This is a genomic window from Pseudomonas sp. UBA5568, from assembly GCF_002425525.1.
Lineage (GTDB): Bacteria > Pseudomonadota > Gammaproteobacteria > Pseudomonadales > Pseudomonadaceae > Aquipseudomonas > Aquipseudomonas fulva.
The window spans coordinates 271-57941 of sequence record NZ_DIMK01000015.1 but is presented as its reverse complement, the minus strand read 5'-3'; the positions used below and the strand labels follow the sequence as shown (position 1 = coordinate 57941).

The following is a 57671-nucleotide window of genomic DNA, read 5'->3' as shown; positions in this document are numbered from 1 at the left end:
CTCGCTGTTCTCCAGCATCAACAGCGCCAGTGCCATCGCCCAGCGCAGCCTGGCCTCGTCGAACAACAGCGCAGGTTCGGGCAACCTCGATGTCACCATTGCCAACAGCGGCGCCCTGAGCACCTACGACTACGAAGTGAAGTTCACCAGCGGCAATCAGTACAGCGTGCGCCGTTCCGACGGCACCGACATGGGCTCGTTCGACCTCAATGCCGACCCTGCGCCGGTCATCGATGGCTTCAGCCTGTCCCTCAAGGGCGGTGCGCTGGCCGCCGGCGACAGCTTCAAAGTAATTCCTACCCGTTCAGCCGCCACCGGTATTGCCACGGTGCTCACCGATGCCAACAAGCTGGCGTTCGCCGGCCCTGTTAGCGCTGCTGTTGGCAGCGGCAACAGCGGCACCGGCACCATCACCCAACCCAACCTTGGGCAAGCGCTGGATATCTACGGCGGTGCCGACACAGCCCTGACGCAGCAGGCGATCAAGGACGCCATGCCGGTGCGCGTGGTGTTCGACGCAGCCAGCGGTGGGTCCCAGGGCTACAAGCTGTTCGATGCCAAGGGCGCACAGATCGGCACCGGGACCGTGGTGCCGGGCCAGGACAACAAGCTCTCGCTGTCCATACCGATGCGTGATGCATCGGGCAACCCGATTCTCGACCCCAGCGGCAATCCGCGCACCTTTGCGCTGGAGACCACCCTGGGTGGCAGCCCGGCGACCAACGACAGCTTTACCTTGTCGTTCAATGTCGATGGCAAGGCCGATAACCGCAATGCCACCGCGCTGCTGGGCCTGCAGACCAAGTCCACGGTGAACACTGGCTCCGGCGGCGGCACCAGCTTTACCTCCGCCTATGCCTCCCTGGTCGAGCGGGTGGGCGCCAAAGCCAGCCAGGCCAGCATCGATACCACGGCAACCCAGGCCGTGCTCAAGTCGGCCAGTGAAAGCCGCAGCGCCGTGTCCGGTGTCAACCTGGATGACGAGGCGGCCAACCTGGTCAAGTTCCAACACTATTACACGGCGTCGTCGCAGATCATCAAGGCGGCGCAAGAAACCTTCAGCACCTTGATCAACGCCTTGTAAGGAGAAGCGACCGTGCGTATTTCCACTGCCCAGTTCTACGAATCCAGCGCCAACAGCTACTCGAAGAACTTCTCCGCCATGAACAAGACCAACGATCAAGTCACCTCCGGCGTGCGTATCCAGACCGCTGCCGACGACCCTGTCGGCGCGGCGCGCCTGCTGCTGCTGCAACAGCAGCAATCGCTGCTGGACCAGTACAGCGGCAACATCAACACCGTCAGCAACGCCTTGCTGCAGGAGGAGAGCGTGCTCTCCACCATCAACGATGCGATGCAGCGCGCCAGCGAACTGGCGATCCGCGCCGGTGGTGCGGGCGTGACCGATGCTGACCGGGTATCGATCAGCACCGAGCTCAAGGAGATCGAGGCCAACATCTTCGGTTTGCTCAATTCCCGCGATGCCAATGGCGACTACATGTTCGGCGGCTCCAAGAGCACCACGCCGCCTTACGTGCGTAATTCCGACGGGACCTACAGCTACCATGGCGACCAGACCCAGTTGAGCCTGCAGGTGTCGGACACGTTGAACCTGGCGACCAACGACACCGGTTTCAGTATTTTCGATTCGGCCAAGAACAAGAGCCGCACCGAGTCGAGCCTGCTGGTGCCTGCCGTCGATGATGGCGTGGTCGGTGTATCGCCTGGGTTGCTGAAATCCAGCAATACCTACAACGAAAGCTTCGCGGCGGGCCAGCCCTACAAGCTCACGTTCACCAGCGCCAATCAATACATGATCACCGATGTCAACGGTAACGACATCACGTCTGAAACCCCGACCAATGGCCACTTCGACAGCAAGACCGAAGGGGCCAACCGCATTGCCCTGCGCGGTGTGGAGTTCGAGGTCACCGTGACCTTGGAGGAGGGCGCCGATGCCGATGCGGCGGTGGGTGGTCGCGAGTTTTCCCTGACCACCCGTGCCGATTCGTTCACGACCACCCGCGGCGCCGGCAACCCCTCGACCGCCCAGATTACGGGCAGCACCGTGACCGATCCGGCTGCGTACCGCAGCACGTTCCCCAATGGCGGAGCGGTGATCAAATTCACCGGCCCCGGCAGTTACGAGTTCTACGCCCAGCCGTTGACCGCGGACAGCAAGCCGGTTGGCACGGGGACGTTCACTGCGCCTGACCTGACGGTGGCAGGGGTTACCTATCAGGTCAGTGGTTCGCCCGAAGCCGGTGATCAGTTCGCGGTGACTGCCAATACCCATCAGAACCAGAACGTGCTGGAGACCATCAGCCAGCTACGTGCGGCGCTGGACACGCCGGTTACCGGCGCCAATGTTGCCAATGGTCTCAAGGATGCGGTGGCCTCGGCTATCGCCAACCTGGCCAGTGCGCGCGAGCAGGTCGACATCACCCGCGGCTCGATTGGCGCTCGTGGCAGCTCGCTGGAAATCCAGCGGCAGGAAAACACCAGCCTGGGGGTTGCCAACAAGACCACGCAGAACGCGATCGGCAACACGGACATGTCGCAGGCGGCCATTACCCTGACCCTGCAACAGGCCATGCTGGAGGCTTCTCAGCTGGCGTTCTCGCGCATCTCGCAGTTGAGCCTGTTCAACAAGCTTTGATCTGAAGCGCGTGTACCCAGCAGGACCTGAGGGTCCTGCTGGGCGCTTTCGATCGCGTCCTAGCGCCTATGGCTGAGCGTTCCCAGCGTTGTCGGCCAGTGAGACGTACCCGCCTAGATGACCCGTCGGCCACGTCCTGATCTGGCGCGTTCTGGCCGTCTGTCCCTGACTTTCGTTGCATTTCAATGTGACCAATGAGTCAAAACGGTCATCTTCCCTGTATTCTATGCAGCAGCTGTTGCAGCATTTTGTTACCGGTGCGCAGGCAGGCGCTGCTTTATCCCCTCCCCAGGCGGTGACGCTCCGGTTTTTGGCGCCCTCAATTGATCGAGTGGTGGTCTTTGGCTGTTTTCATTGGGAAGCCAGAATGATTGGCATCAAGAGTATCGCGAGTTACGTGCCCACCGCTGGCCTGGACAACTACGTCCAGGGTGCGAAGTTCGGCAAGGACGAAGAGTTCATGTTCGGCAAGATCGGTGCGTCCTTCCTACCACGCAAGGCCCCGGAGCAGGAAACCTCCGACCTGTGCGTGGAGGCCGCCCGGGCACTGTTCGCCAACAACCCCGACCTCGATCCGCAGTCGATCGACGCGTTGATCGTGGTGACCCAGAATGGCGATGAAGAGGGCCTGCCGCACACGGCCGCTATCGTCCAGAGCAAGCTCGGGTTGTCTACCCGCGTGGCAGCGTTCGATATCTCCTTGGGCTGCTCGGGGTATGTGTATGGGCTGTACGCGATCAAGGGCTTCATGGAGGCGGCGGGCCTGAAGAACGGGCTGCTGATCACCGCCGACCCGTACTCGAAGATCGTCGACCCGGAAGATCGCAATACCACCATGCTGTTCGGCGATGCGGCCACGGCTACCTGGATGGCCGATGGCGCCATCTGGAAGCTGGGCGAGGCGCGATTTGGCACCGATGGTTCGGGCGCCGAGCACCTGAAGGTGTCCGATGGCACGTTCTTCATGAATGGCCGGCAGGTCTTCAACTTCGCCTTGGTCAAGGTACCGGCTCACTTGCACGAGCTGCTCGATGCCAGTGGGTTGCAGTCGTCGGACATTGATGCGTTCTGCATCCACCAGGGCAGTGCGGCGATTGTCGATGCGGTAGCTCGCCGGTTCGAGGAGCATCACCCGGAGAAATTCGTGAAAGACATGCTGGAGACGGGCAATACCGTGTCGTCCAGCGTGCCATTGCTGCTGCAGAAGCACATGCTCGACGGTAGCTGGAAGCGAGTGGCGGTGAGTGGGTTCGGGGTAGGGTTGTCCTGGGCTTCGGCGATTCTTTATCGCGATTGATGCGCGCGCGGTGGGGTAGGGGTATTCCGCCATTGTTCGGACTGACCCCTGTGCTTTATGGGTTGGGTCCAAATTTGAGGGCCGCAAAGCGGCCCCGATATTTCCTGGCGCGAAGCTGCATACTTTAAACCCTCGCCATCTCATCTTCAGCCTCCAGTTCGCCAAGTCATCCCTCGACTCGCTCCAGACGCCACTATCTCCTCATACCTCCCCAACCCGCTTTTTGACGCCAAAATTCCGCGCTTAACCCCTTGATTTTCCAGGGCTGGCCGCATGCCAGCATTTTTTTTTGCAAAAACCCCTCAAGCAACCGGGCTATCCGACGATAACCATTACGAAGGTTCTCTAGGCCAATCCGGCGGTTGCCAAGGCCGGAAGCCGCAGCACCCATACAACGAGGATTTCGTCATGGCTTTAACTGTAAACACCAACATTGCTTCGGTTACTACCCAAGTAAACCTGAACAAGGCTAGCACCGCTCAGACTACTTCCATGCAGCGTCTGTCCTCGGGTCTGCGTATCAACAGCGCAAAAGACGACGCTGCCGGCCTGCAGATCGCCAACCGTCTGACCAGCCAGATCAACGGCCTGGGCCAGGCTGTGAAGAACGCCAACGACGGTATCTCCATCGCGCAGACCGCTGAAGGCGCCATGCAGGCTTCGACCGACATCCTGCAAAAGATGCGTACCCTGGCACTGTCTTCGGCCACTGGCTCGCTGAGCGCTGACGACCGTAAGTCGAACAACGACGAATACCAGGCTCTGACCGCTGAGCTGAACCGTATTTCCGACACCACCACCTTCGGTGGCCAGAAGCTGCTGGACGGCTCGTATGGCACCAAGGCCATTCAGGTCGGCGCCAATGCCAACGAAACCATCAACGTGGCCCTGGACAACGTCTCGGCCAAGAGCATTGGTTCGCAGCAGGTCAAGTCGAGCTCCATCACCCCGTCCGCAAGCGGCGTGGCTGCAGGTCAGCTGACCGTAACTGGTAATGGCCAGACCAAAGACATCAGCTACGATGCGGGCTCTTCGGCCAAGGACATCGCTGCCAAGCTCAACGGTTCGATCGGTGGCCTGACCGCCAGCGCCAGCACTGAAGTAAAACTGACCGTCGCAAGCGGCGCAGCTGCAACTCCGGCCAACTTCGATCTGAAAGTTGGCAGCAGCACCGTCAGCTTCATCGGCGTTACTGACACTGCCAGCCTGGCCGACCAGCTCAAATCTAACGCTGCCAAGTTGGGCATCAGCGTCAACTATGACGAGTCGACCAAGAGCCTCGAAGTCAAGTCCGATACCGGTGAGAACCTCAGCTTCACGTCCAAGGCGGGCGCGGATGCGATCTCTGTGGGTGCCAAGAACGGTAAGGGTGATTACGCTGCATTGACCGCGCTGTCGGCAACTGCTAACGACAAGGCTGTAGTGACGGGTCAGATCTCCTTGGACTCGGCCAAAGGCTACTCCGTTGCTGACGCGGGTGGTACAACCGGTGCGAGCCAGTTGTTCGGTGCGACTTCGGTCTCCTCGACCAAAACCACCATCGCCGACACCGACGTAACCGCAGCCGTCAACGCCCAGAACGCTCTGGCGGTGATCGACAAGGCCATCGGTTCGATCGACAGCGTGCGTTCGGGCCTGGGTGCTACCCAGAACCGTCTGCAAACCACCGTTGACAACCTGCAGAACATCCAGAAGAACTCCACCGCTGCCCGTTCGACCGTGCAGGACGTGGACTTCGCTTCGGAAACTGCCGAGCTGACCAAGCAGCAGACCCTGCAACAGGCTTCCACCGCGATCCTGTCCCAGGCCAACCAGCTGCCTTCCTCGGTCCTGAAACTGCTCCAGTAATTCAGGCGCCTGAGTAAAAGGTGAAAGGGCGCGTTTACGTGCCCTTTTGCCGTTTTATACATGAGGAGTTCGGAGCATGGACATCAGTGTCAAGCTGAACCAGGTGTATCCTTCGGTCGTGCCTGCGTCGCCTGTCGTGGACAAGGAGGCCAAGACCCCTGCCAAAGTGCAGGAAGCCGCCGCGCCTGACGGTCAGCCGCACACGCGCGAAGACCTGGAAAAGGCTGTCGGTGATATTCGCGAATTCGTACAGTCCAGCCAACGTCAGCTGGATTTTTCCATCGATGATTCGACCGGGCAGGTGGTGGTCAAGGTCATCGCCACCGACTCAGGCGAAGTCATCCGCCAGTTGCCTTCCGAGACGGCGCTCAAGTTGGCGCAAAGCCTCAGCGAAGCTGGCAGCCTGTTGTTCGAAGGCCGCGCTTAGGCTGGCATGTTTTTTGTTGTTGGTGGGTCTTTCAAGGATTTATTCGCCAAGGATCCGGCAGCTACCGTTCAAGGAGAGCAATGATGGCAGGTACAACAGTCAGTGGGATTGGCTCGGGCATCGACACCCAGGCGATCGTGGATTCGCTGGTTGCCGCGCAAAAAGCGCCCAAGCAGTCGCAGATCAACACCCAGACGCTGAAGGCAACCACCACGTTGTCCTCGATCGGCAAGATTCAGGCTGCGCTGGATGCTTTCCGGGGCGCGCTGACCAACATGACCGATACCAACAGTTTCGGCGGGCTGAGCCTCAAGTCTTCGGATGAAAAGGTGGCCACCGTGACGATGGGGGCAGGGGCCGCCAATGGCACGTTCAAGCTCATCGTCGACAAGCTGGCGACCGCTTCCAAGGTATCGAGCAAGACTTACGCAGACGGGGCGGGCTCGGTCATCAACCGTGGGCCGGGCGCAACCACGCTTACCATGACCCAGAATGGCAAGGCGCACGACCTGAGCATTCCGGCCGGCGCCACGCTGCAGCAAGTGCGTGACAGCATCAACAGCCAATTCGGCCCTGCAGGCCTGAGTGCCAACGTGCTGACCGATGCCACCGGCTCGCGACTGATCATCACCTCGACCAAGATGGGCGAAGGGTCTGATATCACCCTGTCTGGCAACTCAGGTATCGAGGATGGTTACACGGTGGTCGATAAGCCGACCGATGCCGAATATACCCTGGACGGCATTGCCATGAAGTCCAAGACCAATGACATCACCGATGCGGTGAGTGGTCTGAACATCAAGCTGATAGGGCCGTCGGTAAAAAACGCGTCAGGGGAAACGCCGGCCACCATCTTGTCGCTATCGACCAGCAGCAGTGCCCTGAAGTCAGGGCTCAAGGGCTTCATCGATACATACAACGCGTTGCTCAAGGTCGTCAATGCCGAGACCAAGGTGACCAAGAACGCCGACGGTACCATGACGGCTGCTGCGCTGACGGGGGATGCCTCCATGCGTGCACTGATGACGTCGATCCGTGAAGAACTCAACGCGGCCTCAGGCAGCGGCACCTTCAAGGCCCTGGCAGCCTTTGGCGTCACCTCGGCCCAGGATGGCGGTGCGCTGAGCCTGGATGACAAGAAGTGGGACAAGATTGCCAGCACGAACGCAGCGGACCTGACCAGCCTCTTCAATGGCAAGGACGGGATGCTGGCACGCCTGCAGAAGGTCACTGAACCTTTTGCCAAGGCCTCCACCGGCACCTTGGCCGAACGGTCCAAGACCTTGAGCGAAAGCCTGACCAAGCTCAAGGCTGAGCAGGATTCGCTGGATGTTCGCATGGAAGCCCTGAAAAAGAGCCTGCAGGACAAGTACAACAACATGGACACGCTGGTGACCCAGTTGCGTCAGCAGCAAAGCTCGGTGCTCAGCACGCTCAATGCGCTGAACAAGAAGAGTGATGATTAACGCCATGCGCCACGCCTGAAGCCTGGCGCCTGGCCAGGTTTCCTGCAAAGCCTTGTAAAGTTCTGCGGGTTCTGCCCGATACAGTAAGTATCCACCTTCCAACGCATCCCCGTAATGAGGTCGCAAGATGAATCCCATGAGAGCCCTTCGTCAGTACCAGAAGGTCAATTCCCATGCCCAGATTTCCGAAGCCACGCCACACCGTCTGGTGCAGATGCTGATGGAAGGGGCGCTCGATCGCATGGCCCAGGCCAAGGGCGCGATGGCGCGTGGGGACATTGCCGAGAAAGGCCTCATGCTGGGCAAGGCAATCGACATCATCATCGGCCTGCGCGATGGGCTGGTGCCGGAAAAAAGCGAGAACCCTGAGTACGTCGAAAACCTCGACGCACTCTACGTGTACATGACCAACCGCCTGATGCAGGCCAACGTTGAAAACGACGCTCGCATCATTGATGAAGTCGCCCAGCTGATGATCACCGTGAAGAGCGGTTGGGATGGCATTGCCGATATCCAGCCGGCCGATTGACGGCAAGGAGTTAACCATGACTGCACTGCAACGGCTCGACGACACCTGCGATGCGCTGCTTGGCGCTCTGGGCGAACGAGATTGGGATACCATCGCCAAGCTGGACGTGGCGTGTCGCACGTGTATAGACGAGGTGCTTGAAGCGCACGCCTACGACGAAGGGCTACTGCGGGTTAAGCTCGAGGGCGTCATGGATGTCTACCGTAGCCTCATCGAAGTGACAACCGGCGAACGCCAGGCGATTGCCGATGAGATGATGCAGATCAACCAAGCGAAGAATGCTTCAAAGGTTTATCATTTGTTCAGTTAAGATGCCTGTAACTGAACAAAAGGCGCCATAAATTTGACTGTGCGACCCTTTTTGACTTAACTAGTGCCTGTTCTCGTATTCCAGACGTCCGAACACTGACCATTCAGTCGGAATGATGTCGAGCACGCCTTCGGGCGCCGATATGACTAGGGAAGTTGCTATTGCATGTGGCGTGAAACCAAGATTCTCCTGATCGATGACGACAGCACCCGCCGCCGCGATCTGGCGGTGGTGCTCAACTTCCTGGGCGAAGAAAACCTGTCCTGCGCCAGCCATGACTGGCAGCAAGCGGTCGAGCCCCTGTCTTCGAGTCGCGAAGTGCTTTGCGTGCTCATCGGCGCCGTTAGCACGCCCGGCACGCTGCTTGGGTTGCTTAAGACAGTGCTTTCATGGGATGAGTTCCTTCCAATCTTGTTTTTAGGTGATATTTCTTCGGGCGAGCTGCCTGAGGACCTGCGCCGTCGCGTGCTGTCGAACCTGGAAATGCCGCCGAGCTACAGCCAACTGCTCGATTCCCTGCACCGTGCGCAGGTATATCGCGAAATGTACGACCAAGCCCGTGAGCGCGGTCGCCAGCGTGAGCCGAACCTGTTCCGCAGTTTGGTCGGTACCAGCCGTGCCATCCAGCACGTGCGCCAGATGATGCAGCAAGTGGCCGACACCGATGCCAGCGTGTTGATCCTGGGCGAATCCGGTACCGGCAAAGAGGTGGTGGCGCGCAACCTTCATTACCACTCCAAGCGCCGCGAAGCGCCCTTCGTACCTGTGAACTGCGGAGCGATACCGGCCGAGTTGCTGGAAAGTGAGCTGTTCGGGCATGAGAAGGGGGCGTTCACCGGGGCCATCACCAGCCGCGCCGGCCGCTTCGAGCTGGCCAACGGCGGCACCCTGTTCCTCGATGAAATCGGCGACATGCCGTTGCCCATGCAGGTCAAGCTGTTGCGCGTACTGCAGGAACGGACGTTCGAACGGGTCGGTAGCAACAAGACCCAGAGCATCGACGTGCGCATCATCGCGGCCACCCACAAAAACCTCGAGCACATGATCGAGGTGGGCACGTTCCGTGAAGACCTCTATTACCGTCTCAATGTCTTCCCGATCGAAATGGCGCCGCTGCGCGAACGCGTCGAAGACATACCGCTGCTGATGAATGAGCTGATCTCGCGGATGGAGCATGAAAAGCGCGGCTCCATCCGATTCAATTCCGCCTCGATCATGTCGTTGTGTCGGCATGGCTGGCCCGGCAACGTCCGCGAGCTTGCCAACCTGGTCGAGCGCATGGCGATCATGCACCCCTACGGCGTAATCGGTGTATCGGAGCTTCCGAAAAAATTCCGCTACATCGATGACGAAGACGAGCAAATGGTCGACAGCTTGCGCAGCGACCTTGAGGAGCGCGTGGCAATCAACGGTCATACGCCGAACTTCAGCAACCCTGCCATGCTGCCTCCCGAGGGGCTGGACCTGAAGGACTACCTTGGCAGTCTTGAGCAAGGCTTGATCCAGCAGGCTTTGGACGATGCCAATGGTATCGTCGCCCGTGCCGCCGAACGTCTGCGTATCCGGCGCACCACGTTGGTCGAGAAAATGCGCAAGTACGGCATGAGCCGTCAAGGTGGCGAGGATCAGGTCGAGGAGTGATGCATCCTGCATCCTCCTCAATCCAGCCTCAGGACCCAGTGAGGCGCCCCTTGTCCCGCGCTTTTCAAATTCTGTCCACTGAAGCAGAGCTGCATTTGTACCCTCGGACCGGTTGAAGGCCCTGTGGGTGCCAGGCTCGCGGCCGCCAAAGCAGACTTTTCTCCGACTCACTTAACCGGCCGCCCATGAGCATCGCCTTGGGAGCGGTCAGGTGTTTTTCGCTGTCAGCGTGGACGCGCACCGTGGCGAAACCGGCATGTCTTTTGCTATTGCCTAGCATCGAGTGCCTGGGGTCGGTTTTTTGTCACCCCTCCGACCATTGCGGACGAAAAGCATAATGAAAGCAGTCATTCTGGCCGGTGGGCTGGGCACACGCATCAGCGAAGAATCCCACCTGCGACCCAAGCCGATGATCGAAATAGGCGGCAAGCCGATCATTTGGCACATCATGAAAATCTACTCTCACTATGGCATCAACGACTTCATCATCTGCCTCGGTTACAAGGGCTACGTGATCAAGGAGTATTTCGCCAACTACTTTTTGCACATGTCGGACGTGACATTCGACATGGCGGAAAACCGTATGGATATTCATAACCGTCACGCCGAACCCTGGCGGGTGACATTGGTGGATACCGGAGACTATACGGCCACCGGTGGCCGCTTGAAGCGGGTGCGCGATTACCTGGGCGAGCAAACGTTTTGCCTGACATACGGTGACGGCGTAGCCGATGTGGATATCCCGCGTCTGATCGAATTCCACCACCAGCACGGCAAATTGGCCACCGTCACCGCGGTGCAGCCGCCCGGGCGTTATGGCGCTCTCGATGTGGAAGGTCAGCAAGTGCGTGGTTTCCAGGAAAAGCCTGCTGGCGATGGTGGCTGGATCAACGGTGGCTTCTTCGTGCTCGAGCCTTCGGTGCTGGACTACATCGAGGGCGATGCCACCACCTGGGAAGATCAGCCCATGCGTCAACTGGCCGAGAATGGCGAGTTGATGAGCCATTTGCACCGAGGCTTCTGGCAACCGATGGATACCCTGCGTGACCGTACCTTGCTCGAAGCGCACTGGAAAAGCGGCGAGGCAGCGTGGCAGTTATGGCGTTGAACCCGGCATTCTGGGCGGGCCGCCGGGTACTGCTTACCGGACATACCGGTTTCAAGGGCAGCTGGTTGGCTGTATGGCTGCGCCAGTTGGGCGCTGACCTGCGGGGCTTCGCCTTGCCCGCTGCGACCACTCCGTCGATGTGGCAGGTGGCCCAATTGGATAACCATGTGCCCGGTGATTTCGCTGACATCCGCGACGCTTCGGCCCTGACCGGCACGGTGCAGACGTTCAAGCCCGAACTGGTGCTGCACCTGGCAGCGCAACCGTTGGTGCGCGAGGCTTACCGTGCCCCTGCCGATACTTACGCAACCAACGTCATGGGCACACTCAACCTGCTTGAGGCAGTGCGAGCCACGCCTTCGGTGCGCGCGGTGCTGGTAGTGACAACCGACAAGTGCTACGACAACCGCGAATGGCCTTGGCCCTACCGGGAACAGGACGCGTTGGGTGGTTTCGACCCTTACAGCAGCAGCAAGGCGTGTGTGGAGTTGCTGTGCGCGAGCTACCGCGACTCGTTCCTGCGCACTTCGGGCGTGGCGCTGGCCACTGCCCGTGCGGGCAACGTGCTCGGAGGGGGTGACTGGTCGGCCGAACGTCTGCTGCCGGACATTTTGCGCGCCTGGCAGCACGGCGAGGAAGTGGTGCTGCGCTATCCCGCTGCAACCCGCCCGTGGCAACACGTCCTGGATCCGTTGATGGGCTACCTGCAACTTGGCCAAGCCCTGCTCTGTGAGGGGGAACGCTATGCGTCGGCCTGGAATTTTGGCCCGGACAGCGCAGGGCTGGCGAGCGTTGAGTCAATCGTTCGGCGCCTGGCCGAGCGCTGGCCCGGTCAGGCCCGCTGGTCGGTGTGCGCCGATGCCCAGCCCCACGAGGCCGGCCTGCTGGCCCTGGATTCGAGCAAGGCGCGCCAAGCGCTGGGCTGGTCGCCGCGCTGGTCGCTGGACGACACCTTGAAACACACCCTGGACTGGCACCTCGCCTGGCGTACAGGGCAAGACATGAATACCGTTACCCGCGAGCAGATCGCGGCTCACCAAGGCGAACCCCATGAGTGACAGCACGGCGCAACAGCTGCGCCAACAGATTGCCGAGCTGGTCGGCCGTTATGCCGATCTGCAGATGGCGCCCAAACCTTTCGTCGCCGGGCAGAGCAGCGTACCGCCCTCGGGCAAAGTGATCGGAGCCGGCGAGTTGCAGGCCATGACCGAAGCGGTGTTGGACGGCTGGCTCACCACAGGCCGCTTCAACCAGGCCTTCGAAAAGCGTCTGGCCGAGTACCTGGGTCGTCGCTGCGTACTCACCACCAACTCAGGATCGTCGGCCAACCTGCTGGCGTTTTCCGCCCTGACTTCGCCTCGGCTGGGGGATCGGGCGATCAAACCCGGTGACGAGGTGATCGGCGTAGCCGCTGGCTTCCCGACCACGGTCAACCCGATCCTGCAATGCGGCGCTGTCCCGGTGTTCGTGGATGTGCAGATGGGCACCTACAATATCGACCCCGCGCTGATCGAGGCGGCCATTGGTCCCAAGACCAAGGCCATCATGCTGGCTCACACTTTGGGCAACCCCTTCGACCTGGGGGTTGTACGCAGTCTGTGTGACAAATACGGCCTATGGCTGATCGAAGATTGCTGCGACGCCCTGGGCTCTACGTACCAAGGGCGCATGGTCGGCACCTTCGGTGACATCGGTACCTTGAGCTTCTACCCTGCGCACCACATCACGATGGGCGAGGGTGGGGCAGTGTTCACCCAATCACCCTTGCTCAAGCGCATCATGGAATCGTTCCGTGACTGGGGCCGTGACTGCTACTGCGCGCCGGGCGAGGACAACACCTGCGGCAAGCGCTTCTGCTGGCAGGCGGGGGATCTGCCGCAGGGATATGACCACAAGTACACCTACTCGCACCTTGGCTACAACCTGAAGATCACCGATATGCAGGCCGCCTGTGCGTTGGCGCAGATGGACCGGGTCGATGCCTTCATCGCCGCGCGCAAGCGCAACTTCGCCTGGCTGAGCGAACGCCTGGCCGGGTGTACGGACCAACTGATCCTGCCGCAGGCTACCCCGGGCAGCGATCCATCCTGGTTCGGCTACCCCATCACCTTGCGCGAGGACGGCACGGGCCGTAGGGTCGATCTGGTGCGGTATCTGGACGAGCAAGGCGTCGGCACGCGCCAGCTATTCGCAGGCAACCTGACGCGCCAGCCCTATATGCAGGGCAGGCAGTACCGGGTTGTGGGCGAGTTGTCGGTTACCGACAAGGTCATGAACGATACGGTCTGGATTGGCCTCTGGCCAGGTTTGACCGATGCGCATCTTGAGCATGCGGCCCGGTCTCTGGAAACCTTCCTGCAGGGGCATCGCTGATGCGCGCCTATGTGCTCTGCGGCGGCTTTGGCACGCGCCTGCGTGCTGTTACCGACTCGCAGAAGGCATTGGTACCTGTAAGGGGCGAGCCATTCATGCTGCACGTCTTGCGCCAGTTGGCACGTGCCGGCATTGACGAGGCCGTCCTGTGCGCCCATTACCGCGCCGAACAGGTGGCCGACCAACTGCCCGAACTCTCGGCCAAGGCAGGGCTGGCGCTATCGCTGGTAGTGGAAGCGAGCCCGATGGGGACCGGCGGCGCGCTCCTCAACGCACTGCACGCTCATCCGGCGCAGGCACGCTACCTGGTGCTCAACGCCGATACATTCGTGGATGTCCAGGGTTACCGGCAAATGGTACTGGCCCAAGGCAATGCGCTGCTGGCCGTACAGGTCGACGACCGCGCCCGCTACGGCAGCCTCGAACTCAATGATGCCGGGCAGTTGACTGCGCTGAAGGAAAAAGGGCTGCAAGGCGCGGGCTTGATCAATGGGGGCGTCTATGCCTTTGAGGCGTCTACGTTTTCGGATAGCCCAGTGCGTGCGTGTTCCATGGAGCATGATCTGCTGCCGGCGCTGCTCCACCGTGAAACGATGCAGGCGCTCGCCTACAGTGGACGCTTCATCGACATAGGCACGCCTGATTCACTCGCGCGCTATACCCGTGACTATGCCGCGGACACGCCCTTATGAGCCTGCTGGTGCAGAACCTTAGCATCGGCGAGCGCCAGAGCATTCTCGATGCCGTCAAGTGCATCGAAGCTGGCGCATTGCAGATCGCTTTCGTGGTTGCTGACGACCAACGCCTGCTGGGTGTGGTGACCAATGGCGACGTGCGCCGGCATTTGCTCCAGGGTGGGCAGACGGACCTGCCTGTCGTCACCTGCATGAACAGCCAGTTCAGGGCTGTGCGGGCGGGCGCGTCGCGGGAGGAGTTGCTCAAGGCGTTCGACCTTGGTTTCAATGCCATTCCTGCGGTTGACGAGCAAGGTCGGCTGGTCGAAGTCTATACCCGCCTCATGGCAGCCAGCCCGGAAGTGCCAGTACTGGCAAGAGCCCGGGCGCCGGTACGCATGAGCTTCTGCGGTGGCGGTGCGGACCTGACGTATTTCTTCATCGATCACCCGGCCGCCGTGCTCAGTTGCACCGTTGGGCTCTATGCCCACGCCACGCTGGTGCCGCGCAACGACTGCGGTATTCGAATTTTTTCCGAGGACCTGGGGCGTGAAGAAAGCTATGAGTCCCTGGCCCAGTTGATGACTGACGGCCAGAAAAGTCTTCTGGCCACCATCGTGTCGGTGATCAAACCGCATTACGGCTTCGACCTGTACCTGCGATCGGATTTTCCGGTCGGTTCTGGCCTGGGTGGCTCCTCTGCGGCCACGACGGCCACCATCGCAGTGTTCAACGAACTGCGCCAGGATCGTTGGAGCACGTATGAAATCGCGGAGCTGGCGTTCCAGGCCGAGCGCTTGTGCTTTGGCATCGCAGGCGGCTGGCAAGACCAGTACGCCTCAGCCTTCGGCGGCTTCAACTTGATCGAGTTCGAGAACCAACGCAACCTGGTGCACCCGATCCGGTTGGAAGCGTCGATCCGTAACGAGCTGGAATCGTGCCTGGTGCTGTGCGACACCGGCATGGCCCACGATTCGGGACACTTGCATCAATTGCAGCGCGAACAGATCCAGGCCGAGTCATCGCAGACCGACCTGCTGCATGCCAGCGTGGCGCTGTGCCGGCGCATGCATCGCTACCTGATTCGCGGTGAGTTGCGCGATTTCGGGCTGTGCCTGGACGAAGCCTGGCACCTCAAGAAACGGTTTTCCTCGGCCATCAGCCATGGCCGTCTCGACGATATCTATGCCGCCGCAATGGCTGCCGGCGCGCTCGGCGGCAAGCTGCTGGGTGCAGGTGGCGGTGGTTTCTTCCTGTTCTACGTGCAGCCCCAGCATCGCCACAAGGTGGTGAGTGCAGTGCGCGCACTTGGCTGTCAGGCCCAAGGCTTTCGCTTTGAGTCCTGCGGTGTCACTTCCTGGCGGACCAAAATCCAATGACTTCTATCATGCTCGACGGCATTGCCCTCGGTGGCGAGCGCGTGTACGTCATCGCCGAAGCCGGCAACAACCATAACGGCTCCCTTGAGGTGGCCAAGCAATTGGTAGATGCCGCGATTGCTGCCGGTGCCGATTGCGTCAAGTTTCAATTGCGTGATCGCAAGGCCCTGTACCGACGCAAAGCCGATGGCTCACGTGCCGAGGACCTGGGGGTTGAGTACATTCAGGACCTGCTGGACAAAGTCGAGCTTGGCCTGGATGAGCATCGCCAGATCCGCGCCTACTGTGCACGACAGGGCATCACCTACCTGTGCACACCCTGGGACGAACCCAGTGTCGATGCCCTGGCTTCGTTCGACGTGGCTGCGCTCAAGATCGCCTCCGCCGACCTGTGCAACCCCTACTTGATTGCGAAGGCTGCAAGCCTGGGCAAGCCGTTGATTCTATCTACCGGCATGTCCTTCGAAGACGAGATCATCCGGGCCATCGAACAGCTCAATGCTTTGGGTACGCCGTTCGCACTGCTGCATTGCAATAGCGCCTATCCGGCGCCTGAGACGGATATCCAGCTGGGCTATCTCGGTCGCCTGCGTCAGTTGCACGACTTGGTAGGGTATTCCGGGCATGAACGCGGCATTGCGATCACCCTCGGTGCCGTTGCCCTTGGCGCCCGAGTGATCGAGCGTCACATTACCCTCGACCGCACCCTGGAAGGTCCGGATCATCTGGCTAGCCTCGAACCTGCCGAATTTCGCCAACTGGTGGACGGAATTCGGCAGCTGGAGCAGGCGCTGCCCTGGCAAGGGCCCGGCCGCCACGCCAGTCAGGGAGAGTTGCTGAACCGCGAAAACCTTGGCAAGAGCGTGACCGCTGCCTGTGACATACCCCGGGGTACCGTGGTCGAGCAGAATATGTTGCGCATCGCCAGCCCAGGGCAGGGCCTGCCGCCCTACCGGTTACCGGAGCTGCTGGGCAAGCCGGCCCAGCGTGACATCGCACAGGGTGACTTCCTGTTCGACAGCGACCTCCAGCGCCAACAGGTCGAGCACAAGCTGGTGTTCGACATGCCTGTTCGTTGGGGGGTACCTGTGCGCTATCACGATTTCGGCGACTATCGCCGCCGTATCGAGCCGGACCTTTTCGAGTTCCACCTGTCCTATCGCGATCTTGGCCTGAAACCCCAGGCGTACCTGGCCGAGGTCGCGTGTTCGCGGCTGGTCGTGCATGCACCGGAGCTGTTCGAGAACAGCGAATTGCTGGACCTGGTTTCGGACGACCCCGCCTATCGCCAGCGCTCGATCGACAACCTCCAGCGCGTCGTGGATGCCACCCTTGAGATTGGTGAATTCTTCCCCGCTGCCGATGCCCGCCTGATCGTGGCAAACATCGGCGGGTTTTCCGCCGATGCGCCGCGCCCGTTGGCCATGCGCCCGGTGCTCTACGAACGGTTCCACGATGCTTGCCGCCAGATCGATTTCGCCGGCACCGAGTTGACGGTGCAGAACATGGCCCCGTTTCCATGGCACTTCGGCGGCCAGCGTCATCAGAACATCTTCATGATGCCCGAGGAGTTGGCCGCCCAGGCCCAAGATCACGGGCTGCGCCTGTGCCTGGACCTGTCGCACCTGCAGATGACCTGTTTCCACTTCGGCCTGGATTTCCAGGCAGCGCTGGCGCTGTTGCTGCCGCATACGGCGCACCTGCATGTGGCCGACGCCAAAGGCACCAACGGCGAGGGAGTACTGATGGGCACCGGCGATATCGACTGGCCGGCCACCTGGGCGCAGATTCGCAATTACCCCGACGTCAGCTTCATCCCTGAAGTCTGGCAGGGTCACAAGGATCATGGGGCCGGCTTTTGGTCGGCGCTGCAATTTTTGACGCGGCTTGCATAAGTGCCGGTTTTGAGAGGATTGAAGGTGACACAGACCATCCGGGTTGCGGATTACATCATGGAGCGCCTGGCCAAGCTGGGCGTGGGGCAGGTCTATTTTCTGCCTGGCGGCGGTGCCATGCACCTCAATGATGCCTTGGGCCGTCATCCTGAACTGGAGCCAGTGCTGTGCCTGCACGAGCAGGCGGCTGCCATTGCCGCCGAGGCTGCCGGTAAGCTCACAGGTGGCCCGGCCGCCTGCATGACGACCTGTGGCCCCGGCGCCACCAACACGGTGACTGCCGTGCTGGGTGCCTGGCTGGATTCGACACCTGTGTTCTTCGTGTCGGGTCAGGTCAAGAGCGCCGACCTCAAGGCCGGAACCGGACTGCGTATGCTGGGTGTGCAGGAAGCCGACATCGTTTCGATCGTCGCGCCAATCACCAAGGCAGCCGTCACCTTGACCGACCCGGAGGCGGTCGGGGAGGTATTCGACCGTCTCGAACAAGCTGCCTTGAGTGGTCGCCGTGGCCCGGTCTGGTTGGATGTGCCCCTGGACATACAGGCCGCGCGCATCGACCCGACAACCTTGCGCCGGGCACCAGTGCACGCCGAGGCAGAGCCCAATGACCTCAGCGCAGTGGTCGAACAAACCTTGGACCTGCTTCGTCAGGCCAAACGTCCCGGTATCATCGCCGGCAGTGGCATCCGCATGGCCGGGGCGGTCGAGGCCTTCAACGCGCTGCTCCAGGCAGCACAGGTGCCGGTGATGCCGACCTGGCTGGCCATGGACATCATCGAAGACGAGCACCCGTTGTATGCGGGCCGCCCAGGCTCCATCGCACCGCGTTGGGCCAACTTCGCGTTGCAGAATTGCGATGTGCTCATCGTCCTCGGCTCTCGCCTGGACATGGCGCTGACGGCCTATGATCACGGCCATTTCGCGCCTTATGCCCGCAAGGTGGTCGTGGATATCGATCCGGCCGAAATCGCAAAGCTGCAGATGCCTGTGGAAGTGCCCGTCGTCTGCGATGTCAGACCCTTCATCGAGGCGCTGGCTGCCCGGGTCTGTCAGGATCGACTGCCCTCCTATGACGACTGGCTGACGCGCATTGCCCGGTGGCGGCAACAGTACCCGTTGCTGCAAAGCGAGCACGCCGACGACAGTCAGGGTGTAAGCATGTATTACTTCACCGACCAGCTGTCCTCGCTGCTCGGCGAAGGGGATGTGATCGCCCCAGGCAGCTCCGGTTTCGCCTCCGAATTGTTCCTGCTCAATCTTCGCCTGAAGAAGGGCCAGCGATGCTTCCATAACCGCGGAACCGGCTCCATGGGCTTCGGTATCCCGTCGGCCATCGGTGCATGCCTGGCGTCTGGTCGCAAGCCTACTGTCTGTGTCGAAGGTGATGGGGGGCTGCAACTGAACATTCAGGAGCTTGCCACGCTGGCAGCGCAGAACTTGCCGATCAAATGCTTCGTCATCAACAACCAGGGTTATGCCTCGATTCGCACATCCCAGAGCGCGCACTTCAAGTTGCTGGTCGGTGCCGATGCCAGCAGCGGCCTGCGATTGCCGGACCTGGAGCCGTTGGCCAGTGCTTATGGTGTTGGCTACGCACGCATCGAGTCGCATGCCGACCTGCAAGCCAACCTGCAGGCCGTACTCGATCGCGACGGGCCGGTCATTTGCGAAGTGATGGTTCAGGTAGAGGAGCCCCGGATCCCGCGTGTCATGACACGCATGGATGAAAACGGCAAGCCTGTGACGGGTGCTCTGGAGGATTTGTATCCGTTTCTCAGTCGCGAAGAACTGACGCAGCAGATGGCAGTTTCACAGGGTTCTCAGGCATGAAGGCATGGCTCAAGCGCCGCTTGACGGGCCTTTGCTACGGCTACCTGCGCAATCAGCGCGACTGGGCGCATGAAAAGGCGCCGCACATTCGCCATGCACGGGTGCTGCCAATGGCCAGCCATGCGCCCTGGGTCAACGACACTGCGTTTCTCGACGCGTATCGGGCTGTGCGCGAGCATACCCTGATCGACATCATGCGCCTGTACGAGCTGTGGACGCTGGCCCGCCAGCTCGATGACCTGGAAGGAGACTTCCTGGAGGTTGGGGTATGGCGCGGCGGCTCGGGTTGCCTGTTGGCGATGGCCAGCCAGCGCGCCGAGCGTCGTGTGTTCCTGGCCGACACCTTCAATGGCGTGGTCAAGGCAGGGGTACACGACACGCGCTACGTTGGCGGTGAGCATGCGGACACCGATGAGCAGCGTGTGCGCGTCCTGGCCAGGCAGTGCCAAACGGATAACGTGCGTGTATTGGTCGGCATGTTCCCGGAGGTCAATGCCGAGCACATAGGTAACCGTTTGGCGATGTTGCACATCGACGTGGATGTTTACGCGTCGGCGCGCGATGTATTGCACTGGGCCGCGCCCAGGCTTGTACGTGGCGGCGTGGTGGTGTTCGACGATTATGGCTTTCATGGCTGTGAGGGCGTGACGCGCCTGGTCAATGAGTTCATGGCTGACACAGGCGGCTACCGGTTCATCCACAACCTCAATGGCCACGCTGTTCTGATCAAGGTGGCGGACCATGGCGAATGAGTTCGGCTCCAGCCGCCTGATCATTTACGGTGCTGGCCTGGCAGGGCGGCGCGTCAAGGACTACCTGGCGGCTCGCGAGCAGCCCGTCGAGGCTTTCCTTGATCGCGATGAACGGTTCGATAAGGTCGATGGCGTGCCGGTGCTCACAGCAGCACGCTGGGCCACGCATCATGATCCGGCCGATGCTTGCGTGATCGTCGCGGTGTTCAACCCCTACGTGGACATGTGCGACATTTTCGACGGGCTTGAGGCGCTCGGCTTTGGCCGGATCCTCAGCCTGGTCGAATTCGTGCGCCTGTACCCGCACGGGCAGCCTTCGCGATACTGGCTGGTAGATCCGGCGTTCTACGAACAGCATGCACCACGCATTGCTGCACTGCGGTCTGTACTGGCTGATGACACGAGCAAGCAGTTGCTGGATGCGATCGTGAACTACCGAACCTGCGGTGATCCTCGTTGCCTGCCGCCTGCGACGGGACAACAGTATTTTCCGGCCGACCTGCCGGCACCGCCCCAGCCGCTGCGATTCATCGATTGTGGTGCCTATGTGGGCGATACGGTCCAGGCGTTCGAGGAGGCGGGATTGACGTTTGCCGGCCTGGCCACCTTCGAGCCTGATTTGAGCAACTACTGCCGCTTGACGGCGCAGCTGGGCCACATCGCGGGAGCCGTGCACATTCCCTGCGGCGTATCGGACAGCAACCGACTGAGTGGTTACGACCCCAGCCTGGGGGCGGGGGGGCACTTGGTGGACGTTGGTGGAGATCCTGTGTGTTGCGTTCGCCTGGATGATGCATTGCCCGGCTTTGAGCCCAATTTCATCAAGATGGATATCGAAGGCGAAGAACCTGCAGCACTGCGCGGGGCGATCGGTTTGCTGAGCAGGCACCGGCCCCGTCTGGCAATCAGCGTCTATCACCGTGCCGAGCATCTATGGGAGATAGCCGAGCAGTTGCAAGCCTATGGTTTAGGTTACCGCTACTACCTGCGCTGCCACTCCCCCAGCACGTTCGACACAGTGCTATACGCGCTACCGGGTGAATCATGATGTCTGGCGTTGCAAATGCACAGCGCCCGGCTGTGCCCGCCGCGCGAATCGTCATCTACGGCGGCGGGCAGATTGGCGTTGGCCTGTGTCGGCGCTTGATGCGAAGTGGCGTGCAGGTCTGCGCCATCATCGACCGCACGCCCGAAGGTGTCGCCAATGCCCCTGTGCCGGTGATGAATGCACAGGCGTGCTTCCAGGCCCATGGAAACACGGGCGTGTTCGTGGCGATAGGCAACGGCCTGGCGCATCCGGCCATCGCGCGTGACCTGTGCCGCGTGGGTTATACGAACATCCTGCATTTACCTGTATTTCTTCGCGGCCAGCGGGCAGCCGCCATGACGCGAGCCTGGAACGCGTATTACTCGGGCGACACCTCGGTCACATTCGTCGGTTATGACGACCTGAACAGCTTACGCGCCCAGGATTTCGTGTTGAGCGAGTCGTCGGGCTACATCACCGCCGTCGTACACAAAGACGACGTCTTCACCGTCAAGCGGTCATACCCTGGGCTGGACCATGATTACGCCGACTACTTCAAGTGGCAGGATCAGGGCGCCGATGTGATCGACAAGGCGACCAATGTACCGATAGGCGATCCTGCGGTGAAGGCGATGTTGCCCTGCGAGCAGGTGTTCACCCAGGAGCAGCTGGACTTTTATCATGCGAAAACCTTCTTCGACCTGGGCGATTACTACCGCGAGGCCGCATCGGTTGCACTGTTCGACCCTCACCTGCACAGGTTCAATATCCTGGACGGTTCGCACCGGGCGTTCTACCTGGAGCGCCAGGGGTTCGACGGTATCCCGCTCAAGATGAAGCGGTCGGAATGGGAGGCCTATTTCAAGGAACCTGAAGCACAGGCGCTGATGGACCACTGCCGTGGCCTTGCGTCGCTCCCAACAGTGGTCAAGCACCCAGCCTTCATGTCATTCCCGGTCCGAGAACAGGCGCCAACAGCTGCGTTCTCAGGCTTGCTCAGGAGCGTACGCCCATCATGATGTGGACTGCCCAAACGCCTGTCATTCTTTATGGTGCAGCACACCGCGGCACCATGATCCTGCGTTACCTCAGGGGACGCTGCAACGTAACGGGCTTCATCGACAAGCGCGCTGACGAAATTGTCCATCACGAAGGCTTGCCTGTTACATCGGTCGACAAGGCAGACAAAGCCGCGTGGGTAATCGTGTGTGTGAACAATATCTTCGAGCACGAGAGCATCGCGCAGCACTTGGCAGCCGAGGGGTTCGAGCGGGTGGTGTTCTGCCCCGTCAACGGCTCCAACATGGCGTGGCGCTGCGCGGCCGACAGGGAGCTCATGGCCAAGGTCTTCAATGCGGTACTGGACGAGCAGCTGAGCCTGCCCGTTGAGGTCCCTGCCGTGAAGGGGCTTCTGCAGCCGGTGTTCAAGGACGACGCACTGATCAGCACCGAAGGCGATCAGGTGTTGGCGTGGATTCCTGCCGCCCTGGTGTGCGCACGCCGCGATGGCAATGGGCTGTTCAAAGACAGCCCGGTCTTCACGCTTTTTCCTTACCTGGAGCTGTTCAGGTGGTTCGATGGCGAGACAGACGCGGCTCCCCATCACTATATCGACCTGTATTGTCGTCCGGCGGCTGATCAGTTCGGCATCGCGCAAACCGATGCATGGGTTGGCAATGTGCTTCGCAGCCGCAGGCAGGTGTATGAGCGTATGCGGCAGACCGAATCCATCGACCCGCTGTTTTTCGTCAACCATGCGGTCAGCGCCGACTGGAACGAGCACCAAGGGCACTTCAACATGGACAGCGGCAAGCATCGCGCGGCTTTCCTGATCCACCGCAAGCGCTCGCTCGTGCCACTGCGGCTGTCGATCACCGACTACGAGCGTTATCTCAACCAGCCTGCCTTGCAGCGAGTGGTCGAGTGCTTGGAGCACGAGCAGGCCGCCGAGCTGCCGTATCCGGTCCATCACCCGTACTTCCTCAGAGCACCTTATCGCGCGGAAAGTGCTTGCTGGGAGGCATTGCTCAGGGTGAGCCGCACCTTGGTCCTTCACCGTTTCCGCGCCTCTGGCAAAGTGAACCTCAACGGTGTACGACTGCGCGTGAACCGTGCATCCCATGAACCCCTGGCGCAAACCTTGGCGCTGCTGGGGTGCTCGATCAGCTACGCGTATCAGGCGAGTGAGTTCGATCATCGAGTCAGAGCGTTGTACCGCGTGAGCGAACGCTTCGCCAAAACGCACGCCGGGGTTGAGCCTTGCGATTACGTACTTGATGAATGGGTGGCTGAATAATGCGTGCAAAGGTATTCGATGAATGTCCCATGCCCGACCTGCAGGCGCACGTGGAGGCTTCGATCCAGCGTATGGAGCAGGCGTGCCCGATCCGTGTTCTTTATTATTCGCTGATGGGTTCCATACCGCTGGGCATGGGCAACGCTTCGTCGGATTACGACCTGCTGGCCCTCTACACACCACAGGCTGCACTTACGCCCGCGCAGTACGACATCGTCAACAACAAGGCGCCGCTGTTCGGGCCTGCGCATGTTCCCGGGCAGGTGAACCTGCTGCTCGCTGACCGCGCACTGCTGTCGCCTGTTTTCATGGATATGCCCGAGGCGACGCTGATGCAGGCGTACCCTCAGCACCTCAATAGTTTGACGGTGCATGACCAGGCATTTGATATGACTGTGCTGCCCGGCGCCAGCTCGCCCAAGGCGGCCTCGATTTTTTCCGACATGTTCTATTACGGCAACGGCGTACTGGTTGATCGACAGGGCACTCTCACCGGTGAGTTTCCCGCGCTGAAGCAGTGCCTGCGGGTATACGAGTTCTGCAAGCGCCGGTATGTGACGACCTATGGGCGGCTCCAGCACTACTTGGTGAAACCGGGCAACGTGAGGTTGCGGACCTACTTGCAGAGCATCAACGACCTGTTGGCGATCGAGTACGCGCTCGACCATCGTGATATCCCCCCGGCGCATATCGCCGTCATGCTGGATGCGCTGAAAGACCCGCAGGTACTGGAGACAGCACAGCGCTTTTTGACGGTGAATGCCCAGGCGACCACAGCAAAAGAGAAGCTTTTGATCGATCCGGACCCCTGCCTGAATCACTGGATAGCCGGCCGCCTGGAAAGCCTGAGGCCACGCTTGCTCGCGTTGTATCCACAGCGTACTGAGGTGCTTTTCAATGTGGTACTCGATTGACGTCCGGCGCAGTATTTCATCGATCTTCGGACGGGCATTGACGGCAGTGCACGGTATACCCACGCTTAGGCAGGAAATGTCATGAAAGCTCAATCGTCGTCTGTGGATGACAACGTTTCGAACCTGTGCAACGACACGGTGCATTCGTTTGCCCTTGCCTGTGGCCGGCACGTACCGGTTTGCGTGTCTCAGGCTCCGCTGGCCGATGCCGAAGATCATATTGTGGTCAGGCATTCGGAAAAACTGGATGTCCTGGCGCAGCTTGCGCAGTATCCGCACGTCGCGCGGCTGCTGGAACCCGATGCCGAATTGAAGCAGTTGTCGAGGCAAAGGCACAGGGTGCGGGACTGGCTCAACGAGGGGTTCTACATTTTCGGGGCATTCAAGGTCGGTTTGCGGGTAGCGCGGCAGGCGCGCACGCTTGGCCTTGAGGTCAAAGGCTTTCTGGACAATGACCGAGCCAAGTCCGGCCAGGCGCTTGAAGGGCTTTCAATTGATCATCCCGCAGGCATGCCGCTCGATAATGCGGTGGTAGTGGTCGCCAGCGGCCGCCATGCCAATGCGATCGCGGGCCAGCTCGGTGCTGTGCCTGGCATACGATTGGTCAACCTGCACGAGTGCCTGTACGCACTCGACGGTGCCGGGCCAGGCTTGGGTTGCGAGAAGTTCGCGGCCTTCGTGGAAGCACCGCTGCAGGCGCCCTGGCGGTATATCTCGGCATTTCTGCGCCTGGACGATGAAACATCACGCCGCGTGTTCGATGGGTTGATGGGGATGCGGATCGAGCTGTCGACGCTGTGCGCCGAATCGGTGAAGTCTCCCTGGGACGATGAGTATTTCGACCGAACATTCGTTCAGCCCCGTCACGCTGCGCGGTTTGTGGACGCTGGCGCCGCGGCAGGCGATACCCTGGCGCGTCTGGAGGCCCACTTTGGGCCTGTTCATCAAGCCTGGCTATTCGAGCCTGAGTTGCCCGCTTATTACGAGGCGTTGAAGCGCTTCTGCGATCGTCCCGAGGTATGGGTCTTCAACATGGGGCTGGACGAGGCCCCGAGCCGAGCCCTCTACCAGCCGGCCCTGTCCTATGACATTGCGGGCGAGCTGAGCAGCGATATTCCCTCGGCGATTACGTCCTTCATTCAAGGTGTGCCACTCGATGGCGTGGTGGCCGGTAAGGTGGGCTTGTTCAAGCTCGATATCGAGGGCATGGAAGCCTCTGCTTTAAGGGGGGCACGTGCAATCATCGAGCGTGATCAGCCTGTGCTTGCCGTGTGCGCCTATCATCGATCCGACGACTATTGGAAGTTGATCGATCAAGTGCAGGCCATCGGCCAAGACTACAAGGTCGGTATCCGCCTGTACGCGGACATCCTGGAAGACATCACCCTGTATTTCTATCGATGATGCTGGACGTGCATCAAGGATACCTAACCGGTCACGGGGTGTTCGTTTCGTTCGCCTTCTTGTCATCGAGTCACTGAGCCAACATCCATGGTTTGCTTGAATTCCCCTCTGATCAGATGCGCCTTGGAGGCTGTCGCGCCGCCATTCGCTCTGCATGATGCACTCGCTGGCAAACATGTTCTGCTTACCGGCGGCACCGGTTTTTTCGGCTCATGGCTGCTGGCCCTTTTCGAGTACCTGAACGAGCGCGGCACTCAGGTTGATGTCACGGTATTGGTCCGCGACCCCGCACGTTTCCTGACGGCCCAGCCCGGCTATCGTGACTGCCGCTGGCTACGCTGGCTGGGCGCAGATGTGCGAGATAGCCTGGTCTGGGAGGGTCAACCGATCCACCTGATCATCCATGCCGCCACTGACACGCACGCCGCCGCCCATGAGAATCCGCTGGCGCTTTTCGACACCATCGTCACCGGCGCTCGCAGGGTGCTGGACCTGGCCGTGCAACAAAACGCCCGTGTGCTCATGACAGGTTCCGGGGCGCAATATGGGGCCCTTAGCGCAAGCACCCACCGGCACATCACGTTGGATGAAGCCTTTACCGGGGCCTGTGTCAGTCACTCGGCCAACAGCGCTTATGCGGAGGGAAAACGCGCGCAGGAAACCTTAGGCGCGATTTATGCAGCAAGGCACGGCATCGACGTAATCATGGCGCGCTGCTTTGCGTTTGCCGGACCAGGGCTACCACTCGACGGCCACTTCGCCATGGGTAATTTCATCAGGGACGCTTTGTACAAGGATGAGATTGTCATCAATTCCTGCGGCAGCGCAGTGCGCAGCTACCTGCATGGTGCGGACTTGTCCGTCTGGTTGCTGGCATTGCTTGTGCGCGGCAAGGCAGGTGAGGCCTACAACGTGGGTTCGGATCAGGCGATCAGTATCGCGGACCTGGCACGCCGTGTGGTCGGGCGCATAGGCCCGGGCAAGCCAGTGCGCATTCTGGGGCGTGCTGACGGCGCGGCGGCTTCTTATTACGTGCCCGACATCGGCAAGGCTCGCTCGCTGGGCCTGGATGTCTGGACAACGCTGGACCAATCAATCGACAGCATGGCTGCCTGGGCCAAAGCCCTGGGCCATCGAAATTAATACAAAAAGGCTGCGTGTAGGCGAGGCCGTAAGAAGAGGGTAGGTGATGGATTGGGCCTCAATTGCAGGCGGTAGGTGCCAGGGAACCCCATGGCGCGTAGGGATTGCCGGAGTTCAGGTGGGGCAGGCGCCAGAGGCGTTCTGTCTGAGCGATGACCAGTGGCAGACCCTGCAGGCTTTGCTGCCGCTCGCGCCACTGCAGGCCTACGGCGATGGCAATGGCCTGCGCTTCGAGCGGCTGATGTGTTCCGATAGCAACGGCGACTACGATGCCGTGCTGCTTATCCAGCAGACCTGGGCGGGTACTCCACACCTTTCACTCCTGGCCACCACTCGACACTATGTGCTGGCTTTGCAAGCCGACGTTTTCAGCAAGCCGTGGCTCGAACGGTTTGATCGCGTGTTCTTGCCCGCCGGTCAGGCGTTCACAGGCCAGCGCCTGGTTCGGCTCAACCAACCCCTAGAGCTTCCGCTTGCCGAATGCACACCACGGCCTTCTGTTGTGAACAAGGTTCGGGTGTTTGGGCGCGACGCTGTCGAGCTGGCGCACGCCCACTTCGCCTTGTGTGACCAGGAACCTGAGGTGCCGGGGTGGCTGTCCTCTCAATGGCAAGCGTGCTTGCTGGCCGGTGCTGTGCCGGTTCACAGGGCCTGCTCACCGGTGCCTGACTGGGTTCCAGCCGATTGCTATGTCGATGCCAGCGCCTACGTTGACGATGAGGCGCTCTGGGCCAGCCTTGATGGCATGAGCGCGGGGCACTACCAGGCCATGGTGAGCCGCTTGCACGCCTTTTTGATGCTCGGCAGCGCGCGCCCGGATGAGCGCATCTACCCGTACACCGTCGATTTCTGGATCAACGCACTGACCTGCGCCATTGCGTTGGACGCAGCGCAGGTTCGAGGTGACGGGCCTTTGGTCAGTGTGGTCATTCCGGCCTACAACTACGGTTGCTACTTGGGGCAGGCGGTCAGGTCGGTCCTGGACCAGGGCATCGATGACATCGAAGTCCTCGTACTGGACAACGCATCCACCGACGACACTGCCCAGGTGATGGCGGCGTTTTCCGCTGAGCCACGGGTGCGCTACATGCGCAATCGGCGCAACATCGGAGCCGGTAACAGCTCACAAAACGGTTTCTGGGTCGCCAAGGGCACCTATCTCGTCCTGTTCATGGCGGACGATTTCATGAACCCGGGCCACCTGCAACGTCTGTTGCCGATACTCCAAGGCAACCCGGCCCACGCGCTGGGCTACAGCCCTATCAGCTGGGTCAACGAACAAGGCGAGCCCCTTTCCGGCCCACGCCATCCAGGTCATCGGGATGCGGACTATGCTGGCGGACGCCATGAACTGGCTGATCTGCTTGTCTACGACAGCTACATCACCCCGTCCGCGGCCATTATTCGAAGGGATGCGTTCTTCGAGGTATGGCGACGTGATGTTCGCATTCGTGGCGCGGGAGACTGGCTGCTGATGGTCCAGCTCGCCGAACGCTATCCGGACTTCGTGTTCACCACGGTGCCGGGGGTCAGCTACCGCGTGCATGCCGCGCAACATTCACACGAGTTCTATGTGTCATCGGCGCCCTTGGAAGGTCACACCTGCATCGTTGAAGGCGTGTTCGAGCGCGGCAACGAGGGGCTGCTCGAAGGCCATGAGCGGGCAATCGCCGCTCACCTCAAGCGACGGCTAGCGTTGTATCCGCAAGAACAGGCCACCGGGCTCGGCCTGCGTGTCCGAAACCTGTGCGAACGCTTGGAAACCCTGGCCCAGGCATCTGAAAGCAGCCAGTTCTCCATCATCCTCACCACCTACAACCGCCCGCAACTGCTGCGCGATGCCCTGAACAGTATCGCCGAACAGTCCATGCGCGATTTTGACGTCATTCTGGTCAATGACAACGGCGACCCCGTGGAGTCGCTGCTGGCGGACTACGATTTCCCGATCACCTACCTGCGTCAGGGCCGCAATCGCGGCCCGGCCGCAGCGCGCAATGCGGCCCTGCGGCTGGCGCGCGGCCACCATGTGGTCTTCCTGGATGACGACGATCTCTACCTGCCTGACCACCTGGCGCAGCTGGCCAAAGGGTTGGAAGCCAATCCAGGCTGTGTGGTGTACACCGACGCGGTGTTCATTCAGGAACAGATAACGGCGGGTCAGCGCCAGGAGCTCGCTCGCGAGCAGCGCTATCCTCACGAGCAGTACTCCAGGGAACAGTTGTTGATCAACAACTACATTCCCATCAACACCTTCGCCTGCCCCAGAGACCTTGCGCTGGCAGTAGGTGAGTTCGACGAAACCCTGGCAGGCCTGGAAGACTGGGATTTTCTTCTGCGCCTGTGCGCACGCAGCCTCTTCCACCATGTGCCCCATGAGACCGTGCAGGTGCGCATGCGGGTGGACAGCCAGGCCCCTGCGCGTCGCTCCGAGCAGGCGTTCAAGGATTACCCTTCGCTGTACCGCGAGTTGTATGCCCGTCACAGCGACGGTGGTAGCGAGCAGGTCAAGCGCGGACGGCAGGAAATGCTCGATTTCCTGAGCGGCAAGCCATCGTCATCGCCATCGACTTTGCAGACCTGGCTGGCCGAGCGCGTGCCGGGGCCCTTGCAGCGCCGACTCATCGAGCAGCGCCTTGATGAGCACGGGGGCGGCCCGATGATCGGGGTCGTGGTGGTAGATGCCGAGGGTCAGGCGGAGGCGGTGAATACCACCCTAAAGAGTCTGAGCAGTCAGCATTGCCTGTATGCCAAGGTCAAAGTCATTGTGTTGACGGCGGCCGACCTGTCCACGATGCCTGTGCACAGCAATGTTCAACTGGCGCGCTTGAACGATGACAGCCTGGGCGTGCAGCTCAACCCGCTGGTCGAAGCCGGTGAGTTCGACTGGTTCATGAGGGTGGATGCTGGCAGCGAATTTACCCCAAGCGGCTTGCTGATCGCGGCGCTGGACCTGCTGGCGGCACCTCAATGCAGGGCCGTTTATGCAGACGAAGGGCTGCGCGGCGACGGCGCCGAAATGGGCGCGGCGCTGCGTCCTGATCTCAACCTCGACCTTCTGCTGAGCCTGCCGGCCAGCATGGCGCGGCATTGGCTGTTCAATCGTCAGGTGTGGCTGGACATGGGCGGCTTCGAGCAGCAGGCCGGCCAGGCGTTCGAGCTGGCGTACATCCTGCGCCTGATCGAGGGGCAGGGCTTCGCAGGCCTTGGGCATATCAGCGAACCCTTGTTGATCGGCGAGGCGCCGTCGCTGTACGACTGCCCGGATCAACGCGGCGTCATCGTACGTCACTTGCAGGCCCGGGGGTTCGCCCAGGCCAGGGTCGAGTCGCCCCTGCCAGGGCGCTACGCGTTAGAGTATGGCGCCCCTGATGACATCCCGGTGAGCATCATGATTGTGGTGCAGGGCACCGGTACCGAGCGGGCCCAGCGGTGCGTGGAGACCATTCTGGAGAAGACCACGCACCGCAACTACGAAGTGCTGTTGCTCGCGCCGGTCAAGGCAGGCGCCGTCGTAGACGGCTGGTTGAACGCCGTGGCGCAGTTGGGTAGCGATGCCATCCGCTGCCTGCGCTTTGAAACAGGCCTGACGCCGGCGCGCATGCGTAACCAGGCGGCCAGCCAGGCGCGTGGGGACTTCCTGCTGTGGCTCGACCAAGGTGCGGCGGTGCTGGACGGCGATTGGCTGCAGCAGCTGCTCAACCACGGCATGCGTCAGGAAGTCGGCGTGGTCGGTGCCAAACTGGTGGCCGGTGACGCCACCGTCCACCATGCCGGCTATGTGCTTGGGCTGAACGGGCCGGTAGGCGAGGCATTTGCCGGCATGCCGCTGGACGCCCCGGGTTACCTGCAACGTCTGCAGGTGGATCAGAACTATTCGGCGGTGAGCGGCAAGTGCCTGCTGGTGAACAAGGGGCTGTTCCTGGAGGTGGGCGGTTTCGACGAAGCCCCCGCGTTGCAACGGTGGCTGGACGTCGACCTGTGCCTGCGCTTGCGCAGTGCCGGCTACCTGAACGTGTGGACACCTCGCGCGCAACTGCTGCTGAGCGAGGACGTCGCGTCTGCTCCGAGTGTCGAGCAAGAGGATGCCCTGTACGCCCGCTGGCTGCCTGCGTTGGCAACCGACCCGTACCACAACCCGAACTTCTCCCTGTCCTCGACCAATGGCTTCGCCCTGGCACCCAATGAGCTCAGTTGGCGCCCGCTGGCATCCTGGAAGCCGCTCCCGATGATCCTGGCTCATGCGGCGGACAGGTTCGGGTGTGGTCACTACCGGGTGATCCAACCGCTCGAGGCGTTGACCCGTGATGGCCTGGCTGAAGGCGTGTTGTCCTGGAACCACCTGGCGCCTGCCGAACTGGAGCGGTGCCGGCCGGACAGCATCGTACTGCAACGCCAGGTCGGGGACGAGCAGATCGAACACATGCGTCGTATGCATGCGTTTTCACAAGCGTTCAAGGTGTTCGAGCTGGACGACTACCTGCCCAACCTCCCGCTCAAGAGTGTCCACAGGGCGCACATGCCCAAAGACATTCTGCGTTCCTTGCGCCGAGGCCTGGCCTATGTAGATCGCTTCGTGGTGTCCACCCAGCCGCTGGCCGAGGCCTTCGCGGGGCTGCACAGTGATATCCGGGTAGTGCCCAATACGCTGGAGCCGCAAATCTGGAGCGGCTTGGTTGCCCTGCGTCGGCAGTCGCGCAAACCGCGCGTAGGCTGGGCCGGGGGCGCCGGCCATACCGGCGATCTGGAGGTGATCGCCGATGTCGTCAAGGAGCTGGCCAATGAGGTGGAGTGGGTATTCTTCGGCCTGTGCCCGGCCAAGTTGCGCCCCTACATCCATGAGTATTACGAGAACGTTCCGATCGATCGGTACCCGGCAACGCTGGCGAGGATGAACCTGGACCTGGCGTTGGCACCCGTCGAGCAGAACCTGTTCAACGCGTGCAAAAGCAACTTGCGCCTGCTGGAATATGGCGCTTGTGGCTTCCCTGTCATCGCCAGCGATGTCCGCTGCTACCAGGGTTTCGACGATCTACCTGTCACCTTGGTGAAGAACCGCTTCCGGGCCTGGGTGGATGCCATCCGCATGCACATCGCCGACCTGGATGCCACGGCCAAGGCGGGCGATGACCTGCGCAATGCTGTCCTCAGTGGCTGGATGCTCGAAGGTGATCGTCTGGCTGATTGGAGAAAGGCCTGGTTGCCGGATTGAATCCTGGGGACATCTGAGCAGGTCGACAGCGCCCATGCCTTGCCGCAACGACTGCCTGTACGGCAAGGGGTGGGCGCTACGGTGGCGTGCAGTCAACGTGGTGTCTTAACCCCATGACCGGCACGGGTATTGCTACGCACTGGCCACCACACCGTTTTTATGACGGTCAGCCACGCGAGAGAGCACGATGCCCCAGGCCGCCCATGTATCCCGAGCCCTTTCCCCCCAGGCGCAGTCACTGGTCGAGCAGGAAAGCCGCCAGGGTGTCGAGCAGGCGTTCGCTTTGTTCGACCAGGTCTCCAGCCAGCTCAGCCAGTCCTACAGCCTGCTCGAAGCCCGGGTCAGTGAGCTCAAGGGCGAGCTGGCGGTGGTCAGCGCCCAGCGCATCGAGGAGTTGAACGAGAAAGAACGCCTGGCCAACCGCTTGCAGCATTTGCTGGACCTGCTGCCGGGCGGGGTGATCGTCATCGACGGGCAGGGTAGCGTTCGCGAAGCCAATCCGGCCGCCTGCGAGTTGTTGGGCAAGCCATTGATCGGCCAGCTGTGGCGTGAAGTCATTGCCCGCAGTTTTGCCCCGCGCCTGGACGACGGCCATGAAGTGTCCCTGCGCGACGGCCGTCGCCTGTCCATTGCCACGCGCTCGCTGGATGCCGAGCCGGGGCAGCTGGTGCTGCTCAACGACCTGACGGAAACCCGTCGCCTGCAAGACCAGTTGGCACGCCACGAGCGATTGTCCTCGCTCGGGCGCATGGTCGCCTCGCTGGCGCATCAGATTCGCACGCCGCTCTCTGCTGCCATGCTCTACGCCAGCCACCTGGCCGACCCTGAACAGGCGTTGACCACTCAGACCCGGCAGCGCTTCGCTGGCAGTCTCAAGGAGCGTCTGCATGAGCTGGAACAACAGGTCCGCGACATGCTGGTGTTCGCCCGTGGCGAGTTGCCACTCACGGATCGAATTTCTCCGAAAGCCTTGTTCCAGGCGTTGCAGCAGGCTGCGCAGACGCATGTTCACGGGCACGCGGTGCGCTGGCAGTGTGACAGCCGCCTGGGTGAGCTGCTGTGCAACCGCGACACGCTGGTGGGTGCACTGCTGAACGTGATCGAAAACGCCACCCAGGCCAGCCAGGGCGCTGCGCGGCTCAAGGTGCACCTATGGCGTCGCCAGCAGACCCTGCACCTGTGCATCAGTGACGCTGGCACTGGCATTGCACCTGATCTGCTCGCCCGTCTTGGCGAGCCCTTCCTGACCACCAAGTCGACCGGTACGGGGCTCGGGCTGGCGGTGGTCAAGGCGGTGGCCAAGGCCCACCACGGCAGCGTGCAGGTGCGTTCGAAGGTGGGGCGCGGCACCTGCGTGCGGGTGGAGTTGCCCTTGATCGATGGGTCGTTGGCGGAGAGCCGGTGATGACGGTGAATGTGTTGCTGGTCGAGGATGACCGTGTGCTGCGCGAGGCACTGGCCGATACCCTCGACCTGGGTGGTTTCGCCTACAAAGCAGTGGACAGCGCAGAGCAGGCCCTGAAAGTGGTGCACGAAGAACCCTTCAACCTGGTCATCAGCGACGTGAACATGCCGGGCATGGACGGCCACCAGTTGCTGGCCCAGCTGCGCCGCCAGCAGCCGCAATTGCCGGTATTGCTGATGACCGCTCACGCGGCCGTGGAACGGGCGGTGGAAGCCATTCGCCAAGGTGCGGTGGATTACCTGGTCAAACCCTTTGAACCCAAGGCACTGCTCAACCTTGTGCAGCGGCATGCCGCCGGGCGTATGACGGACGAGGAGGGCCCTGTTGCACGCGAGCCCTCCAGCCGGCAGTTGCTGGAGCTGGCCGCACGCGTGGCGCGCAGTGGCTCGACCGTGTTGATTTCCGGTGAGTCGGGCACGGGCAAGGAAGTGCTGGCGCGCTACATCCACCAGCAGTCCCCCCGTGCCAGCCAGCCGTTCGTTGCGATCAACTGTGCCGCCATTCCGGACAACATGCTTGAGGCCACGCTGTTCGGCCATGAGAAGGGTGCCTTTACCGGGGCGATCGCTGCCCAGCCCGGGAAGTTCGAGCAGGCCAACGGGGGTACCTTGCTGCTGGACGAGATCTCGGAAATGCCCCTGGCCTTGCAGGCCAAGTTGCTGCGGGTGCTGCAGGAACGTGAGGTCGAGCGGGTAGGGGGGCGCAAGCCCATCGCGCTGGATATCCGCGTGGTGGCCACCACCAATCGGGACCTGGCGGGCGAGGTGGCTGCCGGTCGTTTTCGCGAGGACCTGTTCTACCGGTTGTCCGTGTTCCCGCTGGCCTGGCGCCCCCTGCGCGAGCGGCCCGGCGACATCGTTCAACTGGCCGAGCGCTTGCTGGCTCGTCACATTGCAAAAATGCAGCATGCCCCCGTGCGCCTGTCCGCCGACGCGCAGGCCTGCCTGCAAGCCTGGAGCTGGCCTGGCAACGTGCGTGAGCTGGATAATGCATTGCAGCGCGCCTTGATCCTGCAGCAAGGCGGGGTGATCGAGGCGGCGGATTTTTGTCTTGATGGCGCCATTCCCTTGTCAGGTGGCGCTGTGCCACTATCTGGGCAAGGTGGACTTGCAGCCGAGCAGGGCGACGACAAGCGGCGTCACGAGTACCAGCAGATCATCGATACCCTGCGGGCCGAGCGAGGTCGGCGCAAGGAAGCGGCCGAGCGCCTGGGGATCAGCCCGCGCACGCTGCGCTATAAGCTTGCGCAGATGCGCGACGCCGGTTTCGACGTCGAGGCCAGTCTGTTTGGCGAGTAAGACAGTCGCGTTTTACCCTGCAGACGTCATCTCTAGCGCGGGTAATCCAGCGCTCTTTTAGGCATCGCCCGCCAAGCGTGCGTGATCTTCACGGTGCTTCGTAGCCTGATACGCCCGTTTTTTCCTAGACGTATTCACCCTTTCATAAGGCTGGCACCTTTGTTGCTTTACGAAGGCTATCCGCCGCATGACTGTCAAAAATATGCGGCCGCCGGAGAGAGAAGCTCATGACCCAAGGTGTTGAATTCAATCGTCTGATGCTGGACATGCGGGCCATGCAGGCCGATGCCATGTCGCTGCCGAAAGTATCAGCCGCCCCTGAGCTGGCCCCAGGGCAAAGTACCTTTGCCGACATGCTGGGCCAGGCCATCGGCAAGGTGAATGACACCCAGCAGGCCTCTTCGCAGTTGGCGAACGCGTTCGAAATCGGCAAGACCGGGGTCGACCTCACCGACGTGATGATTGCCTCGCAGAAAGCCAGCGTTTCGATGCAGGCCTTGACCCAGGTACGCAACAAGCTCGTCCAGGCGTACCAGGACATCATGCAAATGCCGGTTTGAGGGCAGACGTAGACCATGGCTGAAGCAGTCGTCGACAACGCGCCCGCCAAGGGCGGCGCGCCAGCGCCCAAGGCACCCCTGGTGCGCCTGGCGTTCCTGGAAAACATTGCGCAGATGCCCATGCTGCGTCAGATCGGCCTGATGGTCGGCCTGGCTGCCAGCGTGGCGATCGGCTTTGCCGTGGTGCTGTGGTCGCAGCAGCCGGACTACCGTCCGCTGTACCCCAGCCTGTCGGGCATGGACACCAAGCAGGTCATGGACACCCTCGCGGCGGCCGACATTGCCTACAACGTGGAACCCAATTCCGGGGCCCTGCTGGTCAAGGCCGACGACATCTCCCGTGCGCGCCTGAAGCTGGCAGCTGCGGGCGTGGCGCCTACCGACGGCAACGTCGGCTTCGAGCTGCTCGACAAGGAGCAGGGCCTTGGCACCAGCCAGTTCATGGAGGCCACGCGTTACCGCCGCAGCCTGGAAGGCGAATTGGCGCGCACCGTGTCGAGCCTGAACAACGTCAAGGGTGCCCGCGTGCACCTGGCCATTCCCAAGAGCTCGGTGTTCGTGCGCGATGAGCGTCGGCCCAGTGCATCGGTACTGGTCGAGCTCTATCCAGGTCGTGCACTTGAGCCCGGCCAGGTAATGGCCATCGTCAACCTGGTGGCCACCAGCGTGCCTGAGCTGGACAAGTCCCAGGTCACCGTGGTCGACCAGAAAGGCAACCTGCTGTCCGAACAGATCCAGGATTCTGCCCTGACCCAGGCCGGTAAGCAGTTCGACTACAGCCGCCGAATGGAAGGCATGCTGACCCAGCGTGTGCACAACATCCTGCAACCGGTGCTGGGCAACGACCGCTACAAGGCCGAAGTGTCTGCCGACCTGGACTTCAGTGCGGTCGAGTCCACCTCCGAGCAGTTCAATCCGGACCAACCGGCGCTGCGCAGTGAGCAGTCGGTCGACGAGCAGCGCGCTAGCAGCCAGGGCCCACAAGGTGTGCCGGGCGCGTTGAGCAACCAGCCACCGGGTGCCGCTTCGGCGCCACAGACCACTGGCGGTACCGCAGGTGCAGCGGGCGCCATCCAGCCTGGCCAGCCGTTGGTCGATGCCAATGGCCAGCAGATCATGGACCCGGCCACCGGCCAGCCGATGCTCGCGCCTTATCCGTCCGACAAGCGCCAACAGAGCACCAAGAACTTCGAGCTCGACCGCTCCATCAGCCATACCCGCCAGCAACAGGGGCGCATGACGCGCCTGTCCGTGGCGGTTGTGGTGGACGATCAGGTCAAGGTGGACGCCGCCACCGGGGAGACCACCCATGTGCCGTGGGCTGCCGAGGACCTGACGCGCTTCACCCGGCTGGTCCAGGATGCCGTTGGCTTCGACGCCAGCCGGGGCGACAGCGTGACCGTGATCAACGTGCCGTTCGCGCCAGACCGTGGCGAAGAGATTGCCGATATCGCGTTCTACCAGCAGCCCTGGTTCTGGGATATCGTCAAGCAAGTGCTGGGCGTGCTGTTCATCCTGGTGCTGGTGTTCGGCGTATTGCGGCCTGTGCTCAACAACCTGACAGGGGGTGGCAAGCAGCCTGCCCTTGAAAATGACATGGAGCTGGGCGGCATGATCGGTCTGGATGGCGAACTGGCCAACGACCGCGTCAGCCTGGGTGGCCCGACAAGCATTCTGCTGCCTAGCCCCACCGAGGGTTACGAGGCACAGCTCAACGCAATCAAAGGCCTTGTGGCCGAAGACCCGGGCCGCGTAGCCCAGGTCGTCAAAGACTGGATCAACGCCGATGAGTGATACCCGAGCCGTTACCGCCAAGCTGAGCCGCGTCGACAAGGCAGCCATCCTGCTGCTCTCGCTGGGTGAAACCGATGCCGCGCAGGTACTGCGCCACATGGGGCCCAAGGAAGTGCAGCGCGTGGGCGTGGCCATGGCGCAGATGGGCAACGTGCACCGTGACCAGGTCGAACAGGTGATGAGCGAGTTCGTCGAAGTGGTCGGCGATCAGACCAGCCTGGGCGTGGGCTCCGATGCGTACATTCGCAAGATGCTCAACCAGGCACTGGGCGAGGACAAGGCCAACGGCCTGGTCGACCGCATCCTGCTCGGTGGCAACACCAGCGGCCTGGACAGCCTCAAGTGGATGGAACCACGCGCCGTGGCCGACGTGATCCGCTACGAGCACCCGCAGATCCAGGCCATTGTCGTGGCTTACCTGGACCCTGACCAGGCCGGTGAGGTGCTGAGCAACTTTGACCACAAGGTCCGGCTGGACATCGTATTGCGCGTCTCGTCGCTCAATACCGTGCAACCTGCTGCCCTGAAGGAGCTGAACCAGATTCTGGAGAAACAGTTCTCCGGCAATTCCAACGCCGCCCGCACCACCCTGGGTGGCATCAAGCGTGCCGCCGACATCATGAACTTCCTCGACAGCTCCGTGGAAGGCGCCCTGATGGATTCGATCCGCGAAATCGACAGCGACCTGTCCGAGCAGATCGAAGACCTGATGTTCGTCTTCAACAACCTGGCCGATGTGGATGACCGCGGTATCCAGGCGCTGCTGCGCGAGGTGTCTTCCGACGTGCTGGTGGTGTCGCTCAAGGGCGCGGACGAGCGGGTCAAGGACAAGGTGTTCAAGAACATGTCCAAGCGTGCTTCGGAACTGCTGCGTGATGACCTCGAGGCCAAGGGTCCGGTCCGTGTCAGCGATGTTGAAACGGCCCAGAAGGAAATCCTCACCATCGCCCGTCGCATGGCCGAAGCCGGCGAAATCGTGCTCGGTGGCAAAGGTGCCGAGGAAATGATCTAAGCGGCGAGCCGCCATGGGTCAGCGCAAGGCGATTGCGTCACGCACGCAATCTGCCTTAGCGTGCAGTCTTCGGCAGGCGGTATGACGCCTGGCACCCTGATAGACAGGTTTTTGAATGTCGACCAAAGAACATCACCCCAGTGACCTGATCCGGGCCCGCGACCTCGAGGGCGTGGACGTCTGGACGTTGCCCAGCTTCGACCCCCAGCCCGCGCACGAGCCTGAGCCCGAACCGGTCGAGGTGGAGGAAGAAGTCGAGGAAGTGCCGCTGGAGGACGTTCAGCCGCTGACCCTCGAAGAGCTCGAAGCTATTCGCCAGGAAGCCTACAACGAAGGCTTCGCAACCGGTGAGCGCGATGGGTTTCACAGCACCCAGCTCAAGGTGCGCCAAGAGGCCGACGAGTCCCTGAAGGCGAAGCTGGCCAGCCTGGAAAAGCTGATGACCCATTTGATGGAGCCCATCGCCGAGCAGGACACCCAGATCGAAAGGACCCTGGTGCACCTCGTGTCGCACATGGCGCGCCAGGTGATCGGCCGTGAACTCACGAGCGATTCCAGCCAGATTACCCAGGTGCTGCGCGAAGCCCTCAAGCGCCTGCCCATGGGTGCCGACAATATCCGTATTCACCTGAACCCGCAGGATTTCGAACTGGCCAAGGCCTTGCGCGAGCGCCACGAAGAGCAGTGGCGCCTGCTCGAAGACAGCACCCTGCTTCCCGGTGGCTGCCGTATCGAGACTGCCCACAGCCGTATCGATGCGACCATGGAAACCCGCATCGAGAAGACCGTCGCGCAGTTGTTCGATCAGATGCATGACCATGCGCTGCACCCGGCAGCGCCTGATGTGAGCGTTGACCTGGACGCGCCGGTGGAGGACGCCGATGCGCCTTGACCGTACCAGCTTCGCCAAGCGCCTGGGCAGTTATGCCGAGGCCATCGAGGTGCCGGCGCAACCGGTGGTCGAGGGGCGACTGCTGCGCATGGTAGGCCTGACCCTGGAAGCCGAAGGGCTCAGGGCAGCCGTGGGTAGCCGCTGCCTGGTGGTCAACGACGACAGCTACCACCCGGTGCAGGTCGAAGCGGAAGTCATGGGGTTCTCTGGGTCGAAGGTGTTCCTCATGCCGGTTGGCAGCATTGTCGGCATCGCCCCGGGTGCCCGCGTGGTGCCGCTCGACGACGGTGGCCGGCTGCCCATGGGCATGAGCATGCTGGGCCGGGTACTGGACGGCGCGGGCCGCGCGCTGGACGGTAAAGGCGGCATGAAGGCCGAGGACTGGGTGCCGATGGACGGGCCGGTGATCAACCCGCTCAACCGCGACCCCATCAGCAAGCCGCTGGACGTGGGCATCCGCAGTATCAACGGCCTGCTCACCGTCGGGCGCGGCCAGCGCCTGGGCTTGTTCGCCGGTACCGGTGTGGGCAAGTCGGTCTTGCTGGGCATGATGACCCGCTTCACCGAAGCAGAAATCATCGTGGTCGGCCTGATCGGCGAGCGGGGCCGCGAAGTGAAGGAATTCATCGAACACATTCTTGGCGAGGAGGGGCTCAAACGCTCCGTGGTGGTGGCTTCGCCCGCTGACGATGCGCCCCTGATGCGCTTGCGGGCGGCCATGTACTGCACCCGTATCGCCGAGTATTTTCGCGACAAGGGCAAGAACGTGCTGCTGTTGATGGATTCGCTGACCCGCTTTGCCCAGGCGCAGCGGGAAATCGCACTGGCCATCGGGGAGCCGCCCGCCACGCGTGGCTATCCGCCTTCGGTGTTCGCCAAACTGCCCAAGCTGGTCGAGCGAGCGGGCAATGGTGAGCCGGGTGGCGGCTCGATCACGGCGTTCTACACGGTGCTGTCCGAGGGCGACGATCAGCAAGATCCGATCGCAGATTCGGCCCGGGGGGTGCTGGACGGCCACTTCGTACTGTCGCGACGGCTGGCCGAGGAGGGTCACTACCCGGCAATCGACATCGAAGCGTCCATCAGCCGGGTGATGCCCCAGGTGGTCGATGCCGACCACCTTCGCCAGGCGCAGAAATTCAAGCAGCTCTGGTCTCGGTTGTCGCAGAGCCGCGACCTGATCAGCGTGGGTGCCTACGTGGCGGGCGGGGACCCCGAGACTGACCTTGCCATCGCGCTGCAGGCCAGGCTGGTGGAATTTCTGCGTCAAGGGCTGCGTGAGAACGTGGGCATGGCGCAAAGCCGCGATCAACTGGGGGCGATCTTCACGCCCCCGGCGGGCTGATAGGCCATGGCATTGCCCGGACGTGCGGCGCGCCTGGCCCCCGTGGTGGACATGGCCGAGGAAGCCGAGCGCAAGGCGGCCCAGCGCCTTGGCCATTTCCAGCAGCAGGTGGCCACGGCCCAGGCCAAGCTAACGGAGCTGGAGCGCTTTGGCGAGGATTATCAACAGCAGTGGCTCAACCGGGGCGGCCAGGGTGTAGACGGTAACTGGCTGGTCAACTACCAGCGCTTTCTCGGCCAGCTGGAAACGGCCATGACCCAACAGCGCCAGAGCCTCACCTGGCACCAGAACAACCTCGCCAATGCCCGCGGCACCTGGCAGCAGGCGTATGCGCGGGTAGAGGGCTTGCGCAAGCTGGTGCAACGCTATATGGACGAGGCGCGGCGCGCCGAGGACAAGCGCGAGCAGCGCTTGCTCGACGAGTTGTCTCAGCGGCTGCCGCGGCAGGGGCCGCTGTAGCTGGGGGAGCTTGATCTAGCCCCAGGTCTCTGCCCACCGGCCAATACGGCTCCCATCCCCGCTTGCCCCCTCGCCCCATCACTGCTACACCTTCATGGAGCCGCATCCGCCATCATCGAAGGAATCGCTAGCATGGCAGTGGAAACCGATGTCTCGCAGGACGGTAAAAAGCTGACGATCAAAATCAAGGGACGTTTCGATTTCGGCAAGCACCAGGCCTTTCGTGAGGCCTACGAACGCCAGCCACGCCGCCCTGACGCGGTCATCGTCGACTTGCAGGAGGTGACCTACCTGGACAGCTCTGCATTGGGCATGCTTCTGCTGCTGCGCGATCACGCCGGCGGGGACGAGGCGGATGTGCGGGTCGTCCATGCCAATTGCGACGTACGCAAGATTCTCGCCATCTCCAATTTCGACAAGCTTTTCGACATCAGTTGAATGCGCCGATGGCTGATGAACTTGGGTTGACCGTGCTGGTGGCTGAAGATGGCGCGGTTGATCGGCTGCTGTTGGCGCAGATCGTCAGGCGTCAAGGGCATGAAGTGTTCACTGCCGAAAATGGCCAGCAAGCCGTGGACGTGTTCAAGGCTCGACGCCCGCAGCTGGTGCTACTCGATGCGTTGATGCCGGTCATGGACGGTTTCGAGGCGGCGCGGCAGATCAAGGCCCTGGCTGGCGAAACCCTGGTGCCCATCATCTTTCTCACGGCACTCAACGAAGAACAGGCCCTGGTGCGTTGCCTGGAAGCCGGTGGGGATGATTTTCTGGCCAAGCCCTACAGCGCAGTCATTCTGGCAGCCAAGATTCGGGCCATGGACCGGCTGCGACGGCTTCAGGCCACGGTGCTGGATCAGCGCGATCAGATTGCGCGGCACCACCACCATTTACTCAACGAACAGCGGGTGGCCAAAGCCGTATTCGACAAGGTGGCCCATTCTGGCTGTCTGGACGCACCGAACATCCGCTTTTTGCAATCGCCGTACGCGCTGTTCAACGGCGACCTGATGCTGGCCGCGCTCACGCCGTCCGGGGACATGCGCGTGCTGCTGGGGGACTTCACCGGGCACGGGCTGCCGGCTGCCGTGGGGGCCATGCCGCTGGCCGAAGTGTTCTACGGTATGACGGCCAAGGGCTACGGCATGGCGCAGGTATTGCGAGAGATGAATGCCAAGCTAAAGCGCATTCTGCCTGGCGACATGTTCTGCTGCGCACTGCTGGTCAACCTGAGCATGCAGCGCGGCGCAGTGGAGGTATGGAATGGCGGCATGCCTGATGGCTTCCTGCTTTCCACTAGGGGCAAGGTGTTGTCTGCATTGAGTTCCCGGCACTTGCCGCTGGGTGTTCTGGGTGCTGAGCAGTTTGACGACCAGACTGAAGTCTGGCCGCTGGCGCCGGGCGAGCGGCTGCTGCTGATGTCCGATGGGGTGCTCGAAACCGCCGATGATCAGGAGCATCTGTTCGGTGAGCAACGCCTGCGGGCGGTATTGGCCGACAACCGCAATCCCGCGCTGTTGTTCGATGAGCTGCTCGACGCGCTGCAACGCTTCGGTGGGCGGGCGCGCGACGATGTCAGCTTGTGTGACATACGCATGCTGGGTGCGCAATTGCCGCAGCCCATGGCGATGTTGCCTCAGGACCTGGGCCGCTGTAGCGCCATGGACTGGTCGCTGAGTTTCGATGTGAGAGGAGAAAGCCTGCGCCGTTTCAACCCGGTACCCTACCTGGTGCAGTTGTTGCAGGAAATACATGGCCTGCGTTCATCGGCCGGCACCCTCTACAGTGTGCTGAGCGAACTGTACTCTAATGCGCTTGAACATGGCGTGCTGGGGCTGGATTCTCGGCTCAAATGCGATGCGCCAGGCTTTGCCGATTATTATCAGGAGCGTGCCAGGCGCTTGCAGGTGATCGAAGAAGGCTACGTGCGCATCGATCTTGCAGTTGAACCGCTCGCCGCTGGTGGGCGTCTGAAAGTGGAGGTCAGGGACAGCGGCGAAGGGTTCGACGTGCAGCAGGTGCTTGCGCAGCCATTGCCAGAGCAAGGCCTCAGTGGCCGGGGAATGGCACTGGTCAGGCGCCTGTCCACTGTGGCGCGCTGGACAGAGGGCGGGCGCTGTGCGCACGTCGAGTTCATCTGGTGAGTCCGCGTCGGGCTCTGCCATAATCTGACTTGATCAAGGAGCGAACAAGTGGCTGACATGCATATCGACCACAAGGTACTCAGTGACCTGCGTGAAATCATGGAAGACGGCTATCTGCAGCTGGTGCAGACCTTTCTGGACGATTCCGAACGGCGTCTTGGCCAACTTCACGCTGCCCGCAGCGCAGTGGAACTCGGCGCCGCCGCCCACAGTTTCAAGGGCAGCAGCAGCAACATGGGCGCCGTTGCGCTGGCAACTCTGTGCCAGGAACTCGAGGACAAGGCCCGCCATCCCCCGCTGCTGGGCATCGAAGACCTTATCAACCGGATTGATCTGGAGTTTGCCGAGGTGCAGCGCTTCTACCGTGCCGAACATCATCGGATATCGGCAGGTTAGCCCACGCGCTTGCCGCCCCCGTATGAGTTGGCGCGAGTTTTGCTGGGTAATGCCCGTGATCATTTTGTTTATGGCGCGGAGACTGCTCAATGCCTGTTGCATCCAACCCTTTGCTGCAAGCCAACATCAAGGCTGACGCAGCCCGTTCTGCTAGCGCCACCGCCGCCAAACCCCAGCAGACGCTGGGCGAGCAGGGTGATGGCTTCGGTCAGATGATGGCCAGGCAAGGGCGTGACAAGGTTGCCGGCGCTGCAGACAAGAACGCTTCGAGCAAGGCCGCTGACAAGGCTGAAGCGGCCTCAAGCGGCAAAGGCAAGCCTGCCGACAAGCGCAGCGTTGCCGATGACGGCAATGCCTCGCCCACCGAGCACGCCACCCAGGCCGACACTGGCATGCGCGATGCCAGCCTGGTTGCCGGTCAAGTCACCGACGCGCAGCCTGGCGCCCAGCTGATCCAGGCCCAGGCCGAGGCGGTAGCCCCTGTTTTGCAGGCTGCCAATGATCAGCCGCCGTCCGAAGAGGCGCCAGATTTCGACCCTGCTGCCGATGCCCTGGCGAACTTGCCTACCCTGCGCCTGGCCCTGGAGCACAGTGCCCAAGCCAAGGGGGCCACCTCGGCCCATGCCGCAGACCCTGGTCAGCAACAGGCGCAGGCTGCGTCCGTCAATACCTTGGCGCAGGTGGGGCAAGGGGCCGAAGAAGCTTCCACCGACACCGGTGACAAGGCATTTGGCGCATTGCTCGAAGAAGGGTTGAAAGACACCAAGGGCGCCAACAGCGATACCCGAATCGATGACTTCGCCAGCCGCCTGGCCAACCTCACCCAGGCGGCAACGGCCAAGACGGCCAACGCCGTGCCGGTGAACCCCAACCCGTTGCAGCAGCCGCTGTCGATGAACCAGAACGCCTGGACCGAGGGGCTGGTGAACCGAGTCATGTACTTGTCCAGCCAGAACCTCAAGTCGGCTGATATCCAGCTTGAGCCTGCCGAGCTGGGGCGCTTGAACATCCGCGTCAATGTCGCCGCCGACCAGGCTACCCAGGTGACCTTCATCAGCGGCCACGTTGGTGTACGCGATACGCTGGACAGCCAGGTGCACCGGCTGCGCGAACTCTTTGCCCAGCAGGGCCTGGCCCAGCCGGATGTCAACGTGGCCGATCAGTCGCGAGGTCAGCAGCAACAAGGGCAGGCGGCGCAGGGGCAGGGGGGGAATGGTCTGTCCGGGGTGGCTGCGCGTGCAGGGGAGGGCTCGGTCGACGCAGCCGAGCGCGAACGGCCTGTGGAGCAGCAGGTCGTGATTGGGGACAGCGCTGTGGATTATTACGCCTGAGGCGGCTGAAGATAGGGTGACCGCCCGGCTGCCAATGCTGTTCATGTAAGACCGGTGGGGCCGTGTAATGGCCCCAGCCTGGACGCTCGCCTATTTGGCATAACACTTGCTCACCCCAAGCCATCTTCCCAGTTACTCCCGATGGACGACGGAATATTGGCATGGCGAATACCGAAGCAGTCAAAGACCCTGCCCCAAAAGGCAAACTCAAACTGATCCTCCTGGCCGTGGGTGGCCTGCTGGTGGCCGTGGGCATTTCCGTGGGCGCCACGTGGTTCATCATGCACAAGAGCGAGCCCGCGCCTGCTGAGCAGGAAGGCGCCAGCACCACCAAGCCAGCAGCCATCTACGAAGCGCTCACACCCGCGTTCGTGGTGAACTTCAACCAGAATGGTCGCCAGCGCTACATGCAGGTCAGCATCACCTTGCAGGGGCGCAATCAGGCTGACCTCGATGCCCTTAAAGTGCACATGCCGGTCATCCGTAACAACCTGGTGATGATGTTCTCCGGGGTCGGCTTCGATACCCTGGCCAGCAGTTCGGTCGGCCAGGAAATGCTGCGCCAGAAAGCGACCGTCGTGGTGCAGGAAGTGGCCCAGAAAGAAGTCGGCAAGCCCGTGATCGACCAGTTGCTGTTCACCAATTTCGTATTGCAGTAGGAGCACGCAATGGCCGTACAGGACCTGCTGTCCCAGGATGAGATCGATGCCCTGCTGCACGGCGTCGACGATGGCCTGGTGCAGACTGAAAGTGCATCCGAGCCTGGCAGTATCAAAAGCTATGACCTGACCAGTCAGGACCGTATCGTCCGGGGCCGCATGCCGACCCTGGAGATGATCAACGAGCGATTTGCCCGTTACACCCGCATCAGCATGTTCAACCTGCTGCGCCGCTCGGCCGATGTGGCCGTGGGCGGCGTGCAGGTAATGAAGTTCGGGGAATACGTGCATTCGCTGTACGTGCCCACCAGCCTCAACCTGGTCAAGATCAAGCCGCTGCGCGGCACTTCGCTGTTCATCCTCGACGCCAAGCTGGTGTTCAAGCTGGTGGACAATTTCTTCGGCGGGGACGGCCGGCACGCCAAGATCGAAGGCCGCGAGTTCACCCCGACCGAGTTGCGCGTGGTACGCATGGTGCTGGACCAGTGCTTCATCGACCTCAAGGAAGCCTGGCAGGCGATCATGGAGGTGAACTTCGAGTACATGAACTCCGAGGTCAACCCGGCCATGGCCAACATCGTCGGCCCCAGCGAGGCGGTCGTGGTGTCCACGTTCCATATCGAGCTCGACGGCGGCGGGGGCGACCTGCACGTGACCATGCCGTATTCGATGATCGAGCCGGTGCGTGAAATGCTCGATGCCGGGTTCCAGTCCGATCTGGACGACCAGGACGAGCGCTGGGTCAAGGCGCTGCGTGAGGACGTGCTTGATGTCGCCGTGCCGGTAACGGCCACGGTAGCCAGGCGTCAGCTCAAATTGCGGGACATCCTGCACATGCAGCCCGGGGACGTCATCCCAGTCGAGCTGCCCGAGCACCTTGTGCTGCGCGCCAACGGCGTGCCGGCCTTCAAGGCGCGCCTGGGCTCGCACAAGGGCAACCTGGCGCTGCAGATCATCGACCCGATCGAACGCCGCTGACGGCGGCCGCTCCCAACGAATTGAATGCCTGTCGAGGAAATCATGGCTAACGAAAACGAGATCACCTCCCCGGAAGACCAGGCGCTCGCCGATGAGTGGGCTGCTGCGCTGGAAGAAACCGGTGCGGCCGGCCAGGCCGACATCGATGCACTGCTGGGCGATACCAGCCAGAATCAGGGGCCCGGCCGCCTGCCGATGGAGGAGTTCGCCAGCTCGCCCAAGCCCAATGCCAACGTCAGCCTCGAAGGCCCGAACCTGGATGTGATTCTCGACATCCCGGTGAGCATCTCGATGGAAGTAGGTAGTACCGAAATCAACATCCGCAATCTGCTCCAACTCAACCAGGGTTCGGTGATTGAGCTCGACCGCCTGGCAGGCGAGCCCTTGGATGTGCTGGTCAATGGCACGCTGATCGCCCATGGCGAAGTGGTAGTGGTCAACGAGAAGTTCGGCATCCGCCTGACGGACGTGATCAGCCCCAGTGAACGCATCAAGAAGCTGCGTTGATGAAGGCCAGGGTGCGCGTCATTGCGGCGGTTGCCGCGGCACTGGCCAGCCAGGCGTGCCTGGCCGCCGCTACGCCTGCGGCGACGCCGGTCAACCCTCCAGGGAGCCTGGGCGGGCAGCTGGCACAAATGGTCTTTGGCCTGTTGCTGGTGGTCGGGCTGATCTTTCTGCTCGCCTGGCTGCTGCGCCGGATGCAAGGTTCGGCGGTCAAGGGCGGGCACGTGATCGACATCATCGGCAGCCGCGCCATCGGCCCGCGTGATCGGCTGCTGCTGGTGCAGGTGGGCAAGGAGCAGATCCTCATCGGCCATACACCTGGCAACATCGAAGCGTTGCACGTGCTGGCCGAGCCAGTGGATGTACCCCAGGGTGCCCGCCAGGTGACGCCTGAGTTCGCCCAGCGGCTGATGGAACTGATGGGCAAGGACCCTAAGGACAAGACCCGATGAGCGCAGCGCTGCGACTGTTGTTCACCTTGGCGCTGCTGTTGGCGGCGCCGTTGGCACTGGCGGCCGACCCGCTGTCAATCCCGGCCATCACCCTGTCCAACGGTACCGATGGGCAGCAGGAGTACTCGGTCAGCCTGCAGATCCTGTTGATCATGACGGCGCTGAGCTTCATTCCAGCGTTCGTCATCCTGATGACCAGCTTCACCCGGATCATCATCGTCTTTTCCATCCTGCGCCAGGCGCTGGGGCTGCAACAGACGCCTTCGAACCAGATACTGACCGGCATGGCGCTGTTCCTGACCCTGTTCATCATGGCGCCGGTGTTCGACCGCATCAACCAGACGGCCCTGCAGCCTTACCTGAACGAGCAGTTGACCGCCCAACAGGCCATCGACCGAGCGCAGGGCCCGCTCAAGGACTTCATGCTGGCCCAGACCCGGCAGAGCGATCTGGACTTGTTCATGCGCCTGTCCAAGCGCACCGACATCGCCAGCCCCGATCAGGTGCCGTTGAGTATCCTGGTGCCGTCCTTCGTCACCTCCGAACTCAAGACGGCCTTCCAGATCGGCTTCATGATCTTCATTCCGTTTCTGATCATCGACATGGTGGTGGCCAGCGTGCTCATGGCCATGGGCATGATGATGCTGTCGCCGCTGATCATCTCCTTGCCATTCAAGATCATGCTGTTCGTGCTGGTCGATGGCTGGGCCCTGATCATGGGCACGCTGGCCAGCAGTTTCGGTGGTGTGTGACTTTGCCTGGGAGGGCCGTGCATGACGCCTGAAGTAGCCGTCGACCTGTTCCGCGACGCCTTGTGGCTGACCACGTTGATGGTTGCCGTGCTGGTGGTTCCCAGCCTGCTGGTGGGTTTGATCGTGGCCATGTTCCAGGCCGCCACCCAGATCAACGAGCAGACCTTGAGCTTTCTGCCGCGCCTGCTGGTGATGTTGATCACACTGATTGTGGCCGGGCCGTGGTTGGTGCAGAAGTTCATGGAGTACATCACGACCCTGTACACCAACATCCCCCAGCTCATCGGTTGATGCGCGAATGCTTGAGCTGACCGACACGCAAATCGGCACCTGGGTGGCCACCTTCATCCTGCCGCTGTTCAGGGTGACGGCGGTGCTGATGACCATGCCCATCTTCGGCACGCGCATGTTGCCGGCGCGGGTGCGCTTGTACGTTGCCGTGGCGATTACCGTGGTCATCGTGCCGGCGCTCCCGCCCCTGCCGCCGTTCGATCCGTTGAGCCTCAAAGGGGCGCTGCTGTGCGCCGAGCAGATCATCGTCGGTACCATGTTCGGCTTGGGGTTGCAGTTGCTTTTCCAGGCCTTCGTGATCGCCGGGCAGATCGTGGCAGTGCAGATGGGGATGGCCTTTGCATCTATGGTCGATCCTGGCAACGGGGTCAACGTCACTGTGATCAGTCAATTCATGACCATGCTGGTGAGCGTGCTGTTTCTGCTGATGAACGGTCACTTGGTGGTATTCGAGGTGTTGACCGAGAGCTTCACCACGCTACCGGTTGGCAATGCCCTGGTGGTCACGCATTTTTGGGAGTTGGTTGGGCGCATGGCGTGGGTGTTCGGCGCTGGGCTGATATTGATCCTGCCGGTGATCGCAGCGCTGCTGGTCGTCAACGTCGCCTTTGGCGTGATGACCCGTGCGGCCCCGCAACTGAATATTTTTTCCATTGGTTTCCCACTGACCTTGGTCATGGGCATGCTCATTTTCTGGATCGGCCTTGCCGATATACTGTCTCATTACCAGGCGTTGGCCAGCGAAACGTTGCTGTGGCTGCGGGATTTGGCGAGGGCCGGTTGAATGGCAGAAAGCGAGAGCGGTCAGGACAAGACAGAGGAACCCACCGAAAAGCGCAAGCGCGACGCACGGGAAAAAGGCGAAATCGCGCGTTCCAAGGAGCTCAACACGGTGGCGGTCACCCTGGCAGGTGCCGGGGGCATATTGGCTTTTGGCGGGTATCTGGCCGAGACTCTGCTGGAAATGATGCGCATGAACTTCAGCCTGACCCGAGAGATCATCGTCGATGAGCGATCCATGGGGGCGTTCTTGCTCACGTCCGGCAAAATGGCCATCTGGGCCGTGCAGCCGATTCTGATCCTGCTATTCGTGATTTCCTTCGTTGCGCCGATCGTACTGGGTGGGTTCGTATTCTCCGGCAGCTTGCTGCAACCCAAATTCAGCCGCATGAACCCACTTTCGGGCATCAAGCGCATGTTCTCCATGAATGCCTTGACCGAATTGCTCAAGGCGCTGGCCAAGTTCTTCGTGATCCTGGTAGTGGCGGTGGCGGTGCTGGCCAGCGACCGTCAAGCTCTGCTGTCGATCGCCAACGAGCCGCTGGAGCAGGCAATCATCCACAGCCTGCAGGTGGTAGGGTGGAGCGCACTCTGGATGTCGACCGGACTCTTGCTGATCGCGGCCGCCGACGCCCCATTCCAGCTGTGGCAGACGCACAAGAAAATGAAGATGACCAAGCAGGAAGTGCGCGACGAGTACAAGGACAGCGAGGGCAAGCCCGAGGTCAAGCAGCGTATCCGCCAGTTGCAACGCGAGGTGTCGCAACGGCGAATGATGGCGGCGGTGCCCCAGGCCGATGTGATCATCACCAACCCGACCCATTACGCCGTCGCGCTGCAGTACGATCCGGAAAACGGGAATTCGGCCCCCTTGCTGCTGGCCAAGGGCAGCGACTTCATGGCCTTGAAGATTCGCGAGATCGGCGCTGAGCACAAGATCCAGATTCTCGAATCCGCCGCCTTGGCTCGGGCGATCTACTACTCCACCGAGGTGGAGCATGAAATTCCTGCCGGCCTGTACTTGGCGGTGGCTCAGGTGTTGGCGTATGTCTTCCAGATCCGTCAGTACCACGCAGGCAAGGGTAAGCGGCCAGATCCGCTGAAGACCGACTTGCCCATTCCGCCCGATCTGCGACGCGACAGTTGACTTTGCGCCGGGGATGGCTGAAATGGCCGCCATAGGGCCAGCACAGGCAATATAAATTCTCCACCCGACAAAGTTGGAAAGCTTCTTGCAATGGCAGCGCCAGTCGCCTGACAGGCGTCAAAGTTTTGCAAGAAGAGGACTCGCGGTGGATCGCACTCAGTTAATCAGCAACGCTCGCCATAACCTGGCCGGTCTCGGGCGGGGCAACCTCGGCGTGCCGCTGTTGCTGTTGGTGATGCTGGCAATGATGATGTTGCCAATACCACCGTTTTTGCTCGACGTGTTCTTCACCTTCAACATCGCCTTGTCCATCGTGGTGCTGCTGGTCAGCGTGTACGCGCTGCGCCCGCTGGACTTCGCCGCTTTCCCCACCATCCTGCTGGTGGCGACCCTGCTGCGACTGGCCCTGAACGTGGCTTCCACCCGCGTGGTCATGCTGCACGGCCAGGAAGGGCACGGCGCCGCGGGCATGGTGATCCAGGCCTTCGGCGATGTGGTCATCGGCGGCAACTACGTGGTCGGTGCGGTGGTCTTCGCCATCCTCATGATCATCAACTTCGTGGTGGTGACCAAGGGTGCGGGGCGTATCTCGGAGGTCAGCGCACGCTTCACCCTCGATGCGATGCCGGGCAAGCAGATGGCCATCGACGCGGACCTGAACGCCGGCCTGATCGACCAGGCGCAAGCCAAGGCGCGCCGCAGCGAGGTCGCCCAGGAGGCTGAGTTCTACGGTTCGATGGACGGTGCCAGCAAGTTCGTGCGCGGTGACGCCATCGCTGGCCTGCTGATCCTGTTCATCAACCTGATCGGTGGCATGCTGATCGGCATGTTGCAGCATGGCATGAGCTTTGGTGATGCCGGCAAGGTGTATGCCCTGCTGACCATCGGTGACGGCCTGGTGGCGCAGCTGCCTTCGCTGCTGCTTTCCACCGCCGCAGCTATCATGGTCACCCGTGCCTCGGGCTCGGAGGACATGGGCAAGCTGATCAACCGCCAGATGTTCGACTCGCCCCGGGCCCTGGCCGTGTCCGGCGCCATCATGATCGTCATGGGCCTTGTGCCAGGCATGCCGCACCTGGCGTTCCTGAGCCTGGGCCTGATGGCGGGCGGCGGTGCCTACCTGGTGTGGAAAAAACAGCATAAGACCAAGGTGCTGGCCCAGCAGGAAGCGCAGCGCCAGCAAGAGCTGCTGCCGTCCCCGCAGAGGGCGGCCGAAACCAAGGAGCTGGGCTGGGACGACGTCACCCCGATCGACATGATCGGCCTCGAGGTGGGTTATCGCTTGATTCCGTTGGTCGACCGCAACCAGGGCGGGCAGCTGTTGGCGCGGATCAAAGGGGTGCGCAAGAAGCTGTCTCAGGACTTGGGCTTTCTCATGCCTACCGTGCACATCCGCGACAACCTGGACCTGCAACCCAGTGCCTATCGCCTGACGTTGATGGGGGTAATCCTGGCCGAAGCAGAGATCTACCCGGACCGCGAGCTTGCCATCAACCCAGGGCAGGTGTTCGGCAGCCTCAACGGCATTGCGGCTCGCGATCCTGCTTTTGGCCTGGAGGCGGTGTGGATCGACGTCGGTCAGCGCTCCCAGGCTCAGTCGCTTGGCTACACCGTCGTAGACGCCAGCACGGTGGTGGCCACTCACCTCAACCAGATATTGCAGAAGCATTGCCACGAGCTGATCGGTCACGAAGAAGTGCAGCAACTGTTGCAAGTCTTGTCCAAGGCGTCGCCCAAGCTGGCGGAAGAATTGGTGCCGGGTGTTATTTCGCTGTCTGGTCTTCTCAAAGTCCTACAGGCTTTGTTGTCAGAACAGGTGCCAGTGCGAGATATTCGTAGCATTGCCGAATCCATCGCCAACAACGCGGCAAAGAGTCAAGATACCGCCGCTTTGGTTGCGGCCGTGCGCGTCGGATTGTGTCGCGCCATCGTGCAAAGCATTGTTGGCGTTGAGTCCGAGCTGCCTGTGATCACCTTGGAGCCCAGGTTGGAACAGATCTTGCTCAATAGTCTGCAGAGGGCCGGGCAAGGTCAGGAAGACGGAGTGCTTCTTGAGCCGAGCATGGCCGAAAAGCTGCAGCGTTCGCTGATCGAAGCCGCACAGCGTCAGGAGATGCAAGGCCAGCCGGCCATCCTCCTGGTTGCTGGCCCGATCCGCGCCATGCTGTCGCGTTTCGGTCGGCTGGCCGTACCGAATTTGCATGTGCTGGCGTATCAGGAAATACCGGACAACAAGCAAGTCACCATCGTTGCCACCGTGGGCCCTAATGGCTGAGGTAGTGGATAATGCAAGTTAAGCGATTCTTCGCCGCTGATATGCGTCAGGCCATGAAGCTGGTGCGCGATGAGCTGGGCGCTGATGCGGCCATCATCGGCAATCGCCGTATCGCAGGCGGGGTCGAACTGACCGCCGCGCTGGACTACAAGCTGTCCGCCCTGGCACCTCGGGTACCGAACGTCGAACTCGAAGAAGAGCTTCGCAAGACGCACACGCGCATCGCCACGGCCAAGGCCGAGCTCGATCAGCGCCCGGACAGCAGCGACAGCAATCGCCAACTGTTCGCCGGTCAATCGCTCACGGCGGCCGAGCCCTTGGTCGAGCCGCATGTCGATACCCCGCAGCCGGCCGCCACCGCAAGCAGCCAGGCCTCGGTGGACCCGCGCCTGTTCGATGCCATGCGCTCGGAGCTGTCCGGCTTGCGCGAACTGCTGGAAGTGCAGCTGGGGTCGCTGGCCTGGACCCAGCTGCAAGGTAGCAAGCCGCAGCAGGCCACGTTGTGGCGCCGGCTGCAGCGCATCGGCCTGTCTGGCCCCATTGCCCGCGAATTGCTCGAGCTGACCAAGGACATCGAGGAGCCTCGCCACGCCTGGCGTATGCTGCTGGCGCACCTGGCGCGCATGATCCGTACGCCTGACGTCGAACCGATCGAGGACGGCGGCGTGATTGCCGTCGTCGGCCCAGCCGGCATGGGCAAGACCACCACCCTGGCCAAGCTCGCGGCGCGTTATGTGCTCAAGTACGGCGCCCACAACCTGGCGCTGGTGAGCATGGACAGTTTTCGCATCGGCGCCCAGGAACAGCTCAAGACCCTGGGCCGGATCCTGAATGTGCCGGTCACCTATGTCGACCCCGGTCAGTCGTTGGCGGCGGCGCTCGAGCCGCTGCTGCGCAAACGCGTGGTGCTGATCGATACGGCCGGCCTGCAAGCCAGCGACCCGGCCTTGCGCATGCAGCTCGATACCCTGGCCGGTCGCGGTATCGCTGCGAAGAATTACCTGGTCCTGGCCACCACCAGCCAGAAGCAGGTGCTGACCGCGGCCTACCACAGCTACAAGCGCTGCGGGCTGGCCGGCTGCATCCTGACCAAACTCGACGAGTCGGCAAGCCTGGGCGATGTCCTGAGCCTTGCCATCAGTTTCCGACTGCCCGTGGCCTACCTTACCGATGGGCCGCGTATCCCGGACGATCTGCACTTGCCCCGTGGGCACCAGCTGGTCACCCGCGCGGTCAATGTGCAGCAGCAGGACGAGCCCAGCGAGGAGGCCATGGCCGACATGTTCGCTGATCTCTACCACAACCCACGGCGAGCGGGTTGAAAATGAAATGTGTGCAAGGTAGCTATGCCAAGGGGTACGCAGCATTGCCCTTCGTGTGGCATGAGTCCCAGCGAGACAAGGTAAAGAACAGACATGGGTAGCATGCATCCCGTACAGGTGATCGCCGTGACCGGTGGCAAAGGTGGCGTCGGCAAGACAAATGTTTCAGTGAATCTGTCTCTGGCGTTGGCCGAGCTGGGCCGCAGGGTCATGCTGCTCGACGCCGACCTGGGCCTGGCCAATGTCGATGTGTTGCTGGGCCTTGCGCCCAAGCGCACGCTGGCCGATGTCATCGAGGGGCGTTGCGAACTGCGCGATGTGATGCTGCAGGGCCCGGGCGGTGTGCGCATCGTCCCGGCCGCTTCGGGCACCCAGAGCATGGTACACCTTGCGCCTGCCCAGCATGCGGGTCTGATCCAGGCGTTCAGCGAAGTCGGCGACAACCTCGATGTGCTGGTGATTGATACTGCGGCCGGCATCGGCGATTCGGTGGTCAGCTTCGTGCGCGCGGCTCAGGAAGTGCTGCTGGTGGTGTGCGATGAGCCGACCTCGATCACCGATGCCTACGCGCTGATCAAGCTGCTCAACCGCGATTACGGCATGAATCGCTTCCGGGTGCTGGCCAATATGGCCCAGAGCCCTCAGGAAGGGCGCAACCTGTTTGCCAAGCTGACCAAGGTCACCGACCGCTTCCTGGATGTGGCGCTTCAGTACGTGGGCGCCGTGCCTTACGACGAATGCGTGCGCAAGGCGGTGCAGAAACAGCGTGCCGTGTACGAGGCGTTCCCGCGCTCCAAATGCGCCTTGGCCTTCAAGGCCATTGCGCAGAAGGTCGACAGCTGGCCGCTGCCTGCCAACCCCCGTGGCCACCTGGAGTTCTTCGTCGAACGCCTGGTGCAGCCGACCAGTGCAGGTTCGATGTCATGAGCGCCAGCGGCTTCAAGATGTACAGCCGCGCCTCGAAGGACGCGCAATATGAGCTGATCGAGCGCTATGCCCCGCTGGTCAAGCGCATCGCCTATCACCTGCTTGCGCGACTGCCTGCCAACGTGCAGGTCGAGGACCTGATCCAGGCGGGCATGATCGGTCTGCTCGAGGTCGCCAACAAGTATGACGCCAGCAAGGGCGCCAGCTTCGAGACCTATGCCGGCATCCGCATTCGCGGCGCCATGCTCGACGAGGTGCGCAAAGGCGACTGGGCGCCGCGTTCGGTGCACCGCAACACCCGCATGGTCAGCGACGCCATGCGCGCGGTAGAAGCCAAAACCGGCCGCGACGCTAAAGATCATGAAGTTGCTGCCGAACTCAAGTTGAGCCTCGATGATTATTACGGGATTCTCAACGACACACTGGGCAGCCGCCTGTTCAGCTTCGACGACCTGTTGCAGGACGGCGAGCACGAAGGCTTGCATGAGGACGGCGTTAGCGGCCAGGCCGAGCCTGCCCGTGGGTTGGAGGAAGAGCGGTTCCAGGTCGCGTTGACCGAGGCCATCGCCAACCTGCCGGAGCGTGAACGCCTGGTGCTGGCGCTGTACTACGACGAGGAACTGAACCTGAAGGAGATCGGTGAGGTCTTGGGGGTCAGCGAGTCGCGGGTCAGCCAGTTGCACAGCCAATGCGCCGCGCGCCTGCGCAGCCGCCTGGGGGAATGGCGGGCCCGTTGAGCCCGCCGCCGTCGTTGCCGTTTTCCACGTTGTACCGAATCGATTGAGTGCGCGCTCGGGGCCGAGCGCGTTTGAGAATGCTTGGAGGTCTAATTGGACAAAAACATGAAAATCCTCATCGTCGACGACTTTTCGACGATGCGGCGCATCATCAAGAACCTGCTGCGTGACCTGGGCTTCACCAACACCAGCGAAGCCGATGACGGCATGACGGCGCTGCCCATGCTCGAAAATGGCCATTACGATTTTCTGGTAACTGACTGGAACATGCCGGGCATGTCCGGTATCGACCTGCTGCGCAAAGTGCGCGCCAGCGACAAGCTCAAGAGCTTGCCGGTGTTGATGGTGACCGCGGAAGCCAAGCGCGACCAGATCATCGAGGCCGCCCAGGCAGGCGTGAATGGCTATGTGGTCAAGCCGTTCACCGCCCAGGTGCTCAAAGAAAAGATCGAGAAGATCTTCGAACGCGTCAACGGCTGAGTCACGTCAGGGGGCGCGCCATGAGTTCATCACACACGTCATTGGGCGAGTTCGAATCGACCCTCAAAAAGCATGCCCAGGAGTTGGTCGAAAGCCTGGAGCGCGGACGGTTCGGCGAGGCGGTGCAACTCATTCACGAGTTGAACCAGACCCGCGATCGGGGGCTGTACCAGGAAGTGGGCAAGCTGACCCGCGAACTGCACAGCGCCATCGTCAGTTTCCAGATCGACCCGACCATACCCCAGGCCGAAGAGGTGTCGCAGATTACCGACGCCACCGAACGCCTGTCCTATGTGGTCAAGCTCACCGAAGGGGCGGCAAACCGCACCATGGACCTGGTCGAGGAAAGCACGCCTGTGCTCAACGACCTGGCCAGCGAAGCCAAAGCGCTGAGTGCCGATTGGCAGCGCTTCATGCGCCGGGAAGTGAACGCCACGGAGTTTCGCGACCTGGCCAAGCGCGTCGACGGTTTCTTGGCGCACAGCGCCGAAGGTAACCGCAAGGTGGCTGGCCATCTCAACGACATCCTGCTGGCCCAGGATTACCAGGACCTGACCGGGCAGGTGATCAAGCGCGTCACGGCGTTGGTGACCGAAGTGGAAAGCAACCTGCTGAAACTGGTGATGATGGCCAGCCAGGTCGACCGCTTTGCAGGCATCCAGCATGACCAGGATCAGTTGCGCGCAGAAAAAGATCGAGAAAAACATCCGACTCGGGGTGAAGGTCCGCAGATTCATGCCGATAAGCGTGAAGACGTCGTGTCCGGTCAGGACGATGTCGATGATCTGCTATCCAGCCTGGGTTTTTAAGGAGCACCTTTGATGAGCTTCGGCGCCGATGAAGAAATCCTTCAGGATTTCCTGGTAGAAGCCGGTGAAATACTTGAGCAATTGTCCGAGCAGCTGGTCGAGCTTGAAAGCCGCCCTGACGATGCCGACTTGCTCAATGCAATTTTTCGCGGTTTCCACACTGTAAAAGGGGGCGCCGGCTTCCTCCAGCTCAATGAGCTGGTGGAGTGCTGCCATATCGCCGAGAACGTGTTCGACGTGCTGCGCAAAGGTGAGCGCCGGGTCGATGCAGAACTGATGGATGTGGTGCTCGAAGCACTGGATGCCGTCAACGGCATGTTCGCCCAGGTGCGTGAGCGCAGCGAGGTCACACCGGCCACGCCCGAACTGCTGGCAGCCCTGGCGCGTCTGGCAGAGCCCGGCAGCGCCGAAGCGGCCCCGGCACCGGCTGTGCCCGTGCCGGTTGAACCTGCGCCCGTGCAGCAGGCTGCGCAAGCTACCGAAGCTGACATCACCGACAGCGAGTTCGAGCAACTGCTCGATTCGCTCGACGCAGTCAAAGCCCAGGCGGCGGCGGCCGAGCAGATGCCTGCCGAGCCGGTCAGCGGCCAGGGTGACGACATCACCGATGCCGAATTCGAGTCGCTGCTCGACCAGTTGCATGGCAAGGGCCAGTTCAGTGCCGAAGTGACGGCCCAGCCGGTGGCT

The 57671-nt window shown here is 61.8% G+C and carries 51 protein-coding genes (1 of these 51 running past the window's edge); all 51 read left to right on the top strand.

The genetic code is table 11. The annotated features are described in order from the left end of the window. Positions 1-1084: the 3' portion of a flagellar hook-associated protein FlgK gene (flgK, locus tag B2S33_RS04880; RefSeq protein ID WP_049695618.1), read on the top strand. It extends 959 nt beyond the left edge of the window; the window shows 1084 of its 2043 coding nt (coding positions 960-2043); its start codon lies off the left edge, out of view; it ends in the stop codon at positions 1082-1084. Between the two features lie 12 nt (positions 1085-1096). After that, positions 1097-2659, top strand: a complete 1563-nt coding sequence (locus B2S33_RS04875) for a flagellar hook-associated protein 3 (RefSeq protein ID WP_288649985.1) — start codon at positions 1097-1099, stop codon at positions 2657-2659. A gap of 367 nt (positions 2660-3026) precedes the next feature. Beyond that, entirely contained in the window at positions 3027-3956 is a 930-nt protein-coding gene (locus tag B2S33_RS04870; protein ID WP_023533948.1) for a ketoacyl-ACP synthase III, read from the top strand. Positions 3957-4364: 408 nt separating this feature from the next. Continuing rightward, positions 4365-5804, top strand: coding sequence for a flagellin (locus B2S33_RS04865; RefSeq protein WP_028688014.1), 1440 nt, complete (start codon positions 4365-4367; stop codon positions 5802-5804). A 76-nt stretch (positions 5805-5880) separates the two neighbouring features. After that, positions 5881-6231 carry a flagellar protein FlaG gene (locus B2S33_RS04860; protein WP_028688013.1) on the top strand — a complete coding sequence of 117 codons (351 nt, stop codon included), beginning with the start codon at positions 5881-5883 and terminating at the stop codon, positions 6229-6231. Positions 6232-6314: 83 nt separating this feature from the next. Continuing rightward, complete coding sequence (fliD, locus tag B2S33_RS04855) at positions 6315-7697, top strand: flagellar filament capping protein FliD (protein WP_280076763.1); 1383 nt, start codon at positions 6315-6317, stop codon at positions 7695-7697. A 127-nt stretch (positions 7698-7824) separates the two neighbouring features. Beyond that, entirely contained in the window at positions 7825-8226 is a 402-nt protein-coding gene (fliS, locus tag B2S33_RS04850; RefSeq protein ID WP_028688011.1) for a flagellar export chaperone FliS, read from the top strand. A gap of 16 nt (positions 8227-8242) precedes the next feature. Next, on the top strand, positions 8243-8536 hold the full coding sequence (locus tag B2S33_RS04845; protein ID WP_033737224.1) for a hypothetical protein: 294 nt from the start codon (positions 8243-8245) through the stop codon (positions 8534-8536). A 165-nt stretch (positions 8537-8701) separates the two neighbouring features. Then, positions 8702-10177 carry a transcriptional regulator FleQ gene (gene fleQ / locus B2S33_RS04840; RefSeq protein ID WP_028688009.1) on the top strand — a complete coding sequence of 492 codons (1476 nt, stop codon included), beginning with the start codon at positions 8702-8704 and terminating at the stop codon, positions 10175-10177. Positions 10178-10514: 337 nt separating this feature from the next. After that, on the top strand, positions 10515-11285 hold the full coding sequence (gene rfbF, locus B2S33_RS04835; protein WP_028688008.1) for a glucose-1-phosphate cytidylyltransferase: 771 nt from the start codon (positions 10515-10517) through the stop codon (positions 11283-11285). Beyond that, a complete protein-coding gene (gene rfbG / locus B2S33_RS04830; protein ID WP_254286486.1) occupies positions 11276-12343 on the top strand; it encodes a CDP-glucose 4,6-dehydratase in 1068 nt (355 codons plus the stop codon). The genes rfbF and rfbG overlap by 10 nt, the downstream gene beginning before the upstream one ends. Next, positions 12336-13658, top strand: coding sequence for a lipopolysaccharide biosynthesis protein RfbH (gene rfbH, locus B2S33_RS04825; protein WP_028688006.1), 1323 nt, complete (start codon positions 12336-12338; stop codon positions 13656-13658). Before rfbG ends, rfbH begins: the two co-directional genes overlap by 8 nt. Then, positions 13658-14350, top strand: coding sequence for a sugar phosphate nucleotidyltransferase (locus tag B2S33_RS04820; protein WP_028688005.1), 693 nt, complete (start codon positions 13658-13660; stop codon positions 14348-14350). The genes rfbH and B2S33_RS04820 overlap by 1 nt, the downstream gene beginning before the upstream one ends. Further along, on the top strand, positions 14347-15711 hold the full coding sequence (locus B2S33_RS04815; RefSeq protein WP_028688004.1) for a CBS domain-containing protein: 1365 nt from the start codon (positions 14347-14349) through the stop codon (positions 15709-15711). Before B2S33_RS04820 ends, B2S33_RS04815 begins: the two co-directional genes overlap by 4 nt. Beyond that, complete coding sequence (locus tag B2S33_RS04810) at positions 15708-17606, top strand: N-acetylneuraminate synthase family protein (protein ID WP_288649979.1); 1899 nt, start codon at positions 15708-15710, stop codon at positions 17604-17606. The genes B2S33_RS04815 and B2S33_RS04810 overlap by 4 nt, the downstream gene beginning before the upstream one ends. 24 nt (positions 17607-17630) lie before the next feature. After that, positions 17631-19436 carry a thiamine pyrophosphate-binding protein gene (locus B2S33_RS04805; protein ID WP_288649977.1) on the top strand — a complete coding sequence of 602 codons (1806 nt, stop codon included), beginning with the start codon at positions 17631-17633 and terminating at the stop codon, positions 19434-19436. Beyond that, a complete protein-coding gene (locus B2S33_RS04800) occupies positions 19433-20188 on the top strand; it encodes a TylF/MycF/NovP-related O-methyltransferase (RefSeq protein ID WP_280076767.1) in 756 nt (251 codons plus the stop codon). Before B2S33_RS04805 ends, B2S33_RS04800 begins: the two co-directional genes overlap by 4 nt. Further along, positions 20178-21236, top strand: coding sequence for an FkbM family methyltransferase (locus B2S33_RS04795; protein WP_288649975.1), 1059 nt, complete (start codon positions 20178-20180; stop codon positions 21234-21236). The genes B2S33_RS04800 and B2S33_RS04795 overlap by 11 nt, the downstream gene beginning before the upstream one ends. Further along, on the top strand, positions 21236-22234 hold the full coding sequence (locus B2S33_RS04790) for a hypothetical protein (protein WP_280076769.1): 999 nt from the start codon (positions 21236-21238) through the stop codon (positions 22232-22234). The genes B2S33_RS04795 and B2S33_RS04790 overlap by 1 nt, the downstream gene beginning before the upstream one ends. Next, positions 22231-23511, top strand: coding sequence for a hypothetical protein (locus B2S33_RS04785; protein ID WP_286885846.1), 1281 nt, complete (start codon positions 22231-22233; stop codon positions 23509-23511). Before B2S33_RS04790 ends, B2S33_RS04785 begins: the two co-directional genes overlap by 4 nt. Before the next feature lie 29 nt (positions 23512-23540). After that, on the top strand, positions 23541-24425 hold the full coding sequence (locus B2S33_RS04780) for a DNA polymerase beta superfamily protein (protein ID WP_288649973.1): 885 nt from the start codon (positions 23541-23543) through the stop codon (positions 24423-24425). 81 nt (positions 24426-24506) lie between these two features. Continuing rightward, positions 24507-25829 (top strand): FkbM family methyltransferase, encoded by a 1323-nt coding sequence (locus tag B2S33_RS04775; RefSeq protein ID WP_028687996.1) that lies wholly within the window; start codon positions 24507-24509, stop codon positions 25827-25829. A gap of 123 nt (positions 25830-25952) precedes the next feature. Further along, positions 25953-26972, top strand: a complete 1020-nt coding sequence (locus B2S33_RS04770) for an NAD-dependent epimerase/dehydratase family protein (protein WP_288501947.1) — start codon at positions 25953-25955, stop codon at positions 26970-26972. 118 nt (positions 26973-27090) lie between these two features. Next, a complete protein-coding gene (locus tag B2S33_RS04765; RefSeq protein WP_414707694.1) occupies positions 27091-32181 on the top strand; it encodes a glycosyltransferase in 5091 nt (1696 codons plus the stop codon). 187 nt (positions 32182-32368) lie between these two features. Further along, positions 32369-33586: a sensor histidine kinase gene (locus B2S33_RS04760; RefSeq protein ID WP_028687993.1), complete on the top strand. Its 1218-nt coding sequence runs from the start codon at positions 32369-32371 to the stop codon at positions 33584-33586. Continuing rightward, the gene (locus B2S33_RS04755) at positions 33586-34944 is read left to right on the top strand and encodes a sigma-54-dependent transcriptional regulator (protein WP_288649968.1); all 1359 of its coding nucleotides are present in this window, start codon (positions 33586-33588) and stop codon (positions 34942-34944) included. Before B2S33_RS04760 ends, B2S33_RS04755 begins: the two co-directional genes overlap by 1 nt. A 227-nt stretch (positions 34945-35171) precedes the next feature. Then, positions 35172-35504 carry a flagellar hook-basal body complex protein FliE gene (fliE, locus tag B2S33_RS04750; protein WP_023533916.1) on the top strand — a complete coding sequence of 111 codons (333 nt, stop codon included), beginning with the start codon at positions 35172-35174 and terminating at the stop codon, positions 35502-35504. A gap of 15 nt (positions 35505-35519) precedes the next feature. Next, positions 35520-37298: a flagellar basal-body MS-ring/collar protein FliF gene (gene fliF / locus B2S33_RS04745; RefSeq protein ID WP_023533998.1), complete on the top strand. Its 1779-nt coding sequence runs from the start codon at positions 35520-35522 to the stop codon at positions 37296-37298. Then, positions 37291-38310 carry a flagellar motor switch protein FliG gene (fliG, locus tag B2S33_RS04740; RefSeq protein WP_288649966.1) on the top strand — a complete coding sequence of 340 codons (1020 nt, stop codon included), beginning with the start codon at positions 37291-37293 and terminating at the stop codon, positions 38308-38310. The genes fliF and fliG overlap by 8 nt, the downstream gene beginning before the upstream one ends. 115 nt (positions 38311-38425) lie before the next feature. Further along, positions 38426-39202 carry a flagellar assembly protein FliH gene (gene fliH, locus B2S33_RS04735; protein ID WP_288649965.1) on the top strand — a complete coding sequence of 259 codons (777 nt, stop codon included), beginning with the start codon at positions 38426-38428 and terminating at the stop codon, positions 39200-39202. Beyond that, complete coding sequence (gene fliI, locus B2S33_RS04730) at positions 39192-40547, top strand: flagellar protein export ATPase FliI (protein WP_023533988.1); 1356 nt, start codon at positions 39192-39194, stop codon at positions 40545-40547. Before fliH ends, fliI begins: the two co-directional genes overlap by 11 nt. A gap of 6 nt (positions 40548-40553) precedes the next feature. Then, on the top strand, positions 40554-41006 hold the full coding sequence (gene fliJ, locus B2S33_RS04725; RefSeq protein ID WP_027915950.1) for a flagellar export protein FliJ: 453 nt from the start codon (positions 40554-40556) through the stop codon (positions 41004-41006). 132 nt (positions 41007-41138) lie between these two features. Beyond that, positions 41139-41444, top strand: a complete 306-nt coding sequence (locus B2S33_RS04720; RefSeq protein WP_027915951.1) for an STAS domain-containing protein — start codon at positions 41139-41141, stop codon at positions 41442-41444. Positions 41445-41452: 8 nt separating this feature from the next. Next, entirely contained in the window at positions 41453-43144 is a 1692-nt protein-coding gene (locus tag B2S33_RS04715) for a fused response regulator/phosphatase (protein WP_288649963.1), read from the top strand. A 48-nt stretch (positions 43145-43192) separates the two neighbouring features. Then, positions 43193-43540, top strand: coding sequence for an Hpt domain-containing protein (locus tag B2S33_RS04710; protein ID WP_027915953.1), 348 nt, complete (start codon positions 43193-43195; stop codon positions 43538-43540). Positions 43541-43629: 89 nt separating this feature from the next. Further along, positions 43630-44871 (top strand): flagellar hook-length control protein FliK, encoded by a 1242-nt coding sequence (locus B2S33_RS04705; RefSeq protein ID WP_288649962.1) that lies wholly within the window; start codon positions 43630-43632, stop codon positions 44869-44871. A 161-nt stretch (positions 44872-45032) separates the two neighbouring features. Beyond that, positions 45033-45530: a flagellar basal body-associated protein FliL gene (gene fliL, locus B2S33_RS04700; protein ID WP_023533973.1), complete on the top strand. Its 498-nt coding sequence runs from the start codon at positions 45033-45035 to the stop codon at positions 45528-45530. 9 nt (positions 45531-45539) lie between these two features. Beyond that, on the top strand, positions 45540-46508 hold the full coding sequence (gene fliM / locus B2S33_RS04695) for a flagellar motor switch protein FliM (RefSeq protein ID WP_023533965.1): 969 nt from the start codon (positions 45540-45542) through the stop codon (positions 46506-46508). Positions 46509-46550: 42 nt separating this feature from the next. Further along, positions 46551-47015: a flagellar motor switch protein FliN gene (gene fliN, locus B2S33_RS04690; RefSeq protein ID WP_023533974.1), complete on the top strand. Its 465-nt coding sequence runs from the start codon at positions 46551-46553 to the stop codon at positions 47013-47015. After that, positions 47015-47464, top strand: a complete 450-nt coding sequence (fliO, locus tag B2S33_RS04685) for a flagellar biosynthetic protein FliO (RefSeq protein WP_028687989.1) — start codon at positions 47015-47017, stop codon at positions 47462-47464. Before fliN ends, fliO begins: the two co-directional genes overlap by 1 nt. After that, on the top strand, positions 47461-48216 hold the full coding sequence (fliP, locus tag B2S33_RS04680; RefSeq protein WP_023533994.1) for a flagellar type III secretion system pore protein FliP: 756 nt from the start codon (positions 47461-47463) through the stop codon (positions 48214-48216). The genes fliO and fliP overlap by 4 nt, the downstream gene beginning before the upstream one ends. A 21-nt stretch (positions 48217-48237) precedes the next feature. Continuing rightward, entirely contained in the window at positions 48238-48507 is a 270-nt protein-coding gene (fliQ, locus tag B2S33_RS04675) for a flagellar biosynthesis protein FliQ (protein ID WP_023533926.1), read from the top strand. A 7-nt stretch (positions 48508-48514) separates the two neighbouring features. Then, positions 48515-49291 (top strand): flagellar biosynthetic protein FliR, encoded by a 777-nt coding sequence (fliR, locus tag B2S33_RS04670; RefSeq protein WP_027915956.1) that lies wholly within the window; start codon positions 48515-48517, stop codon positions 49289-49291. Beyond that, complete coding sequence (flhB, locus tag B2S33_RS04665) at positions 49292-50434, top strand: flagellar biosynthesis protein FlhB (protein WP_288649961.1); 1143 nt, start codon at positions 49292-49294, stop codon at positions 50432-50434. It begins immediately after the preceding gene. 145 nt (positions 50435-50579) lie between these two features. Further along, positions 50580-52709 (top strand): flagellar biosynthesis protein FlhA, encoded by a 2130-nt coding sequence (gene flhA / locus B2S33_RS04660; RefSeq protein ID WP_027915958.1) that lies wholly within the window; start codon positions 50580-50582, stop codon positions 52707-52709. Between the two features lie 11 nt (positions 52710-52720). Continuing rightward, a complete protein-coding gene (gene flhF, locus B2S33_RS04655) occupies positions 52721-54031 on the top strand; it encodes a flagellar biosynthesis protein FlhF (protein ID WP_027915959.1) in 1311 nt (436 codons plus the stop codon). Between the two features lie 93 nt (positions 54032-54124). Next, positions 54125-54958, top strand: a complete 834-nt coding sequence (fleN, locus tag B2S33_RS04650; protein ID WP_023533996.1) for a flagellar synthesis regulator FleN — start codon at positions 54125-54127, stop codon at positions 54956-54958. Then, positions 54955-55695 (top strand): RNA polymerase sigma factor FliA, encoded by a 741-nt coding sequence (fliA, locus tag B2S33_RS04645; protein ID WP_023533945.1) that lies wholly within the window; start codon positions 54955-54957, stop codon positions 55693-55695. The genes fleN and fliA overlap by 4 nt, the downstream gene beginning before the upstream one ends. A 105-nt stretch (positions 55696-55800) precedes the next feature. Further along, positions 55801-56175 (top strand): chemotaxis response regulator CheY, encoded by a 375-nt coding sequence (locus tag B2S33_RS04640; RefSeq protein ID WP_161780420.1) that lies wholly within the window; start codon positions 55801-55803, stop codon positions 56173-56175. Between the two features lie 20 nt (positions 56176-56195). Then, positions 56196-56984, top strand: coding sequence for a protein phosphatase CheZ (locus B2S33_RS04635; protein WP_023533920.1), 789 nt, complete (start codon positions 56196-56198; stop codon positions 56982-56984). Positions 56985-56996: 12 nt separating this feature from the next. Next, the coding region (locus B2S33_RS04630; protein ID WP_288649958.1) for an Hpt domain-containing protein at positions 56997-57671 on the top strand (675 nt) is incomplete at its 3' end.

Bases quoted from the DNA above. Each gene is read 5' to 3' on its own strand.
- B2S33_RS04870 (WP_023533948.1), top strand. From the start codon at position 3,027: ATGATTGGCATCAAGAGTATCGCGAGTTACGTGCCCACCGCTGGCCTG.
- B2S33_RS04865 (WP_028688014.1), top strand. From the start codon at position 4,365: ATGGCTTTAACTGTAAACACCAACATTGCTTCGGTTACTACCCAAGTA.
- B2S33_RS04860 (WP_028688013.1), top strand. From the start codon at position 5,881: ATGGACATCAGTGTCAAGCTGAACCAGGTGTATCCTTCGGTCGTGCCT.
- fliD (WP_280076763.1), top strand. From the start codon at position 6,315: ATGGCAGGTACAACAGTCAGTGGGATTGGCTCGGGCATCGACACCCAG.
- fliS (WP_028688011.1), top strand. From the start codon at position 7,825: ATGAATCCCATGAGAGCCCTTCGTCAGTACCAGAAGGTCAATTCCCAT.
- B2S33_RS04845 (WP_033737224.1), top strand. From the start codon at position 8,243: ATGACTGCACTGCAACGGCTCGACGACACCTGCGATGCGCTGCTTGGC.
- fleQ (WP_028688009.1), top strand. From the start codon at position 8,702: ATGTGGCGTGAAACCAAGATTCTCCTGATCGATGACGACAGCACCCGC.
- rfbF (WP_028688008.1), top strand. From the start codon at position 10,515: ATGAAAGCAGTCATTCTGGCCGGTGGGCTGGGCACACGCATCAGCGAA.
- rfbG (WP_254286486.1), top strand. From the start codon at position 11,276: ATGGCGTTGAACCCGGCATTCTGGGCGGGCCGCCGGGTACTGCTTACC.
- rfbH (WP_028688006.1), top strand. From the start codon at position 12,336: ATGAGTGACAGCACGGCGCAACAGCTGCGCCAACAGATTGCCGAGCTG.
- B2S33_RS04820 (WP_028688005.1), top strand. From the start codon at position 13,658: ATGCGCGCCTATGTGCTCTGCGGCGGCTTTGGCACGCGCCTGCGTGCT.
- B2S33_RS04815 (WP_028688004.1), top strand. From the start codon at position 14,347: ATGAGCCTGCTGGTGCAGAACCTTAGCATCGGCGAGCGCCAGAGCATT.
- B2S33_RS04810 (WP_288649979.1), top strand. From the start codon at position 15,708: ATGACTTCTATCATGCTCGACGGCATTGCCCTCGGTGGCGAGCGCGTG.
- B2S33_RS04800 (WP_280076767.1), top strand. From the start codon at position 19,433: ATGAAGGCATGGCTCAAGCGCCGCTTGACGGGCCTTTGCTACGGCTAC.
- B2S33_RS04795 (WP_288649975.1), top strand. From the start codon at position 20,178: ATGGCGAATGAGTTCGGCTCCAGCCGCCTGATCATTTACGGTGCTGGC.
- B2S33_RS04790 (WP_280076769.1), top strand. From the start codon at position 21,236: ATGTCTGGCGTTGCAAATGCACAGCGCCCGGCTGTGCCCGCCGCGCGA.
- B2S33_RS04785 (WP_286885846.1), top strand. From the start codon at position 22,231: ATGATGTGGACTGCCCAAACGCCTGTCATTCTTTATGGTGCAGCACAC.
- B2S33_RS04780 (WP_288649973.1), top strand. From the start codon at position 23,541: ATGCCCGACCTGCAGGCGCACGTGGAGGCTTCGATCCAGCGTATGGAG.
- B2S33_RS04775 (WP_028687996.1), top strand. From the start codon at position 24,507: ATGAAAGCTCAATCGTCGTCTGTGGATGACAACGTTTCGAACCTGTGC.
- B2S33_RS04760 (WP_028687993.1), top strand. From the start codon at position 32,369: ATGCCCCAGGCCGCCCATGTATCCCGAGCCCTTTCCCCCCAGGCGCAG.
- B2S33_RS04755 (WP_288649968.1), top strand. From the start codon at position 33,586: ATGACGGTGAATGTGTTGCTGGTCGAGGATGACCGTGTGCTGCGCGAG.
- fliE (WP_023533916.1), top strand. From the start codon at position 35,172: ATGACCCAAGGTGTTGAATTCAATCGTCTGATGCTGGACATGCGGGCC.
- fliF (WP_023533998.1), top strand. From the start codon at position 35,520: ATGGCTGAAGCAGTCGTCGACAACGCGCCCGCCAAGGGCGGCGCGCCA.
- fliG (WP_288649966.1), top strand. From the start codon at position 37,291: ATGAGTGATACCCGAGCCGTTACCGCCAAGCTGAGCCGCGTCGACAAG.
- fliH (WP_288649965.1), top strand. From the start codon at position 38,426: ATGTCGACCAAAGAACATCACCCCAGTGACCTGATCCGGGCCCGCGAC.
- fliI (WP_023533988.1), top strand. From the start codon at position 39,192: ATGCGCCTTGACCGTACCAGCTTCGCCAAGCGCCTGGGCAGTTATGCC.
- fliJ (WP_027915950.1), top strand. From the start codon at position 40,554: ATGGCATTGCCCGGACGTGCGGCGCGCCTGGCCCCCGTGGTGGACATG.
- B2S33_RS04720 (WP_027915951.1), top strand. From the start codon at position 41,139: ATGGCAGTGGAAACCGATGTCTCGCAGGACGGTAAAAAGCTGACGATC.
- B2S33_RS04715 (WP_288649963.1), top strand. From the start codon at position 41,453: ATGGCTGATGAACTTGGGTTGACCGTGCTGGTGGCTGAAGATGGCGCG.
- B2S33_RS04705 (WP_288649962.1), top strand. From the start codon at position 43,630: ATGCCTGTTGCATCCAACCCTTTGCTGCAAGCCAACATCAAGGCTGAC.
- fliL (WP_023533973.1), top strand. From the start codon at position 45,033: ATGGCGAATACCGAAGCAGTCAAAGACCCTGCCCCAAAAGGCAAACTC.
- fliM (WP_023533965.1), top strand. From the start codon at position 45,540: ATGGCCGTACAGGACCTGCTGTCCCAGGATGAGATCGATGCCCTGCTG.
- fliN (WP_023533974.1), top strand. From the start codon at position 46,551: ATGGCTAACGAAAACGAGATCACCTCCCCGGAAGACCAGGCGCTCGCC.
- fliO (WP_028687989.1), top strand. From the start codon at position 47,015: ATGAAGGCCAGGGTGCGCGTCATTGCGGCGGTTGCCGCGGCACTGGCC.
- fliP (WP_023533994.1), top strand. From the start codon at position 47,461: ATGAGCGCAGCGCTGCGACTGTTGTTCACCTTGGCGCTGCTGTTGGCG.
- fliQ (WP_023533926.1), top strand. From the start codon at position 48,238: ATGACGCCTGAAGTAGCCGTCGACCTGTTCCGCGACGCCTTGTGGCTG.
- fliR (WP_027915956.1), top strand. From the start codon at position 48,515: ATGCTTGAGCTGACCGACACGCAAATCGGCACCTGGGTGGCCACCTTC.
- flhB (WP_288649961.1), top strand. From the start codon at position 49,292: ATGGCAGAAAGCGAGAGCGGTCAGGACAAGACAGAGGAACCCACCGAA.
- flhF (WP_027915959.1), top strand. From the start codon at position 52,721: ATGCAAGTTAAGCGATTCTTCGCCGCTGATATGCGTCAGGCCATGAAG.
- fleN (WP_023533996.1), top strand. From the start codon at position 54,125: ATGGGTAGCATGCATCCCGTACAGGTGATCGCCGTGACCGGTGGCAAA.
- fliA (WP_023533945.1), top strand. From the start codon at position 54,955: ATGAGCGCCAGCGGCTTCAAGATGTACAGCCGCGCCTCGAAGGACGCG.
- B2S33_RS04640 (WP_161780420.1), top strand. From the start codon at position 55,801: ATGAAAATCCTCATCGTCGACGACTTTTCGACGATGCGGCGCATCATC.
- B2S33_RS04635 (WP_023533920.1), top strand. From the start codon at position 56,196: ATGAGTTCATCACACACGTCATTGGGCGAGTTCGAATCGACCCTCAAA.